The organism is Ralstonia sp. AU12-08, assembly GCF_000442475.1.
Taxonomy (GTDB): domain Bacteria; phylum Pseudomonadota; class Gammaproteobacteria; order Burkholderiales; family Burkholderiaceae; genus Ralstonia; species Ralstonia insidiosa.
This window is the reverse complement of sequence record NZ_ASZV01000022.1, coordinates 56,716-113,949: the sequence shown is the minus strand read 5'-3', so window position 1 is coordinate 113,949 and position 57,234 is coordinate 56,716. Positions and strand designations below refer to the sequence as shown.

The 57,234-nt window shown below is 63.2% G+C and carries 50 protein-coding genes and 1 tRNA gene (2 of these 51 cut by a window edge); 36 read left to right on the top strand and 15 right to left on the bottom strand.

What is annotated here, in order from left to right; genetic code table 11:
* The 5 genes from carA to C404_RS42140 form a co-directional block, all read left to right on the top strand.
* Window positions 1-11, top strand: partial view of a glutamine-hydrolyzing carbamoyl-phosphate synthase small subunit gene (gene carA, locus C404_RS42160; protein ID WP_021194822.1) — the 3' end only. Its footprint begins 1,126 nt before the window's first position; the window shows 11 of its 1,137 coding nt (coding positions 1,127-1,137); the start codon falls outside the window, past its left edge; it ends in the stop codon at window positions 9-11.
* A gap of 21 nt (window positions 12-32) precedes the next feature.
* On the top strand, window positions 33-707 hold the full coding sequence (gene leuE / locus C404_RS42155) for a leucine efflux protein LeuE (RefSeq protein ID WP_021194821.1): 675 nt from the start codon (window positions 33-35) through the stop codon (window positions 705-707).
* A 16-nt stretch (window positions 708-723) separates the two neighbouring features.
* Window positions 724-3,969 (top strand): carbamoyl-phosphate synthase large subunit, encoded by a 3,246-nt coding sequence (gene carB, locus C404_RS42150; RefSeq protein ID WP_021194820.1) that lies wholly within the window; start codon window positions 724-726, stop codon window positions 3,967-3,969.
* Between the two features lie 206 nt (window positions 3,970-4,175).
* A complete protein-coding gene (gene greA / locus C404_RS42145) occupies window positions 4,176-4,652 on the top strand; it encodes a transcription elongation factor GreA (protein WP_021194819.1) in 477 nt (158 codons plus the stop codon).
* A gap of 25 nt (window positions 4,653-4,677) precedes the next feature.
* On the top strand, window positions 4,678-5,145 hold the full coding sequence (locus C404_RS42140; RefSeq protein ID WP_021194818.1) for a DUF4149 domain-containing protein: 468 nt from the start codon (window positions 4,678-4,680) through the stop codon (window positions 5,143-5,145).
* A 57-nt stretch (window positions 5,146-5,202) separates the two neighbouring features.
* Here the strand turns inward: C404_RS42140 and C404_RS42135 are convergent, their stop codons facing one another.
* The gene (locus tag C404_RS42135; RefSeq protein ID WP_021194817.1) at window positions 5,203-5,703 is read right to left on the bottom strand and encodes a YhbY family RNA-binding protein; all 501 of its coding nucleotides are present in this window, start codon (window positions 5,701-5,703) and stop codon (window positions 5,203-5,205) included.
* A 96-nt stretch (window positions 5,704-5,799) separates the two neighbouring features.
* On the opposite strand from C404_RS42135, the gene C404_RS42130 reads away from it, so the two are divergent.
* The 11 genes from C404_RS42130 (at window position 5,800) to phoR (ending at window position 17,856) form a co-directional block, all read left to right on the top strand.
* A complete protein-coding gene (locus C404_RS42130) occupies window positions 5,800-6,465 on the top strand; it encodes an RlmE family RNA methyltransferase (RefSeq protein WP_021194816.1) in 666 nt (221 codons plus the stop codon).
* 128 nt (window positions 6,466-6,593) lie between these two features.
* A complete protein-coding gene (gene ftsH, locus C404_RS42125; protein ID WP_021194815.1) occupies window positions 6,594-8,480 on the top strand; it encodes an ATP-dependent zinc metalloprotease FtsH in 1,887 nt (628 codons plus the stop codon).
* Between the two features lie 147 nt (window positions 8,481-8,627).
* On the top strand, window positions 8,628-9,491 hold the full coding sequence (gene folP, locus C404_RS42120; RefSeq protein ID WP_152524443.1) for a dihydropteroate synthase: 864 nt from the start codon (window positions 8,628-8,630) through the stop codon (window positions 9,489-9,491).
* 94 nt (window positions 9,492-9,585) lie between these two features.
* Window positions 9,586-10,929: a phosphoglucosamine mutase gene (gene glmM / locus C404_RS42115; protein WP_021194813.1), complete on the top strand. Its 1,344-nt coding sequence runs from the start codon at window positions 9,586-9,588 to the stop codon at window positions 10,927-10,929.
* A 193-nt stretch (window positions 10,930-11,122) separates the two neighbouring features.
* The gene (pstS, locus tag C404_RS42110) at window positions 11,123-12,154 is read left to right on the top strand and encodes a phosphate ABC transporter substrate-binding protein PstS (protein WP_021194812.1); all 1,032 of its coding nucleotides are present in this window, start codon (window positions 11,123-11,125) and stop codon (window positions 12,152-12,154) included.
* 109 nt (window positions 12,155-12,263) lie between these two features.
* A complete protein-coding gene (gene pstC / locus C404_RS42105; protein ID WP_031329342.1) occupies window positions 12,264-13,241 on the top strand; it encodes a phosphate ABC transporter permease PstC in 978 nt (325 codons plus the stop codon).
* 38 nt (window positions 13,242-13,279) lie between these two features.
* Window positions 13,280-14,164 carry a phosphate ABC transporter permease PstA gene (pstA, locus tag C404_RS42100; RefSeq protein WP_021194810.1) on the top strand — a complete coding sequence of 295 codons (885 nt, stop codon included), beginning with the start codon at window positions 13,280-13,282 and terminating at the stop codon, window positions 14,162-14,164.
* Window positions 14,161-14,952: a phosphate ABC transporter ATP-binding protein PstB gene (gene pstB, locus C404_RS42095; protein WP_021194809.1), complete on the top strand. Its 792-nt coding sequence runs from the start codon at window positions 14,161-14,163 to the stop codon at window positions 14,950-14,952. Before pstA ends, pstB begins: the two co-directional genes overlap by 4 nt.
* A gap of 35 nt (window positions 14,953-14,987) precedes the next feature.
* On the top strand, window positions 14,988-15,701 hold the full coding sequence (gene phoU, locus C404_RS42090) for a phosphate signaling complex protein PhoU (protein WP_021194808.1): 714 nt from the start codon (window positions 14,988-14,990) through the stop codon (window positions 15,699-15,701).
* 25 nt (window positions 15,702-15,726) lie between these two features.
* Complete coding sequence (gene phoB, locus C404_RS42085) at window positions 15,727-16,440, top strand: phosphate regulon transcriptional regulator PhoB (RefSeq protein ID WP_021194807.1); 714 nt, start codon at window positions 15,727-15,729, stop codon at window positions 16,438-16,440.
* 87 nt (window positions 16,441-16,527) lie between these two features.
* On the top strand, window positions 16,528-17,856 hold the full coding sequence (gene phoR / locus C404_RS42080) for a phosphate regulon sensor histidine kinase PhoR (protein WP_021194806.1): 1,329 nt from the start codon (window positions 16,528-16,530) through the stop codon (window positions 17,854-17,856).
* 85 nt (window positions 17,857-17,941) lie between these two features.
* Here phoR and ppk1 read toward each other — a convergent pair whose 3' ends face one another.
* Entirely contained in the window at window positions 17,942-20,113 is a 2,172-nt protein-coding gene (gene ppk1, locus C404_RS42075) for a polyphosphate kinase 1 (RefSeq protein WP_031329340.1), read from the bottom strand.
* A 169-nt stretch (window positions 20,114-20,282) separates the two neighbouring features.
* On the opposite strand from ppk1, the gene ppx reads away from it, so the two are divergent.
* Window positions 20,283-21,830 carry an exopolyphosphatase gene (gene ppx / locus C404_RS42070; protein WP_031329339.1) on the top strand — a complete coding sequence of 516 codons (1,548 nt, stop codon included), beginning with the start codon at window positions 20,283-20,285 and terminating at the stop codon, window positions 21,828-21,830.
* 91 nt (window positions 21,831-21,921) lie between these two features.
* On the opposite strand, the gene C404_RS42065 is transcribed toward ppx, so the two are convergent.
* From C404_RS42065 to C404_RS42040, 6 genes are all read right to left on the bottom strand, one after another.
* A complete protein-coding gene (locus C404_RS42065; RefSeq protein ID WP_021194803.1) occupies window positions 21,922-22,755 on the bottom strand; it encodes a GNAT family N-acetyltransferase in 834 nt (277 codons plus the stop codon).
* A 137-nt stretch (window positions 22,756-22,892) separates the two neighbouring features.
* Window positions 22,893-23,366 (bottom strand): phosphohistidine phosphatase SixA, encoded by a 474-nt coding sequence (gene sixA / locus C404_RS42060; RefSeq protein ID WP_021194802.1) that lies wholly within the window; start codon window positions 23,364-23,366, stop codon window positions 22,893-22,895.
* Between the two features lie 132 nt (window positions 23,367-23,498).
* A tRNA-Pro gene (locus C404_RS42055) sits at window positions 23,499-23,575 on the bottom strand.
* Between the two features lie 35 nt (window positions 23,576-23,610).
* Complete coding sequence (locus C404_RS42050) at window positions 23,611-24,432, bottom strand: sulfite exporter TauE/SafE family protein (protein ID WP_021194801.1); 822 nt, start codon at window positions 24,430-24,432, stop codon at window positions 23,611-23,613.
* A 3-nt stretch (window positions 24,433-24,435) separates the two neighbouring features.
* Complete coding sequence (locus C404_RS42045; protein WP_049285427.1) at window positions 24,436-25,701, bottom strand: NAD(P)/FAD-dependent oxidoreductase; 1,266 nt, start codon at window positions 25,699-25,701, stop codon at window positions 24,436-24,438.
* 93 nt (window positions 25,702-25,794) lie between these two features.
* Window positions 25,795-26,157, bottom strand: coding sequence for an ArsR/SmtB family transcription factor (locus tag C404_RS42040; RefSeq protein WP_021194799.1), 363 nt, complete (start codon window positions 26,155-26,157; stop codon window positions 25,795-25,797).
* Between the two features lie 108 nt (window positions 26,158-26,265).
* Between C404_RS42040 and C404_RS42035 the strand changes: the two genes are divergently transcribed.
* Both C404_RS42035 and C404_RS42030 read left to right on the top strand, forming a co-directional pair.
* Window positions 26,266-27,126, top strand: a complete 861-nt coding sequence (locus C404_RS42035; protein WP_021194798.1) for an MBL fold metallo-hydrolase — start codon at window positions 26,266-26,268, stop codon at window positions 27,124-27,126.
* Between the two features lie 138 nt (window positions 27,127-27,264).
* The gene (locus C404_RS42030; RefSeq protein ID WP_021194797.1) at window positions 27,265-27,843 is read left to right on the top strand and encodes an NnrU family protein; all 579 of its coding nucleotides are present in this window, start codon (window positions 27,265-27,267) and stop codon (window positions 27,841-27,843) included.
* A gap of 13 nt (window positions 27,844-27,856) precedes the next feature.
* On the opposite strand, the gene C404_RS42025 is transcribed toward C404_RS42030, so the two are convergent.
* Complete coding sequence (locus C404_RS42025) at window positions 27,857-28,777, bottom strand: pyridoxal-phosphate dependent enzyme (protein ID WP_021194796.1); 921 nt, start codon at window positions 28,775-28,777, stop codon at window positions 27,857-27,859.
* A gap of 132 nt (window positions 28,778-28,909) precedes the next feature.
* Between C404_RS42025 and C404_RS42020 the strand changes: the two genes are divergently transcribed.
* Entirely contained in the window at window positions 28,910-29,839 is a 930-nt protein-coding gene (locus tag C404_RS42020) for a LysR family transcriptional regulator (protein ID WP_021194795.1), read from the top strand.
* Between the two features lie 155 nt (window positions 29,840-29,994).
* Window positions 29,995-30,828 carry an aldo/keto reductase gene (locus C404_RS42015; protein ID WP_021194794.1) on the top strand — a complete coding sequence of 278 codons (834 nt, stop codon included), beginning with the start codon at window positions 29,995-29,997 and terminating at the stop codon, window positions 30,826-30,828.
* 25 nt (window positions 30,829-30,853) lie between these two features.
* Here C404_RS42015 and C404_RS42010 read toward each other — a convergent pair whose 3' ends face one another.
* Together C404_RS42010 and C404_RS42005 are read right to left on the bottom strand one after the other, a co-directional pair.
* Window positions 30,854-31,270: a hypothetical protein gene (locus C404_RS42010; protein WP_021194793.1), complete on the bottom strand. Its 417-nt coding sequence runs from the start codon at window positions 31,268-31,270 to the stop codon at window positions 30,854-30,856.
* A 134-nt stretch (window positions 31,271-31,404) separates the two neighbouring features.
* Window positions 31,405-32,301: a LysR family transcriptional regulator ArgP gene (locus C404_RS42005; protein WP_021194792.1), complete on the bottom strand. Its 897-nt coding sequence runs from the start codon at window positions 32,299-32,301 to the stop codon at window positions 31,405-31,407.
* Between the two features lie 73 nt (window positions 32,302-32,374).
* Here C404_RS42005 and C404_RS42000 point away from each other — a divergent pair, with 73 nt between their 5' ends.
* Window positions 32,375-33,031, top strand: coding sequence for a LysE/ArgO family amino acid transporter (locus C404_RS42000; RefSeq protein WP_021194791.1), 657 nt, complete (start codon window positions 32,375-32,377; stop codon window positions 33,029-33,031).
* A 46-nt stretch (window positions 33,032-33,077) separates the two neighbouring features.
* Here the strand turns inward: C404_RS42000 and C404_RS41995 are convergent, their stop codons facing one another.
* Entirely contained in the window at window positions 33,078-34,028 is a 951-nt protein-coding gene (locus C404_RS41995) for a LysR family transcriptional regulator (protein ID WP_049285430.1), read from the bottom strand.
* 163 nt (window positions 34,029-34,191) lie between these two features.
* Here C404_RS41995 and C404_RS41990 point away from each other — a divergent pair, with 163 nt between their 5' ends.
* Both C404_RS41990 and C404_RS41985 read left to right on the top strand, forming a co-directional pair.
* On the top strand, window positions 34,192-35,337 hold the full coding sequence (locus C404_RS41990) for a serine hydrolase domain-containing protein (protein WP_374754744.1): 1,146 nt from the start codon (window positions 34,192-34,194) through the stop codon (window positions 35,335-35,337).
* A 77-nt stretch (window positions 35,338-35,414) separates the two neighbouring features.
* Window positions 35,415-36,551: an MFS transporter gene (locus C404_RS41985; RefSeq protein ID WP_232317485.1), complete on the top strand. Its 1,137-nt coding sequence runs from the start codon at window positions 35,415-35,417 to the stop codon at window positions 36,549-36,551.
* A 199-nt stretch (window positions 36,552-36,750) separates the two neighbouring features.
* Here C404_RS41985 and C404_RS41980 read toward each other — a convergent pair whose 3' ends face one another.
* Window positions 36,751-37,797: an ankyrin repeat domain-containing protein gene (locus C404_RS41980; protein ID WP_160170176.1), complete on the bottom strand. Its 1,047-nt coding sequence runs from the start codon at window positions 37,795-37,797 to the stop codon at window positions 36,751-36,753.
* A 449-nt stretch (window positions 37,798-38,246) separates the two neighbouring features.
* On the opposite strand from C404_RS41980, the gene C404_RS41975 reads away from it, so the two are divergent.
* Both C404_RS41975 and C404_RS41970 read left to right on the top strand, forming a co-directional pair.
* Window positions 38,247-39,143: a LysR family transcriptional regulator gene (locus C404_RS41975; protein WP_031329333.1), complete on the top strand. Its 897-nt coding sequence runs from the start codon at window positions 38,247-38,249 to the stop codon at window positions 39,141-39,143.
* 94 nt (window positions 39,144-39,237) lie between these two features.
* Window positions 39,238-40,296, top strand: a complete 1,059-nt coding sequence (locus C404_RS41970; protein ID WP_031329332.1) for an AI-2E family transporter — start codon at window positions 39,238-39,240, stop codon at window positions 40,294-40,296.
* Window positions 40,297-40,327: 31 nt separating this feature from the next.
* Here the strand turns inward: C404_RS41970 and C404_RS41965 are convergent, their stop codons facing one another.
* The gene (locus C404_RS41965; RefSeq protein ID WP_021194784.1) at window positions 40,328-41,044 is read right to left on the bottom strand and encodes a TetR/AcrR family transcriptional regulator; all 717 of its coding nucleotides are present in this window, start codon (window positions 41,042-41,044) and stop codon (window positions 40,328-40,330) included.
* 362 nt (window positions 41,045-41,406) lie between these two features.
* Between C404_RS41965 and C404_RS41960 the strand changes: the two genes are divergently transcribed.
* From C404_RS41960 to C404_RS41935, 6 genes are all read left to right on the top strand, one after another.
* Window positions 41,407-42,573, top strand: a complete 1,167-nt coding sequence (locus C404_RS41960; protein ID WP_031329331.1) for an efflux RND transporter periplasmic adaptor subunit — start codon at window positions 41,407-41,409, stop codon at window positions 42,571-42,573.
* Window positions 42,570-45,737: an efflux RND transporter permease subunit gene (locus C404_RS41955; RefSeq protein WP_021194782.1), complete on the top strand. Its 3,168-nt coding sequence runs from the start codon at window positions 42,570-42,572 to the stop codon at window positions 45,735-45,737. The genes C404_RS41960 and C404_RS41955 overlap by 4 nt, the downstream gene beginning before the upstream one ends.
* Before the next feature lie 2 nt (window positions 45,738-45,739).
* Entirely contained in the window at window positions 45,740-47,203 is a 1,464-nt protein-coding gene (locus C404_RS41950; RefSeq protein ID WP_031329329.1) for an efflux transporter outer membrane subunit, read from the top strand.
* Window positions 47,204-47,558: 355 nt separating this feature from the next.
* Window positions 47,559-48,857, top strand: coding sequence for a paraquat-inducible protein A (locus C404_RS41945; RefSeq protein ID WP_021194780.1), 1,299 nt, complete (start codon window positions 47,559-47,561; stop codon window positions 48,855-48,857).
* Window positions 48,858-48,904: 47 nt separating this feature from the next.
* Window positions 48,905-50,500: a PqiB family protein gene (locus tag C404_RS41940; protein WP_031329328.1), complete on the top strand. Its 1,596-nt coding sequence runs from the start codon at window positions 48,905-48,907 to the stop codon at window positions 50,498-50,500.
* Window positions 50,501-50,502: 2 nt separating this feature from the next.
* On the top strand, window positions 50,503-51,153 hold the full coding sequence (locus C404_RS41935) for a PqiC family protein (RefSeq protein WP_232317484.1): 651 nt from the start codon (window positions 50,503-50,505) through the stop codon (window positions 51,151-51,153).
* Window positions 51,154-51,193: 40 nt separating this feature from the next.
* Here C404_RS41935 and C404_RS41930 read toward each other — a convergent pair whose 3' ends face one another.
* Window positions 51,194-51,949: a TetR/AcrR family transcriptional regulator gene (locus C404_RS41930; protein ID WP_021194777.1), complete on the bottom strand. Its 756-nt coding sequence runs from the start codon at window positions 51,947-51,949 to the stop codon at window positions 51,194-51,196.
* Between the two features lie 135 nt (window positions 51,950-52,084).
* Here C404_RS41930 and C404_RS41925 point away from each other — a divergent pair, with 135 nt between their 5' ends.
* The 4 genes in view from C404_RS41925 to C404_RS41910 are tightly spaced (at most 48 nt apart) and all read left to right on the top strand, a layout consistent with a single transcriptional unit that may run on beyond the window.
* Window positions 52,085-53,773 (top strand): bifunctional 3-(3-hydroxy-phenyl)propionate/3-hydroxycinnamic acid hydroxylase, encoded by a 1,689-nt coding sequence (locus tag C404_RS41925; protein WP_031329327.1) that lies wholly within the window; start codon window positions 52,085-52,087, stop codon window positions 53,771-53,773.
* Between the two features lie 10 nt (window positions 53,774-53,783).
* Window positions 53,784-54,854 carry a VOC family protein gene (locus C404_RS41920; RefSeq protein WP_021194775.1) on the top strand — a complete coding sequence of 357 codons (1,071 nt, stop codon included), beginning with the start codon at window positions 53,784-53,786 and terminating at the stop codon, window positions 54,852-54,854.
* Window positions 54,855-54,902: 48 nt separating this feature from the next.
* A complete protein-coding gene (locus C404_RS41915; protein WP_021194774.1) occupies window positions 54,903-55,856 on the top strand; it encodes a fumarylacetoacetate hydrolase family protein in 954 nt (317 codons plus the stop codon).
* Between the two features lie 5 nt (window positions 55,857-55,861).
* A protein-coding gene (locus C404_RS41910; RefSeq protein WP_021194773.1) for an acyl-CoA synthetase crosses the window boundary here: on the top strand, window positions 55,862-57,234 show its 5' portion. 568 nt of this gene lie beyond the right edge of the window; only the first 1,373 of its 1,941 coding nucleotides appear in the window; it begins with the start codon at window positions 55,862-55,864; its stop codon lies off the right edge, out of view.

Sequence of the window (57,234 nt, the reverse complement as noted above, 5' to 3'; positions counted from 1 at the left end):
CGAAGCAATAACGCAAACGAGACAGCATCGCCATGAACGCCTTCATGCTCGCCCACTTCGGCGTCACCGAGTTCTGGACTTTCCTGCTCGGCACGATCTTTATCGTGCTGCTGCCGGGTCCGAACTCGATGTACGTGCTGTCGGTGGCGGCCCGTCGCGGTGTGCGCGCGGGCTACCAGGGCGCATGCGGCGTGTTTCTGGGCGATGCCATCCTGATGGTGCTGTCGGCGGCGGGCGTGGCTTCGCTGCTGAAGGCGAGTCCGGCGCTGTTCTACGTCGTGAAGTACATCGGCGCGGCGTACCTGGCGTGGATCGGCTTGCAGATGTTGCGCGGTGCATTGAACAACTGGCGTGCACGCAAGGCAGGCGAGTCGGCTGAGCAGAGCGCGGCACCGGCTGACGAAGCGAATCCCTTCAAGAAGGCGCTGATCATCAGCCTGCTGAACCCGAAGGCGATCCTGTTCTTCATCTCGTTCTTCATCCAGTTCGTCGATCCGCACTACGCATTGCCGGTGGTGTCGTTCGTCGTGCTGGGGCTGGTCTGCCAAGTCTGCAGCTTCCTGTACCTGACCACCATCATCTTCGTGGGCGCGCGGCTGGCCGCGGCGTTCCGCGCGCGACGACGCCTGTCTGCCGGTATGAGCAGCGGTGTCGGCGCCATGTTTATCGGCTTTTCCGCCAAGCTGGCGACGGCCACACTGAATTAATCGAATCGAGCGGGTTATGCCAAAACGTACAGACATTAAAACCATCCTGATCATCGGCGCGGGTCCGATCATCATCGGCCAGGCGTGCGAGTTCGATTACTCCGGCGCGCAGGCTTGCAAGGCGCTGCGTGAAGAAGGCTTCAAGGTGGTCCTGGTCAACAGCAACCCGGCCACGATCATGACCGACCCCAGCACGGCCGATGTGACCTACATCGAGCCGATCACCTGGGAAGTGGTCGAGCGCATCATTGCCAAGGAGCGCCCGGACGCGATCCTGCCGACCATGGGTGGCCAGACCGCGCTGAACTGCGCGCTCGACCTGCACCGCCACGGCGTGCTGGCCAAGTACAACGTCGAGCTGATCGGCGCATCGCCCGAAGCCATCGACAAGGCCGAAGACCGCCAGAAGTTCAAGGACGCGATGACCAAGATCGGCCTGGGTTCGGCCAAGTCGGGCATCGCGCATTCGATGGACGAAGCCGTGGCCGTACAGTCGCAGATAGCCAAGGAAACCGGCACGAGCGGCTACCCGATCGTGATCCGTCCGTCGTTCACGCTGGGCGGCACGGGCGGCGGCATCGCTTACAACCGCGAAGAATTTGAAGAGATCTGCAAGCGCGGTCTCGACCTCTCGCCGACCAACGAGTTGCTGATCGAAGAGTCGCTGCTCGGCTGGAAGGAATACGAGATGGAAGTCGTGCGCGACAAGGCGGACAACTGCATCATCGTCTGCTCGATCGAAAACCTGGACCCGATGGGCATCCACACCGGTGACTCCATCACCGTAGCCCCGGCACAGACGCTGACTGACAAGGAATACCAGATCCTGCGCAACGCCTCGCTGGCCGTGCTGCGCGAGATCGGCGTCGACACGGGCGGTTCGAACGTGCAGTTCTCGATCAATCCGCAAGATGGCCGGATGATTGTGATCGAGATGAACCCGCGTGTGTCGCGTTCGTCGGCGCTGGCCTCGAAGGCGACGGGCTTCCCGATCGCCAAGGTCGCGGCCAAGCTGGCCGTGGGCTACACGCTGGACGAGTTGAAGAACGAGATCACCGGTGGCGCAACCCCGGCGTCGTTCGAGCCGTCGATCGACTACGTGGTCACCAAGGTGCCGCGTTTCGCATTCGAAAAATTCCCGCAGGCCGACAGCCACCTGACCACGCAGATGAAGTCGGTGGGCGAGGTGATGGCTATGGGCCGCACCTTCCAGGAATCGTTCCAGAAGGCACTGCGCGGCCTGGAAGTCGGCGTGGATGGCCTGGACGAAAAGTCCACCGACCGCGACGAGATCATCGAAGAAATCGGCGAAGCTGGCCCGGACCGCATCTGGTATCTGGGCGACGCATTCCGCCTGGGCTTGTCGATCGACGAGGTGTACGCCGAGACCGCTGTGGACCCGTGGTTCCTTGCGCAGATCGAAGACATCGTCAAGACCGAAGCGTTGGTGAAGGCGCGCACGCTGGATAGCCTGTCGGCTGCCGAGCTGCGCCTGCTCAAGCAGAAGGGCTTCTCCGACCGCCGCCTTGCCAAGCTGATGAAGACGACGGCCCAGGCTGTGCGCGAAAAGCGTATCGCTGAGAAGGTCCGCCCGGTCTACAAGCGCGTCGACACCTGTGCCGCCGAGTTTGCGACCAATACCGCGTACCTGTATTCGACGTACGAAGCCGAGCACGGCGAGTGCGAAGCCCAGCCGACCAGCAACAAGAAGATCATGGTGCTGGGCGGTGGCCCGAACCGGATCGGCCAGGGCATCGAGTTCGACTACTGCTGCGTGCACGCCGCGCTGGCACTGCGCGAAGACGGGTACGAGACCATCATGGTCAACTGCAACCCGGAAACCGTTTCGACGGACTACGACACCTCCGACCGCCTGTACTTCGAGCCGGTGACCCTGGAAGACGTGCTCGAAATCGTCGACAAGGAAAAGCCGGTTGGCGTGATCGTGCAATACGGCGGCCAAACGCCGCTGAAGCTCGCGCTGGATCTGGAAGCCAATGGCGTGCCCATCATCGGCACGTCGCCGGACATGATTGATGCGGCTGAAGATCGTGAGCGCTTCCAGAAGCTGCTGCACGAGCTGGGCCTGCGTCAGCCGCCCAACCGCACCGCGCGCGCCGAAGACGAAGCCCTCAAGCTGGCCGAAGAAATCGGCTACCCGCTGGTGGTGCGCCCGTCGTACGTGCTGGGTGGCCGCGCGATGGAAATCGTGCACGAGCCGCGCGACCTCGAGCGCTACATGCGTGAAGCCGTGAAGGTGTCGAACGACAGCCCCGTGCTGCTCGACCGCTTCCTGAACGACGCCATCGAATGCGACGTGGATTGCCTCTCCGATGGCAAGCGCGTGTTCATCGGCGGCGTGATGGAGCACATCGAGCAGGCCGGCGTGCACTCGGGCGATTCGGCGTGCTCGCTGCCGCCGTACTCGCTGTCGCAAGCCACCGTCGATGAACTCAAGCGTCAGACCGCCGCGATGGCCAAGGCCCTGAACGTGGTCGGCCTGATGAACGTGCAGTTCGCCATCCAGCAACGCGATGGCCAAGACATCGTCTACGTGCTGGAAGTGAACCCGCGTGCGTCGCGTACGGTGCCGTACGTGTCGAAGGCGACCAGCGTCTCGCTGGCGAAGGTGGCGGCGCGTTGCATGGCGGGCCAGTCGCTGGATTCGCAAGGCATCGAGAAAGAAGTCGTGCCGGCGTACTACAGCGTCAAGGAAGCCGTGTTCCCGTTCAACAAGTTCCCGGGCGTTGACCCGGTGCTTGGACCGGAAATGCGCTCCACTGGCGAAGTCATGGGCGTCGGCAAGACCTTCGGCGAGGCGCTCTTCAAGAGCCAGCTCGCCGCCGGTTCGCGCCTGCCCGAGAAGGGTACCGTGCTGATGACGGTCAAGGACAGCGATAAGCCAGCTGCGGTGGAAGTGGCCCGCGCGCTGCATACGCTGGGCTACCCGATCGTCGCGACGCGTGGCACGGCCTCGGCCATCGAAGCCGCCGGCATTCCGGTCCGCGTGATCAACAAGGTGAAGGAAGGCCGTCCGCACATCGTCGACATGATCAAGAACAGCGAGATCGCACTCGTGTTCACGACCGTCGACGAGACGCGTACCGCGATTGCTGACTCGCGCTCGATCCGCCAAGCGGCGTTGGCCCAGCGTGTGACGTACTACACGACCATCGCCGGCGCCCGCGCCGCGGTGGAAGGCCTGAAGCACATGCAACATCTGGATGTGTATGACCTCCAAGGTCTGCACGCCACCCTGTAAGGCTTGGTAGGACCCAGAGTTTGGCCCCGCGGCGCGGCATAGCGTCGCGGTCAAGGCTCTCTGGGGCAGCAGTTGCCGCCTCCGGGCGGTTCGCCTACACTACAGTGTCCGTGTCAAAACAACGACAGCCGCCGTCAGGCGGGTGTGCGCTACGCGCCCTCCCGCTTCGCAGCGGCTGATTTTTTTGTGATTCCGAATTACCCACTATGAGCACCATTCCCATTACCAAGCGCGGTGCCGAGATGCTCAAGGAAGAGCTGCAGCGCTTGAAGACCAAGGAGCGTCCGGCCGTCGTCACCGCTATCGCCGAGGCACGTGCCCAGGGCGATCTGTCCGAAAACGCCGACTACGATGCCGCCAAAGAGCGCCAGGGCTTCATCGAAGGCCGCATCCAGGAAATCGAAGGCAAACTGTCGGCAGCGAATATCATCGATCCGTCCGAGCTCGACGCCGAGGGGCGTGTGGTTTTCGGCGCCACCATCGACCTGGAAGACCTGGATTCAGGCAAGCCCGTCACATACCAGATCGTTGGCGATGACGAAGCTGATCTGGAAACCGGCAAGATTTCGATCAGCTCGCCGATCGCCCGTGCGCTGATCGGCAAGTTTGAAGGCGACGTCGCCACCGTGGTCGCCCCGGGCGGCGAGCGCGAGTACGAAGTCCTAGCCGTCAAGTACCTCTAATCACCACCAGCCGGAACGATCCCACATGCCCCAGCGCTTCTTTCAGTTGCTTGCAACGGTATGGTGCGGATCGCTCTGGACCATCGGCTACATCGTCGCCCCGACGCTGTTTGCCATGCTGGAAGACCGCCAGTTGGCCGGCTCGATCGCCGGCCGGCTGTTTCACGCCGAGGCGTGGATTGGCCTGGGCGTAGGCTGTTTGCTGCTGCTTGCCGCCACAGCGCTGGTGCGGCGCGGGCAGGCGGGATACAAGTCGCTGCGATGGCTGGTGCTGGGGATGCTGGTATGCGTGCTGGTCGGCTACTTTGGGCTGCAACCGTTCATGGCTTCACTGCGTGAGCAGGCGGCGGCCCAGGGTCTGGCCGTCGGTGACTCGGCTTACCGGGCCCAGTTCGGCATGCTGCACGGTGTGTCGAGCGTGTTTTACCTGGTGCAAAGTCTGTTTGGCCTTGCGTTGATCTGGAAAACCGCTGGTATTCAGCAGCCCTCCTGAGGCCGAAGAAAAGACCGGCTGAAAAGCCGGTCGTTTTCTGTGCGGGCAAGCGTCAGATCAGGACAGTGCCTTCTTCTTTTGGCTGGTTTGGCGCGGTTTGGCACGTTTCACGTTGCCGCCGGCCGTGACGCGCTCGTTGCCGAGCACGCTTAGGCGAACCGGCTTCGGGCGGCGCGTGGCGTTCGGATTCGCCTTACGCACTGTAACGGAGCGCGGGCCGGCGCCGACGGTGGTCTTGCGCGGCGGGCGGATGTCCTGCGGCTGGTTTTCCTTCAGGTAGGCCGGACCTTCGCGCCAGATCACCAGCAGTTTGCCGATGTGCTGCACGGGCGCAGCCTGCAGGCGGGCGCAGATGGTGTCATAGAGCTCGATGCGGGCTTCGCGGTCGTCGCCGAACACCCGAATTTTGATCAGCCCGTGGGCCGCCAGCGAGCGGTCGATTTCGGCCAGAACGGCTTTGGTCAGGCCCTCCGCACCGATGATGACGACCGGGTTCAACGCGTGCGCTTCCGAGCGCAGTTCCGATCGTTGGGCAGGGGTGAGGATGAGGGCGGGCATAAATGAGGGCGAGATCGCGCAAAAGGACAAACGGCGCGTATTATCCGCCAAAATCAGTCCAAGCCGCCATGTTTAGGCAGTTTGGCAACCAATTCGATGGCAAAGAACAAGTTCAACCAGTCGTGGCTGCACGACCATATCAACGATCCGTACGTGAAGCTGGCCCAGCGCGAGGGCTATCGCGCGCGCGCCGCCTACAAACTCAAGGAGATCGATGAGCAGGACAAGCTGATCAAGCCGGGCCAGGTCATTGTCGATCTGGGCGCCGCGCCGGGCAGTTGGAGCCAGTACGTGCGCAACAAGCTGGCCGCCTCGCCGCGCGCCAAGGACGGGCGTATCGACGGCGCCATTGTCGCCATCGACATCCTGCCGATGGAAGCTATAGCGGATGTCGAGTTCATCCAGGGCGACTTTCGCGAGGACGAGGTCTTCCAGCAACTGGAAGAAATCGTGCTGGAAGCCACGGGCGGAGGCAAAGTAGACCTTGTTTTGTCCGATATGGCCCCCAACCTCTCGGGTGTGGCGTCGGCAGACGCCGCGCGCATGGAGCACATCGCCGAGCTGGCCGTGGAATTTGCCATGGCGCACCTGAAACCTGAAGGTGCACTGCTGATCAAATGTTTCCACGGCAGCGGCTATAGTCAGATCGTCGAGATGTTCAAGCGCCATTTCAAGATCGTGGCGCCGCGCAAGCCCAAGGCCTCTCGCGACAAGTCTTCCGAGACCTTCCTGCTGGGCCGCCAGCTCAAGCATCCGGGCTGACGGACGTTACTCAGGAAGGGCCCGGTGGCGCTGAGTGGCCGATGGTCTTGCGGGCAATCAACCCGCGGCGGTGTCCGTGCATTACAATGCCAAGCATCCCGTCAAGGCATTTCTAAAGGAGTCTCGCCTTGAATAACAACTGGTTTCAGAAGGCGGCCATCTGGCTGGTGATTGCCTTGGTGCTGTTCACCGTCTTCAAGCAGTTCGACAAGCCGCGCACCCAAGAAGGTGTGACGTACTCGCAATTCATGGATGACGCAAAGGCCGGCAAGGTCAAGCGCGTCGAAGTGCAGGGCCGCACGCTGCTGGTCACGCCCAACGAGGGCAACAAGTATTCCATCATCTCGCCAGGCGACATCTGGATGGTTGGCGATCTGATGAAATTTGGCGTGCAGGTGACCGGCAAGGCCGAAGACGAGCCCAATATGCTCTATTCGATCCTTACCTACCTCGGCCCGACGCTGCTGATCATCGTGTTCTGGTTCTACATGATGCGGCAGATGCAAGGCGGCGGGAAAGGCGGTGCCTTCTCGTTCGGCAAATCCCGAGCGCGGTTGATCGACGAGAATAACAACAGCGTCACGTTTGCTGACGTGGCAGGGTGTGACGAGTCGAAGGAAGAGGTCGTCGAGCTCGTCGACTTCCTGAAAGATCCCCAGAAATTCCAGAAACTGGGCGGTCGTATCCCACGTGGCGTGCTGCTGGTCGGCCCTCCGGGTACCGGTAAGACGCTGCTGGCGCGCGCCATTGCTGGCGAAGCCAAGGTACCGTTCTTCAGCATCTCCGGTTCGGATTTCGTTGAAATGTTCGTTGGCGTGGGTGCAGCCCGCGTGCGCGACATGTTCGAGAACGCCAAGAAGCAAGCGCCCTGCATCGTCTTCATCGACGAAATTGACGCGGTTGGCCGTCATCGTGGCGCCGGCATGGGTGGCGGCAACGATGAGCGCGAGCAGACCCTGAACCAGATGCTGGTCGAGATGGACGGTTTCGAGGCCAACTCGGGCGTCATCGTGATCGCTGCGACCAACCGTGCTGACGTGCTGGACAAGGCGTTGCTGCGTCCGGGCCGTTTCGACCGCCAGGTCTACGTGGGCCTGCCGGACATCCGTGGCCGCGAGCAGATCCTCAAGGTGCATATGCGCAAGGTGCCGATCGGCAATGATGTCGATGCATCAGTGCTGGCACGTGGCACGCCAGGTTTCTCGGGTGCTGATCTGGCCAACCTTGTGAACGAAGCCGCGCTGTTTGCTGCCCGCCGTAACAAGCGCGTGGTCGATATGCAGGACTTCGAAGATGCCAAGGACAAGATCTACATGGGTCCGGAGCGCAAGTCGGCCGTGATCCGCGAAGAAGAGCGCAAGGCCACGGCGTACCACGAGTCGGGTCATGCAGTGGTTGCCAAGCTGCTGCCGAAGGCAGATCCGGTGCACAAGGTCACGATCATGCCGCGCGGTTGGGCTGGTGGCTTGACCTGGCAACTGCCGGAGCACGACAAGCACTACGCCTATAAGGACACGATGCTTGAAGAGGTCGCCATCCTGTTCGGCGGTCGCGCTGCAGAAGAGGTGTTCCTGGGGGCGATGAGTACCGGTGCTTCGAACGACTTCGAGCGCGCCACGAAAATGGCCCGCGACATGGTGACGCGCTACGGCATGAGCGACACGCTGGGCACCATGGTCTATGTCGACACCGAGCAGGACGGTTTCTTCGGCCGCATGGCGTCGAAGACGGTGTCCGAGGCGACGCAGCAAAAGGTCGATGCAGAAATCCGTCGCATTGTTGACGAGCAATATGCCCTGGCCAAGGGCCTGCTGGAAGCCAACCGCGACAAGGTTGAGGCCATGACGGCTGCGCTGCTCGAGTGGGAAACCATCGACGCCGACCAGGTCAACGACATCATGGACGGTAAGCCGCCGCGCCCGCCGCGCTATGGTTCGACTGGCGGTGGCAGCACGCCGCCGGGTGGCGGTACCCCAGCCGGAGCGAACCCGGGTAACGTGCCGGCCACGGCATGAAGGCTGTCTGATAGGTTATTGCCCTGAGGGCGGAGCATAAGAGCCGGTGCATGCGCACCGGCTTTTTTGTTAGTGCCTTTTTTGGTATGCCTGGCGTAGCATTCCGGTCCTGCGCCGTACTCTGATTCGCATATCTTGTCTGCTCTCATTCCCACTACGACGCACTTCCAGTGCGGGCGTTTTCGCTACGCACGTGATCGGCGCCCGCTGGTCATGGGCATTCTCAACGTCACGCCCGATTCGTTTTCCGACGGCGGCCAACATGCCACCCGCGATACGGCGCTGCGCCATGCTGAACAACTGATCACCGAAGGCGTCGACATGATCGACATCGGTGGCGAATCGAGCCGGCCGGGCGCCGCGCCACTGGGTCTGCAGGAAGAGTTGGACCGCGTGATGCCGATTGTCGAGGCGCTGCGCGACTGCGGCAAACCGCTGTCCATCGACACCTACAAGCCTGAGGTGATGCGCGCCACGCTAGAGGGTGGCGCCGATCTCATCAACGACATTTGGGGTTTTCGCCGCCCGGGCGCGATTGAGGCAGTGGCCAAGGGCAACGCCGGCCTGTGCGTGATGCACATGCAGCGTGATCCCGAGACGATGCAGGAGTCGCCCAGCTATACGGATCTGATGGGCGAAGTGACAGCCTTCCTGCGCATGCAGACCGAAGCATTGCTGGCTGCCGGCGTAGCTGCCGAGCGTATTTCGCTCGACCCGGGATTTGGTTTTGGTAAAACGCCGGATCACAATCTCACTATGCTCAATCGATTGGCGCAGTTCGAGCAGATCGGGTTGCCGTTGTTGGCCGGTCTGTCGCGCAAATCGACGTTGGGTGCAGTGCTGGGTGGCAGACCGCCAGCCGAACGCATCACCGCGAGTGTGGCTGCCGCGTTGCTGGCAGCGGAGCGCGGTGCGTTCATCGTGCGTGTGCACGACGTGCGGCCGACCGTGGAAGCACTTCAGGTCTGGTGGGCAATGCGTCACGAACGGGTTGATCCGCCGCTCGCATGACGGTCGTACGGTCGGGGTCGAGCGAACAGACGATTGCCCGGCTGCGGCCGGCACCTTACAAACAATAAAGAAACTACTGCAGGAGAGATTCCTTATGTCCAGGAAGTATTTCGGCACCGATGGCATTCGTGGGCGCGTGGGCGAGACCCCGATCACGCCGGACTTTGTGCTGCGCCTTGGCTATGCTGCCGGCCGCGTGTTGGCACACGGCGCTGAGTCGCATGGCCACGGCCGGCCTACTGTGCTGATCGGCAAGGACACGCGCTTGTCGGGCTACATGCTGGAAGCGGCACTGGAAGCCGGTTTCACGGCTGCCGGCGTGGACGTGCTGATGAGCGGTCCGCTGCCGACGCCTGGCGTGGCTTATCTGACGCGCGCGTTGCGCCTGTCGGCGGGCGTAGTGATCTCTGCGTCACATAATCCTTACTATGACAACGGCATCAAGTTCTTCTCGGCCAGCGGTGACAAGCTGCCTGACGAGACCGAACTGCAGATCGAAGCCGAACTGGAAAAGCCGATGGAGTACGCGGCGTCAGACGCGCTGGGCCGTGCCCGCCGCATTGAGGATGCCGCCGGCCGCTACATCGAGTTTTGCAAGAGCACGTTCCCGAATGACCTGAACCTATTCGGCATGAAAGTCGTGCTGGATAGTGCGCATGGCGCGGCGTACCACATTGCGCCGCACGTCTTCCACGAGTTGGGCGCGGATGTGGTGTCGATCGGCAACCAACCGAACGGTCGCAACATCAACGACGGCTACGGCGCGACAGCGCCGGGCAAGCTGGTCGAAGCCACGCGTGAACATGGCGCCGACATCGGCCTGGCCTTTGACGGCGATGCTGACCGCCTCCAGGTGGTCGACCGGAACGGTCGCCTGTACAACGGCGATGAGTTGCTCTACGTGATGGTGCAGGCGCGTCGCGCAGCAGGGCAGGCAGTGCCGGGCGCTGTCGGTACGCTCATGACCAACCTGGCTGTGGAGTTGGCACTTAAGGCGCAAGGCGTCGAGTTCGTACGTGCCAAGGTGGGCGACCGCTATGTTCTGGAAGAACTGAAGAAGAACGGTTGGCTGCTGGGCGGTGAAGGTTCGGGCCATTTGCTGTGCCTGGACAAGCACAGCACGGGCGACGGCATCATCTCGGCTTTACAGGTGCTTGCGGCATTGCGTCGCAGTGGCCAGACGCTCGACGAAATGCTGGAAGGCGTGCGTCTGTTCCCGCAAAAGCTGATCAATGTGCGCGTCGAAAAAGGTTTCGACTGGAAGTCGCACGCTGGCTTGCAAGCTGCGCTCAAGACCAGTGAGGCTGAGCTCAGCGGCAAGGGGCGTGTGCTGATTCGTCCGTCCGGTACCGAACCTGTTGTACGGGTGATGGTTGAGGCACAGGATGCCGACCTTGCTACACAGCATGCAGAACGTCTGGCGGCAACGTTGCGGTAAATTGCCGGACGAACGCTGCAGAAGCAATTAAAAAGCGGCCCTTGCGCCGCTTTTTTTGTGCCTTAAGATCGACTTTCGTGCGTTCTAAGCCGGTTCTGAGAAGTTTTTGTGTTGTCACAGAAGTGTCATGTGAGCGACCTAAAGTTCGGGTGTCAAAAATCTGTCATCGCTCAACCGCTCCTCTGGAGAACACATGAAACTGGTTAAATCCGCAATCGCGGGCGTGGCTGCGCTGGCTTTCGCTGGTACCGCATTCGCAGTTGACATCACTGGTGCTGGCGCAACGTTCCCGGCCCCCGTCTACAACAAGTGGGCGGCCGACTACAACAAGGCGACCCAGACCAAGGTGAACTACCAAGGTATCGGCTCGTCGGGCGGCATCAAGCAGATCACCGCCAAGACTGTCGACTTCGGCGCATCGGACATGCCGCTGAAGGACGAAGAGCTGAACAAGGATGGCCTGATTCAGTTCCCGACCGTGATCGGCGGCGTGGTGCCGGTGATCAACCTGCCGGGCGTGAAGCCGGGCGAACTGACCTTGAATGGCCAAATCCTGGGCGACATCTACCTGGGCAAGATCAAGAAGTGGAATGATCCGGCTATCGTCAAGCTGAACCCGAAGGCCAAGCTGCCGGACCAGGACATCCTGGTGGTGCGCCGTGCTGACGGTTCGGGCACCTCGTTCATCTTCACGAACTACCTGTCGAAGGTGAACGCCGAGTGGAAGGGCAAGGTTGGCGAAGGCACGACCGTGAACTGGCCGACCGGTACGGGCGGCAAGGGCAACGAAGGCGTGGCCGCTTTCGTGCAGCGTCTGGGTGGCGCAGTGGGTTACGTTGAGTACGCCTACGCCAAGCAGAACAAGATGACCTACGTGAACCTGCAGAACAAGTCGGGCGCCACCGTGCAACCGACCGCTGAAGCGTTCAAGGCAGCGGCTGCTGGCGCCGAGTGGAGCAAGTCGTACTACCAGATCCTGACGGACGAGCCGGGCAAGGACGCATGGCCGATCGCTGGTGCGACCTTCATCCTGCTGCACAAGGTCCAGGCAAAGCCGGAACAAGGCGCTGAAGTCATGAAGTTCTTCGACTGGGCCTACAAGGGCGGCGATGATGCTGCCAAGGGTCTGGACTACGTGCCGCTGCCGGATGCTGTGAAGAACCAGATCCGCGCCACGTGGAAGTCGAACGTGAAGGATGCGTCGGGCAAGGCGATCTATAACTGATTGTTCGTTGCCCGCTGCGTAGGTAGTGCAGCACAAGGTGCGGGCGGGCGGTGCAGATTGCCGCCCGCACCATTTCAACAGCTTCTCTCACGGCTGACCGGTTTCCCTCATGGCCACGCTCTCTGATTCTTCCGGCGCTTCTTCCAGCATGCGAGCACCCAGCCGCGTTGGCGACCTGGTGTTTGGCGGTCTGACCCGGCTTGCCGCAATCATTACGCTCCTGCTGTTGGGCGGCATCATCGTTTCGCTGATCATCAGCTCCTGGCCCTCGATCAAGCAATTCGGCCTGTCGTTCCTGGTGAATTCGGAGTGGGATCCGCCCGCCGATATCTACGGCGCGCTCGTGCCGGTCTACGGCACGCTGGTCACCTCGCTGATTGCGCTCATCATTGCCGTGCCCGTGAGCTTTGGCATTGCCCTGTTTCTGACCGAGCTGTCGCCGGCCTGGCTGCGCCGACCGCTGGGTACCGCCATCGAGCTGCTCGCTGCCGTGCCGTCCATCGTCTACGGCATGTGGGGTCTGCTCGTATTTGCACCGATTTTTAGCGAATACTTTCAAAAGCCGCTGGCCGCGACTGTCGGCAAGATCCCGGTCATCGGGGCGCTGTTCCAGGGCGCACCGATCGGTATCGGCCTGCTGTGCGCTGGGGTGATCCTGGCGATCATGATCATCCCGTACATCTCGGCAGTGATGCGTGACGTGTTCGAGATCACGCCGACGCTGCTCAAGGAATCCGCCTATGGCGTGGGCTGCACGACGTGGGAAGTCATGTGGAACGTGGTGCTGCCGTACACGAAGGCGGGTGTGATCGGTGGTGTGATGCTGGGTCTGGGCCGCGCACTGGGCGAGACCATGGCCGTGACGTTCGTGATCGGCAACACCAACCTGCTGTCGGATGCGTCGCTGTTCTCGCCGGGCAACAGCATCACCTCGGCACTGGCCAACGAATTTGCAGAAGCGGGCCAAGGCCTGCATACCGCCGCGCTGATGGAGTTGGGCTTGATCCTGTTCGTCATCACGTTCATCGTGCTGGCGGCGTCCAAGCTGCTGCTTCTGCGCCTGCAGAAGAGCGAGGGCCAAAAGTGAACCAGAACGATCTGCCCGACGCCATGAGACCCAATACCATGCGCACGTCCTCCATTCCTGCCGTTCGCGCCGACTCCGAGAAGACCAAGGCACGCCTGCAGGCCCGTCGCCGCAATATCAACGGTATTGCGCTGGCACTCTCGCTTGCCGCCATGGGCTTCGGCCTGGTGTGGCTGGCGTGGATTCTGTGGACCACGCTCTCGCTGGGCGTGGGTGGTCTGTCGCTGTCGCTCTTCACGGAGATGACGCCGCCGCCCAACACGCCGGGAGGCGGTCTGGCCAACGCCATCGCCGGATCGTTCCTGCTGGTCGGCATGGCCACGCTGATCGGCACGCCGCTGGGCATCCTGGCCGGCATCTACCTGGCGGAGTACGGCAAGACGTCGGCACTGGCCAGCGCGACGCGCTTCATCAATGACATTCTGCTGTCGGCGCCGTCCATCGTGATCGGCCTGTTCGTGTATGCCGTGGTGGTGGCGCGAGTGCAGCACTTCTCGGGGATTGCCGGCGTGCTGGCGCTGGCCCTGCTGCAGATTCCGATCGTGGTGCGCACCACCGAGAACATGCTGAACCTGGTGCCCAACGCCATGCGTGAAGCCGCCATGGCGCTCGGTACGCCCAAGTGGAAGATGATTCTGTCGATCACGCTCAAGGCGTCGTACGCTGGCGTGATTACCGGCGTGCTGCTGGCTGTGGCCCGTATTGCCGGTGAAACCGCGCCGTTGCTCTTCACCGCGCTGAACAACCAGTTCTGGAGCCTGGATCTGAACCAGCCGGTGGCGACCATGCCGGTGGTGATCTACAAGTTTGCAATGAGCCCGTTCCCCGAGTGGCAACAATTGGCCTGGGCCGGGGTGTTCCTGATTACGCTGGGTGTGCTGGGGCTGAACGTCCTCGCGCGTGCCTTGTTCACCAAGAAATGACCATGACTGCTACGTCCCTCGAAGTGCGCACGCAAAGCCCGAAGATCGATGTGCGTGACCTGAACTTCTACTACGGCAAGTTCCACGCGCTCAAGAACATCTCACTGCAGATTCCCGAGAAGCAGGTGACGGCCTTCATCGGCCCGTCGGGCTGCGGCAAGTCGACGCTGCTGCGTACATTCAACAAGATGTACGCGCTGTACCCCGAGCAGCGTGCCGAAGGTGCGATCAACATGGACGGCGAGAACCTCCTCACGTCCAAGACGGACATCGCCCTGTTGCGCGCCAAGGTGGGCATGGTGTTCCAGAAGCCGACGCCGTTCCCGATGTCGATCTACGACAACATCGCCTTTGGCGTGAAGCTGTTCGAGCGCCTGTCGCGCTCCGAAATGGACGACCGCGTGGAATGGGCGCTGACCAAGGCCGCGCTGTGGAACGAAGTGAAGGACAAGCTCAACCAGTCGGGCTATGGCCTGTCGGGTGGTCAGCAGCAGCGTCTGTGTATCGCCCGTGGCATCGCCATCCGTCCGGAAGTGCTGCTGCTGGACGAACCGTGCTCGGCACTGGACCCGATTTCCACCGGTAAGATCGAAGAGCTGATTGCTGAGCTGAAAGACGACTACACGGTCGTCATCGTGACGCATAACATGCAACAGGCTGCGCGCTGCTCCGACTTCACGGCTTACATGTACCTGGGCGAGCTGATCGAGTTTGGTGAGACCGAGAAGATCTTCATCAAGCCGCGCCGCAAGGAAACGGAAGACTACATCACCGGCCGCTTCGGCTGATCTGCAACACGCACTGAAGCGACAAGGAGAAACCGATGTCCGAGAAACATCTGTCATCGCAGTTTGATACCGACCTGACCTCCATCAGCACCAAGGTGCTGCAGATGGGTGGCCTGGTTGAGGCACAGATCGCCCGCGCGATGCGCGCCCTGGCCAACTTCGACACCGATATGTGTGATCAGGTGCTCGCAGTGGAGCAGGAGATCAATGCCCTCGAAATCGAGATCGACGGTGATTGCAACAACATCATCGCGCGCCGCCAGCCGACCGCCCGCGACCTGCGTCTGGTCATGGCCATCTCGAAGACCATCACCAACCTGGAGCGCGCCGGCGACGAGGCTGCGAAGATCGCCAAGCGCACCAAGCGCCTCATGCAAGACCCGTCGGCGCACGCGCTGAACTATGCGGGCGTTGAGCGCTCGGGCGACATGGCAGCGACCATCCTGCGTCATGCGCTGGATGCCTTCGCACGGCTGGACACCGCCGAGGCCGTGTCGATCCTGAAGGAAGACAAGGCCATCGACGAGGAATTTCGCGGTTTCATGCGCGAACTCATCACCTACATGATGGAGAACCCGCGCACGATTTCGGTGTCGCTGGATCTGCTGTTCATTGCCAAGGCGATCGAACGTATTGGCGATCACGCCAAGAACATCGCTGAGTTCATCATTTACATCGTCAAGGGAACCGACGTCCGGCACGCCGGGCGCGAGGCGCTGGAGCGTGAGATCCAGGGCGAGGGCGAATAAAAAAAGGCAGGATGGAGACGTGAGCATGCCGAGTAGCATTCTGGTCGTGGAAGACGAACCGGCGATCGCCGAGTTGATCGCCGTTAACCTGCAGCACGCAGGGCACTACCCGATCCGTGCGTACAACGCTGAACAGGCGCTGTCGCTGATGAGCGATGTGCTGCCAGATCTGGTTCTGCTGGACTGGATGCTGCCGGGCAAGTCCGGCGTGATGTTCGCCAAGGAGCTGCGTGCGAACGAGCGTACGCGCCAGATTCCAATCATCATGCTGACCGCCCGCAGCGATGAGCAGGACAAGATCATGGGCCTGGATAGCGGTGCGGATGACTACGTCACCAAGCCGTTCTCGCCCAAGGAGTTGCTGGCCCGCATCAAGGCCGTGCTGCGCCGCCGTGCGCCGCAGCTGACCGACGACGTCGTGGCCATCAACGGCCTGAAGCTGGACCCGGCCACGCATCGCGTGACGGCCACGAACATCGAAGCGGAAAACCCGATCAAGCTCGATCTGGGCCCGACCGAGTTCCGCCTGCTGCATTTCCTGATGACGCATCCGGAGCGCGTGCACAGCCGCTCGCAACTGCTCGATCAGGTGTGGGGCGATCACGTGTTCGTGGAAGAGCGTACCGTGGACGTGCACATCAAGCGCTTGCGTGCGGCACTCGCCCCGGGTGGCTACAGCAACATGATCGAAACCGTGCGCGGCAGCGGCTATCGCCTGGCGCGCAATCCGGGGCAGTAACCGCCGTCAACTGATCGAACGCGCGAGTCCGTCATCGTCCATCGCGCGTTCACACGATCTTCGCGGTCCAGCGCTTAGAATGCCCTCATGAACGTCTTCTGGACCCGCTTCGCTGTCTTCGTCGCCCTGGTGGGCCTCGTCACAGCCTGTCTGTATGTCTTCGCCAACCATGTGGTTGCGCTGGCCGTGCTCAGCGTGCTGCTGTTGGTGATGCTCCTTTACTACGTCTATCAGATCCAGCGCCTATGGCGCGTGCTGGACTCGCCGGCCTATGGCGAGATCCCCAGCGCGCTCGGCCTATGGGGCGAGGTCTACTACCGCCTGCACCGGCTCGTGAAAGGCTGGCGCACGCAGGTGCTGCAGGTCGAGCAGCAGCACAGCCGGTTCATCCAGGCCATTCAAGCATCGCCCAACGGCGTGCTGATGCTCGACGCTGAAGACCAGATCGAATGGTGCAACGCTGTGGCCGAGGAGCACTTCGGCTTGTCTGCCAAGCGTGATCTGCGCCAACGCATTACCCATCTGATTCGCAGACCGGAGTTCGTCCGCTACCTTGCGCGCGGCGAGTTCGAGGAGCCGCTCACCATGCACGACGTGGGGCCCCACAAGCAAAGCATCGTCTCTGTCCAGGTCCTGCCGTACGGCGAAGACCGCAAGCTGCTGGTGACGCAAGACATCACCAAGCTGGAGAACACCGAGGCCATGCGCCGCGACTTCGTCGCCAACGTCTCGCACGAGCTGAAGACGCCGCTGACAGTGCTCGCCGGTTTTCTAGAGACGGTGCGCGATATTCCGCTGCCCGAGGAAGACAAGAAGCGTTACCTCGACATGATGCATACGCAGGCCATGCGCATGCAGCACCTGGTGGAAGATCTGCTGGCGCTGGCGACGCTGGAAGGCAACTCCCAGCCGCCGTCTGTCGCGCCCGTGCCGATGCAGCGCATGATGCTGCAGCTTGAGCATGACATCGAGGCGCTCTCTGCCGGCCGCCACACCATCAGCATGACGTGCGATCCGGCAGTGAGCGTGTGCGGGGCCGAGCTGGAGCTGCTCTCCGCATTCAGCAATCTGGCCTCCAATGCCGTGCGCTACACGCCCGATGGCGGCACGATCCGCCTCGATTGGGGCGTGAAGGATGGGCATGCGGTGTATTCCGTCACCGACACGGGCATCGGCATTGCACACGAGCATATCCCGCGCCTGACTGAGCGCTTCTATCGTGTTGACCGTAGCCGCTCGCGCGATACGGGTGGCACGGGTCTCGGCCTAGCAATCGTCAAGCACGTACTTTCGCGCCACGGTGGTGAACTGCAGGTGACGAGTGAGCTCGGCAAGGGCAGCACCTTCCGCGCCGTGTTTCCGCCGGAGCGCACGGTGGTGCGCAGTGTGAGCGTCAGCGACGAGCGCGCAGCCTGATTCAACTTCGCGCTAAACCGATCACCCAATGAAAAACGCACGCTGCAGAGCGTGCGTTTTTTTTGCCTAGCGGCGCCGCCGCCAATCAGCCTGCCGAAATCTCCAGCGGAGCCCTGACAGTCGCCTCAGCAGCCGTCGCCGCAGCCACGGCTGCTGCCGTTTCTGCCGCTGCAGCAGCCTGCGGCGAGAAGTGGTTCAGCAACGCAAGTTGGCTGATGCGCACGTGCTTGCCGCGCGTCGTGCGTTGCACGTACGTGCCGTCTGCTTGCATGACCCAAGCCGATGCGTTGTCGCGCAGATGCACCTGCAGGCTTTCCTTGATGACGCGCGCCTTGAGCTTGCGATCGAGCACTGGGAAGGCAACCTCTACGCGGCGGAACAGGTTGCGGTCCATCCAGTCCGCGCTGGAGAGGTAGACGATTTCCTCGCCGGCAGCATGGAAGTAATAGACGCGGTGATGCTCCAGGAAGCGCCCGACGATCGAGCGCACGCTGATGTTCTCGCTCAGCCCTGGCACGCCCGGCTTGAGTGCGCACACGCCGCGCACGATCAGGTCGATCTTCACGCCAGCACGCGAGGCCTTGTACAACTCGTCGATGATGGTCGGTTCCAGCAGCGCGTTCATCTTGCCGATGATGCGTGCACGTTTGCCTGCGCGTGCGGCGCGCGCTTCGGCACGGATGTGCTCGACCAGGTTCTCATGCATCGTGAACGGCGAGTGCCACAGATGATGCAGCTTGACCTGCGCACCGGTGCCGGTGAGCAGCTGGAACGTGTGGTGCACGTCTTCGCAGATCTGCTCGTTGGCCGTCATCAGGCCGAAGTCCGTATAGAGGCGGGCGGTCTTGGGGTGGTAGTTGCCGGTGCCCAGGTGCACGTAGCGGTGCAGCTTGACGGTCTTGCCCTTGCCGGAGACTTCACGACGCACCACGAGCAGCATCTTGGCGTGGCACTTGTGGCCAACCACGCCGTACACGACGTGCGCGCCGGCAGATTCAAGCTGATCGGCCCAGTTGATGTTCGTTTCTTCATCAAAGCGCGCCAGCAGCTCGACCACGACGGTCACTTCCTTGCCGTTGCGCGCGGCTTTGATAAGCGCCTCCATGACCGGCGATTCATTGCCGGTGCGATAGACGGTCTGCTTGATGGCCACCACGTCGGGGTCGCGCGCAGCCTGCTGCAGCAGCTCCAGCACGGGCGTGAAGCTCTCGTACGGGTGGTGCAGCAGGATGTCGCCCTGGCGGATGGCGTCGAAGATGTTCGCGCTATTGGCCACCTGCTTGACCGTGGCCGGCACATGCGGCGGGTACTTGAGTACCGGCTTGTCGACCATGTCGGGCACCTGCAGCAGGCGCACCAGGTTTACGGGCCCCTTGACGCGGTAGCAGTCGGCTTCGGTCAGGCCGAATTCCTGCAAGAGGCGGCGCACCAGCGCAGGCGACGTGTCATGCGCGATCTCCAGGCGCACCGCATCGCCAAAGTGGCGCGTGGACAGTTCGCCCTGCAGTGCCTCGCGCAGGTCGGTAATTTCATCTTCCGACACGAACAGGTCGGAATTGCGCGTGACGCGAAACTGGTAGCAGCCATGCACGTCGATCTGCGGGAACAGCTCGTGCACAAAGCCCTGCATGAACGACGACAGCAGCACGAACCCATACGGATAGCCCGACAGCTCCGGCGGCATCTGCACCAGGCGGGGCAGGGCGCGCGGCGCCTGCACGATGGCGAGCTCGGCTTCACGGCCGAAGGCGTCCTTGCCAGAGAGCTCGATGATGAAGTTCAGGCTCTTGTTGAGCACGCGCGGGAAGGGGTGCGCCGGGTCCAATGCCATCGGCGTCAGGACGGGCACCAACTCGTGCTGGAAGAAGCTGCGGCACCAGGCGCGCTGGGCTTCATTCCAGTTGGTCGTCATGTGGAAGAAGACGCCTTCCTTCTCCAGAAGGGGCAGGATCTCGTCTTGCAGCATGGCATACTGCTGCGTGACCAGTTGCCGCACCCGCTCCGTCACCACGCCAAACGCCTGCTGTACCGACAGGCCATCGGGGGTGAGGGACGACGGGTTGTCGCGCATCTGTTCCTTCAACCCGGCAATACGGATCTCAAAGAACTCATCCAGATTGCTCGACACAATGCAGATGAACTTCAGCCGCTCCATGAGCGGCACGCCAGGGTCGGCCGCCTGGGCCAGCACACGGGCGTTGAATTCAAGAATGCCCAGTTCGCGATTGAGCAGATCGCCCGCGGGCAATGTCGACATGTTCTGTTCCAGCGAATGACTATCCGGCCACTTTTCCATATTCTGGTGTCAAATTTGTGACACATTTGAATTGTCACGTTGACGACACAATAGAGACATATTTTGTGGCGCAGCGCTTCGAATCACAATCCCTAAAAACGCCCATCGCGTTTCAACCCGTTTTCCATTCATGAGTCCCACACCCCGTCTGCTGGCCGCTGTCGACATGGGCTCCAACAGCTTTCGGCTGATGATCGGCCGCGTCGACGAAACCGTGACTGCCAATGGCACCAGCAGCAGCCAGATCTTCCAGGTCGATGCGCTGCGAGAGCCGGTGCGTTTGGCCGCCGGGCTTACGCAAGATAAATACCTGGATCAACCCGCACGCCGTCGTGGCGTTGACGCACTGCGCCGCTTTGGCGATCGCCTGCGCGACTTCTCGCCTGACCACGTGCGTGCGGTGGCCACCAACACGCTGCGCGTGGCCAAGAACGCCCAGGAGTTCTTGATCGAGGCGGAAGCTGCGCTCGGCTTCCCCATTGAAGTGATTGCGGGCCGTGAAGAGGCGCGCTTGATCTATCTCGGTGCATCGCACGATGCGCCGGCGTGTCAGGGCAACCGGCTGGTGGTCGACATCGGCGGCGGCTCCACCGAGTTCATCATCGGCAATGGCTACAAGCCCAAGCTGATGGAATCGCTCTACATCGGCTGCGTCTCGCACAGTCGCCATTTCTTCCCGAACGGCAACGTGGATGAGTACGCGATGAAGCAGGCTGAGCTGGCCGCGCGTCGCGAAATCCAGATTCTCGTGCAGCAGTACCGCACGGCCGGCTGGAACCAGGCTGTGGGCTCGTCGGGCACGGCGCGCGCGCTGGCCGAGCTGATTGAGCTCAACGGCTTTAATGACAAGAGCGAGAAGGGCAGCGCCCACGGTATCACCCGTGAAGGGCTGGAGCGCCTCAAGCGTGCGGTGATCAAGTCGGAGAATACCAACCGGCTGAAGTTGAGCGGCCTGAAATCGGACCGCATTCCGGTGCTGCCGGGCGGCCTGTCGATCATGCTCGGCGTGTTTGCCGAACTCGATATCGACCGCATGGACGTGACCGACGGCGCGCTGCGCCTGGGCGTGCTGTACGACCTGCTCGGCCGCAGCCACCACGAAGACATGCGCACGGTGACGATCGAGCAGTTCATGCGTCGCTATAACGTCGATCGCTCGCAGGCCCACCGCGTGCGCGACGCGGCGACGGCGTTGCTGTCGCAGTTTCCCGATCCACCCGATGAGCGCCGCGAAGACAATCTTGCGCTGCTCGGCTGGGCCGCAAACCTGCACGAGATCGGCATGAGCATCTCGCACAGTGGTTATCACAAGCACTCAGCCTACATTGCCAGCCATGCTGACATGCCGGGTTTCTCCAAGACCGACCAGGCACGTCTGGCGACGCTGCTGCTGGGGCACGCGGGCAAGCTCGGCAAGCTGTCGGGCGGCGGCAAGTTTCTGGATTGGCGGATGCTGTTCAGTCTGCGTCTGGCCTTTGTGCTGTGCCGCCGGCGCGGTGCGATCCAGTTGCCGGGTCTGAAGGTGCGCCAGAGCGAGGGCGAACTCAATGAGGGCGGCTTTGAGGTGGAGTTGCCGAAGGGGTGGATCGAGCAGAATCCGCTGGTCGAGTACAGCCTCACGCAGGAAGCCGATGAATGGCAGCGCATCGGCCGTCGCTACAAGGTGACTTACGTATAGCCCTTCGGTATTTCGGCACCTTGTGGTGCCGATCCAAACAAAACGGCCCGGTCTTTCGAACCGGGCTGTTTTGCTTTGCAGCGGTGAGTGATCAGCCGCGCAGGAAGTGGCGTGCGTAGCGCGGGTTGATGTCTGACAGGCGCAGCAGCGTCAGGAAGTCGGCAACGTTGAAGTCAGGGTCCCAGGCCGGTGCGCCGCAGATGCGGGCGCCAAGGCGCAGGTAGCCCTTGACCAGCGCGGGCGGGTCGACTTCCAGGTTCTGGTTCAGCTCATCCACTGGCAGCGGTACGCGCGGGAAGGCGTGGTACTCGATTGGGGCCAGCGAGCCGTCATCAACGAAGCTGCGATACAAGCTTGCGGCAAAGTGACCGCCGTCACCCATCGACACGCTGGCGCAGCCCAGCATCGACTCGAAGCCGTAGCGCTGCATGTATTCACCCAGGCCCGCCCACAGCGCCATGATGACGCTGCCCGAACGGTAGTCGCGGTGCACGCACGAGCGGCCCAGTTCGACCATCTTCGGGCGCAGGTGCGTCAGGCGCACGAGGTCGAATTCGGATTCGGAATACAGGCAGCCGATCTGCTTGGCCGCGTCCGGGCGCAGCACGCGGTAAGTGCCGACCACGCGCAGCGTTTTCTGGTCGCGCACAATCAGGTGATCGCACACGGCGTCGAACATGTCGACGTCGAGTTCTGCGTGGGCCGAGGGCAGGCGGGCGCCCATTTCCTCGGCAAAGACCTTGTAGCGCAGGCGTTGCGCCTCGGTCACTTCATCCTGGTGGCGCGCCCACGAAACGGCCAGAACAGGCTTGTCACGCGCCGGAACAGCGTCGGGTGAGCGAGGAAGGCCCCTCCGTGCGTTGCCTAGATTCAGGCTCGGCAGTGCATCGATCAACGGCTGGGTGGGCGTCGGCAGGTCTCGCATTCGGATCCCCTAGGGTGGCTGAGGGTTGCTTTCGGGGGCGATTCTAGAGACGCCGCATGACAGATCAGCGACAAAAGCGAGTCAATCGTGACCGTTGCGTGAATTTTGCGTGGCGTAACTATGACAATGATGACGTGTCACACAAGATCCGGGTTGGCCACCGCGCGCAGCACGGTCTGCGCCTCGTCTTCGCGCATGCGGCGGCACAGCCACCACACGGCGGCTTTCTTCACGCTCCAGTCCATTTCGACGCCCGCAATCAGCAGGCTGGCCAGGCGGCCGAGCCACGGCTGGTGGCCGACCAGCAGCAGGTTCGTGCTCGAGGGCCAGTCGATGGCCGCGAGGATGGCGCTGACATCCGCGCCCGGCGCAATGTCGGGCAACGTCTGGAAATGCTCGGTGAGGGCGCGTGCGGTCTGCTGTGTGCGCACGGCGGGACTGACCAGCACGCGCGTGTCTTCCGGCAGGCGAGGGCGCAGCCAGGCGGCCATTTTCTCGGCCTGCTTTTCGCCGCGCTTGGTCAGTTCACGTTGGAGATCGGTGCTGCGCTGGATGCGCAAGGATGCGGCCACGTCTTCGGCTTCGGCGTGGCGCCACAGGATGAGATTCATGGAGCGGTTCTACGGGTGGTGCGAGATGGTACGGATACCGTGTTTATAGCACTGCCGTATGACACCATCTGCCGCCCAAACAAAAACGGCTTACGCGATGAACGTAAGCCGTTTTTGTTGACTGCCAAATTTTGGTCGGAGCGGAGAGATTCGAACTCCCGACCCACTGGTCCCAAACCAGTTGCGCTACCAGGCTGCGCTACGCTCCGGAATCGTCGATTGTACCGCTTTCGCAACAGATTGGTCAAATCATTGTGCGAACGATCATTCCGAGGGCGACCACGCCGGCAAATGCAGCGAACCCCTGCTGCAGTGCCGGGCCGGCCAGATGCTTCGCAAAGCGGCGTCCGGCCAGCATGCCGGTCAGCGCGCCTGCGGCAAACGGCAGCGCGATATGCCAGTCGACATGCCCGCCAATGGCCGATGCCACCACGCCGCCGGTGGAGACCAGCGCAATGACCGCCAGCGATGTGGCAACGATCGTCTGCATTGGCAGGTCAGTCGCGCGGCGCAAGGCCGGCACGATGACGAAACCGCCGCCCACGCCCAGCAACCCAGACAGGAACCCGGCGCCCACGCCCGATGCGGCCAGCGCGCGCGCGCACGGCAGCGTCCAGACCAGCTTGGCTGTTGTGGTGTCGAGGTGGCAGGGTGGCGCTGCATGTCGTGGAGCGTCTGCCGCAGGCGCTTCTGCGCGGGCCTGGCGGAACATGCGCACCGCCACATAGGCGAGCACCACGGCAAACAGCAGCGTCAACGGTGTATTCGGCACACGGTGCGCAACCCAGATGCCGAATGGCGACACCACCACGCCGCACACCGCCATCAGCCCTGCGGCCTTGTAGCGGACCTTGCCTTCACGCAGGCCGAGCATGGCGCCCAGCCCCGCTGACAAGCCCACCGCCAGCAGTGCGATCGGCGCCGCCTCCGACACCGACAGGTGCAGCCCAAAGATCAGCAGCGGCACCGCGACGATGGCGCCGCCCGCACCCGTGAGCGCCAGGATGAGCCCCACCACTGAACCCAGTCCCGCACTGACGATCCAGCCGATTTCCACTGGCGACATGGTTTAGCGCCCCGAAGCTGCGGTTGGCCGCGCCAGCCATTCGCGGCCCTTGAGCAGCGCATTCCAGTACAGCCAGGGCAGCAGCGTCTTCTTGAGCCACCAGGCGGACTTGCGCGCCACCGTCGGCATTAGGGGGAACGTTGGCAGCAGCTTGCCGCCGTAGCCGAACTCGGCCAGCACGACCTTGCCGCGCTCCACGGTAAGCGGGCAGGCGCCGTAACCGTCGTAGCGCGTGGGCAAGGGCTGGCCTTCGCGATGCGCGAGCAGGTTCTCGGCGACCACGACGATCTGTTTGCGCACCGCGGCGGCTGTTTTGGCGTTGGGCGTGGAGCTGGCATCGCCGAGCGAGAACACGTCGACGTGCCGCACGTGCTGCAGCGTGGCCGGATCGACCTCGCACCAGCCGGCCGCATCGCCCAGGCTGCTTTCGGCGATGAAGGCAGGCGGCACCTGCGGCGGCACCACGTGCAGCATGTCGAACGGCTTGGCGGTGCGCACGACCTCGCCGGCGGCATTCTTGTGCTCGAACCAGGCCATGCGTGCGGGGCCATCGACGGCCACCAGCGTGGAGCCGAATGCCAGCTTGGCGCGATAGCGCTCCACATAGCGCATGAGCGGCGGTACGAAGGCCTCGACGCCGAACAGCGCTGGCCCGGCAAGGTTGAACTCCACGTTGACGCGGTCGAGCACACCTGTGCGTTGCCAGTGGTCGCACGCAAGGTACATCGCCTTTTGCGGTGCGCCAGCGCATTTGATCGGCATGGCCGGCTGCGTGAACAGCGCGCGGCCAGAGCGCAGGCTGCGTACCAATGACCACGTGTACGGCGCCAAATCAAACCTATAGTTGGACGTAACGCCGTTCTGGCCAAGTGCCGCTTCCAAGCCTTCAATGCGCTCCCACGCGAGGCGCAGCCCCGGGCAGACGATCAGTTGGCGATAGGCAAGCGTCTGGCCGTTGTCGAGCTGCACGCGGTGCGCATCGGCATCCACACGCGTGGCGGCTGCACGAATGCGCTGCACGCCGGTCGGAAGCAACGCATCGGTCTGCCGTGCCGTAGCCTTGGCATCGAACACACCGCCACCCACAAGCGTCCACGCTGGCTGGTAGTAATGCACCTCAGACGGCTCGACGATGGTGATGCCGAGTTGCGGGCGGCGTCGGCGCAGGCTGGCTGCCACGCCGATGCCGGCAGCGCCGCCGCCAAGAATGAGCACGTCACAGTCGACGGCAGGCAAGGACGCGGGCAGGGAGGGGGATTCGGAATGCATGCAATGTCAGTTGGGGCAGCCGGGCAAACCGGCTGGTGCTTCGATGATTGGCACGGCGTTGGCGCATCACAAGCCGGTGCCATGCAGGGCGCCTTATCGGACGCTTCTCAGGACTTTGCCGCAGTACAGCGCAGACAGCGTCTGCATGATCTGGATGACCTCGAAGCTGGCCAATCGGTAGTAGATGTACTTGCCCTCGCGGCGCGTGGCGACCAGGCCCTCGTCGCGCAGCACGCCCAATTGCTGCGACAGGCTGGGCTGGTGCAGACCGACCAGCGCTTCCAGCTCGCCGACATTGCGCTCGCCCTGTGTGAGCTGGCAGAGCAGCAGCAGGCGGTCTTCATGCGCCATGGCCTTGAGTACCGCGCATGCCTGGGAAGCAGAGTCGCGCAGCATGGAGATGGCCGCTTCGGGGAGCGGCACAATGTCGGTCGGATCGGTCGTCGGGTCAGTCATCGGGGCGCGGTGCGTGTTGTTCTGCCGGTCGCTCGGTGCGGCGCTATTGGCAGACAGAATATCTGGCGATATTCTATAAAAATATAGATTGTTTGCGGAAGCCCCAACATGCACGCCCAGATCGAACCATTTTTCGATACCGACACCTGCACCGTGACCTACGTGGTCCATGCGGGGCCGGGTACGCCGTGCGCTGTGATCGACTCGGTACTTGATTACGACCCGAAATCTGGTCGCACGCGCACCCTGTCTGCCGACCGCGTGGCGGCCTTCATCGAAGCGCACGGGTTGCGCGTCGAATGGCTGCTGGAAACGCACGCCCATGCCGATCACCTGTCGGCTGCGCCGTACCTGCGTGGCCGCTTTGGCGGACGTATCGCCATCGGCGAGCGTATTCGCGTGGTCCAGGGCGTGTTCAAGCCGATCTTCAACCTGGAGCCGTCATTCCAGCTCGACGGCTCGCAGTTTGACCACTTGTTCGCGCCGGACGAGGTTTTCCACATTGGCGAACTGGAAGCGAAGGCGCTGGCCGTGCCGGGCCACACGCCGGCGGATATGGCCTATCAGGTGGGGGACGCCGTGTTTGTAGGTGACACGCTCTTCATGCCCGACGTGGGCACGGCGCGCTGTGATTTCCCTGGCGGTGATGCGGGCACGCTGTACCAGTCGATTCGCCGTCTGCTCGACTTGCCAGCCGACACGCGGCTCTACATGTGCCATGACTATCCGCCTGCAGGGCGCGAGGCCACTTGCCACACCACCGTGGCTGAACAGCGCCGCGCCAACATCCACGTGCGTGATGGCGTGACACAGGATGATTTCGTGCTGATGCGCACCAAGCGCGACGCCACGCTGGGTATGCCAACGCTGATGCTGCCATCCATCCAGGTCAACATCCGCGCGGGCGCGCTGCCGCCGGCTGAACACAATGGCGTGCAGTATCTGAAGATTCCGCTCAACGCGTTGTAAGCGGCGGCAAAACGCCCTTCGGGGTCAGGCCCGAGGGGCGTTTTTTCTCTTGATAACCGGTTTTCGATCACGCTGCGCGTGTTGCCGCCACCGCCTTGAGCTCGACAACGAGCGTGGGTCTGGCTAAAGGAGCCCGCCATGTCCGTCCTGATATTGGGTTTGCTGATCTTCCTGGGCGTGCATTCCGTTCGCATTGTTGCGGAGGGATGGCGCAAGGCCCGGATTGCCCAGATGGGCGAGAAGGGCTGGAAAGGTGCGTACTCCGTCGCCTCCATCGTCGGGCTGGCGCTGGTTATCTGGGGATACGGTATCGCGCGGCACGAACCGCTCGTGCTGTGGACTCGGCCGGCGTGGGCGCCCCATCTTGCGGGCTTGCTGACACTGGCGGCGTTCATCCTCTTTGCGGCGGCGTACGTTCCGGGTAATCACTTCAAGGCGTGGGTCCGGCATCCGCAGGCGCTTAGCGTGGTGCTGTGGGCGCTGGCGCATTTGCTGGCAAATGGCACGTTGCATGCGGTCGTGTTGTTTGGCGCTTTCCTGGTCTGGGCGCTGGTCGATTTCGCGGCCGCGCGTCAGCGGGATCGCGTGGAAGGCTTGGTCTATCCCGGCGGGGTGCTTTCACGCGATGTGATTCCCGTTGTGATTGGTGTTGTCGCCTGGGGCGCGTTTGCGTTTTATCTCCACGCACGCTGGATTGGCGTGAACCCGATGGGTTAGCCCGCTGCCGCCTTCAATCGAACCGTGCCGCCAGGTCGTGTAGTTGCTGGGCCGTGACCGTGGCGCCACCACACACCACTACGGCAACGCTGGCGGCCGCCTTGAGTGCAGGGTGCCCGCAATCCAGCGCCGCCAATGCTGCCCCGCAGGCCGGCTCGACCACGACGCGGTGCTCGTCAAGAAACCGGAGCGCCGCCTTCACCGCCTGCGCATCTGACGCCACGACGTTGTAGATCTCGCGGCGGGCTGCCCATTCGAGCGCACCGTCGCACGGCCGCTTGGCACCCAGCGAGGTGGCCACGCTCGAAATGGTGGCGAGTTCGACGGGTTTGCCTTGTGCGATTGAACGCGCGAAGCAGTCGGCTCCCTCCGTTTCCACGGCAACGACAGGTACGTCGGACCACCCGTTGCGTTGCAGCCCTTCCATCACGCCGCACAAGAGCCCACCCCCGCCGACGGCGAGGAGGATTGCGCCGGGCTTGTGTCCGGACGCCGCCATTTCGTCCACCAGTGAGGCGTGTCCCTGCCAGATGACCGGATCGTCGAAGGGGTGCAAGAAGGCGTCCCCCGGGGCGATCAGGGACTGTGCAAACGCATGCGCTTCTGCCCACGCGGCGCCATGCACGATCAGCTCGGCACCTTCCTGGCGGATCAGGTCGCGCGCCCGTTGCGGTGTGCTTTCCGGCACCACGACCGCGACGGGAACACCGAGCTTGCGCCCGCAATAGGCCACCGCAATCCCCGCATTGCCGCCGGAAGATGAGATGAACCGCTGCGCACCCGCCGCGTGTTGTCCCTCACACAGGGCGCCGATGCCCCGCAGCTTGAACGAGCCGGACGGTTGCGCGGCCTCCATCTTCAGCCACACCGGGTTGCCCAGCCGCTGTGAATAGGGTTGGGACTGTACAAAGGGCGTGTGGATGTGAAGCGTCATGTCTGATCGTGATGTGCTGCAACGCATGTTCAAGGAGGCGCCCATCCTAGGCATTCATGGCTATGCGTACAAATGCTTTATAGGCGGATTTGCTATGCTTGATAGGTATGGGTAAGAGCCTGCCGAATCGATATGCGGAACATTGAACTACGCCACCTTCGCTACTTCATTGCGGTCGCGCAGGCGGGCAGCGTGGTGGCGGGCGCGCGGGCCATCGGCATCGTGCAGCCCGCCTTGTCGCGGCAGATCCTTGAGTTGGAAGCCGCCGTCGGCACGCCGCTGCTGACGCGCAAGGCGAGGGGCGTGCAGTTGACCGCCGCCGGTGAAAGTTTTCTGCGTGACGCCCGGCAACTGCTGGCGGATCTGCAAACCGGGCGCGATCGTGCCTTGCGTTGCGCTGCAGGTCAGCTCGGTGAACTGCACCTGGGTGTGCTGCCGAACTATCTCAGCGCAACCGTTGTGACGAACGTGCTGCAGGCATTTCGCGCCGCGTGCCCAGAGGTCAAGGTTTCGGTGGCGCCGATGCTTTCCGCAGCGCAGGCGACCGCCATTGCGCGCAAGCAGATCGACGGCGGCATCATGGCCTGGCGCCGTGATGAGGCACCGCATCTGTCCGGTATTGCGCTGTTGAGCGACCGCTTTGTCCTGGCCATGCCCGCAGCGCAAGCTGCTCACCACAAGGCGCCGAAGCGGCTGGCCGATGTGGTGGATCAGCCGTTCGTGTGGTTCGATCCGGAGCGCTCCTCCGCGCACCATCGCTTCTTGATGCAGCAATGTGAGCGCGCCGGCTTCGCGCCGCGCGTGGCCCAGATCGGCAGCGACATCCCAACCGTGGTGGGTCTTGTGGCGGCGGGCATGGGGTGTGCGTTTGTGCCGGAGAGCCTGTCTGCCCTGTGTCCGCCCACGGTGCAGCTCGTGCCGCTGCGAGAGGTGTCCGATCGCTTCGATGTGGAATTCGCCTTTGACGAAAACGCAGCGACACCTGTTGTCGCGCGGTTTGCGCAAGCGCTGCGAGAGGTCGTGGGTCGTGGAGGGCGAACGCGCCGAGCGCAATTGGCGTGATAGCAGGTGTTTGTCGCGTATTTTCTGACCGGACGGATCGGGCCTTACCCGTGTGCCTGGTGTCTTGTAGATTCATAGGGTGCTAACGAGCCCGAGTGGGCAACGTGGTGCGTAAAGGCCACCACAACCCGCCGGCTCCAACCGGAACATCACGCATGAAACATGTCACCTTGCCCGACGGCGAGCGCGTGCCAGCGCTCGGCATGGGAACGTGGAATATGGGCGAGAGCCGCGCCGCACGCGCTGAGGAAATCGCCACGCTGCGCCTGGGGCTTGACCTCGGCCTGCGCCTGATCGACACCGCAGAAATGTACGGCGAAGGCTTGTCCGAAGAGATGATTGGCGAGGCGATTGCCGGGCGTCGCGACGCGGTGTTTCTCGTCAGCAAGGTCTATCCGCACAACGCCAGCCGGCGGGGTATTGCAGCCGCGTGCGAGCGCAGCCTGCACCGGCTAGGCACCGATCGCATTGACCTGTACCTGCTGCACTGGCGCGGCAGCGTTCCGCTGGAAGAGACGGTGCAAGGTCTGCAGGCCCTGCAGCGCGAGGGCAAGATTCGCCACTACGGTGTGAGCAATCTCGACCTGTCGGATATGGAAGAACTCTGGGACGCGCCCGGTGGCGATCAGGTTGCGGTCAACCAGTTGCTCTACAACCTGGGCCGGCGCGGTATCGAATGGGATTTGCTACCGTGGCTGCGCGAACACCGTGTGCCCGTGATGGCGTATTCCCCCATCGAGCAGGCACAACTGGCACGTCACCCGAAGCTGGTGCGGTTTGCGCAGGAATGCGACATGACGCCGGCACAGGTGGCGCTGGCCTGGCTGCTCGCGCGCAACGACATCATCGCCATTCCCAAGACCAGCCGCCGCGAGCGGTTGCGTGAAAATTTCGGTGCGTTGGAGCGCCAACTGACGCCGGAGCAATTGGCCGAGCTGGACCGTCTCTTTCCGCCACCGAAAGGGCCGCGGCCGCTGGAGATGCTGTAAGCCGCGTCAGCGGCGTGTCGCGGGCTTAGCGTGATTTCGCCTGGTAACGGGCGTAGTCGACATAGCTTGTGAGATAGACACGCGCCTTGTCACGGGTTTCTTGCGTGACGCGGTCAGCCGCCTTGCGGGCACCGGACGAACTCATCTGCGCGCTGAGATGGTCGCGGAAGGCATCGTGCATGGCTTGCAGATCGTCTGCGCATGCGTCCAATGCAGACGACACCACGGCCTTTGTCTGTGCGTTGCCGGGCACGCCGTCATCGGCGCGGCGTTGGGTGCAATCCATGTACTTGATGCGTAGTGCTATCCAACCGCTATCGGCACTGGCCGTGCTGTCCGTTTTGGCCTGATCGGTAAGCTGCTGTTGCGGTGGCGAGGACGAACCACATGCGCCAAGCAGCGCCAGCAGGACAAGGGACGGGGCGTAGAGGGCTTTTTTCATGGCATGAACTGTATGCTGCGAGCGGTTCTCGCACCACCCGTTGTCTTCCCGGCAAGTCGACCATCGCTCACGCCATTAACATTTGGAAACGACTTCGTTGTGAGGCGTGCGCCGCAACGTTTCTCTGCGGCACCTCAAGGTGGCAGCAGGGCGGCGTGCGCCGCCGTCAAAACTTCGCGGCTCAATCCGTCTAGCAATGCGGATGCCGCCCGCGCGTACTGCCAGTGCAGCGGCACATCCAGCGGCGTGTCGGGCACCAGTTCAACCAGTGTGCCCGCCTTGAGGTGCGACGCGATCAGCGCCTGCGGATGCAGACCCCATCCCATGCCAGCAACTGCCGCTGCGACAAAGGCCTGAGATGACGGCAGCATGTGGCGAGGCAATTCCACATGCCGATGGCATAGGCGCCGCGCCCAGCGCGCTTGCAGCTCATCTTTGGTGTTGAACAGCAGGCTGGGCGCGCGGGCCAAGCTGCCGGCGCCGACCCCGTCAGCGAAATGGCGTTGCACGAACGCCGGACTGGCGGCCGCAAGGTAGCGCATGGAGCCCAACGGCCGGCTATTGCAACCGGCTGCCGGGCGAGCCGTGGCGGTGACAGCGGCCAGCACGGCGCCACTGCGCAGCCATTCGGTGGTGTGGTCCTGGTCGTCCACCGCCACCTCCATCAGCACCGGGTGTTCAGCACCGAAGGCCGCAATGGGCGGGGCGAGCCACGTGGCCAAGCTGTCGGCATTCACGGCGATGGGCAGCGGCACCCGCGCAATGCCCTCCGGCGCCAGCACGGGCAGCGCGCCTTGCAACTCCTGTTCGAGCAGCCGAACACGGTCGACATGTTGGCAAAGCTGTCGCCCCGTCTCAGTCGCCCGGCAGGGTTGGTCGCGCACCACCAGCGCGCAGCCTACGCGCTCTTCCAGCAATCGAATGCGCTGTGAAATTGCCGATGGCGTGACATGGAGTGCGCGCGCAGCGCGTTCAAAGCTGCCTTCCCGAACGACGGCGGCCAATGCAGAGAGGGCGGCGTAATCCAGCATGAGTTAAGTAAAACTGAATTGAATGAAGTAAGGATAGTTTGTCTTCATTGCTTGGCGCAGGCAAGCTACACGCATGGACACCTTGCTGACTCCCAATTCGCTGGCGCTATCTATCTCCCTCCAGGGCTTGGTCTTGAGCCTGGGGCTGATCGTCGCCATTGGCGCACAGAACGCGTTTGTATTGCGCCAGGGGCTGCGTCGTGAGCATGTGGGCAGCGTGGTGCTGTTTTGCGCGGTGGCAGACGCGTTGCTATTGACGGCCGGTGTCATGGGCATGGCTCAGGCGCTGGGCGAGCGCCCTGGGCTTGCCAACGCAATGGCATTGGCCGGCGCCGCCTTTCTGGCGGTGTATGGGTGGCGGGCGCTGCAACGTGCGCGACACGCTAGTCAATTGCGGGCCTCAGAAGGCGGTGATGGTTTGAGCCGAGGCGCTGCGCTGGCGCAGGCGGCAGCCTTTACGCTGCTCAACCCCCACGTCTACCTCGATACGGTGCTGCTGGTCGGCAGCATTGGCGCACAACAGCCGGCGGCATTGCGCGGCTGGTTCGTCGCGGGCGCAAGTTCAGCCAGTGCGTTCTGGTTTGTGTTGCTGGGGTTCGGTGCGCGCTGGCTGGCGCCGTGGTTTGCGAAGCCGCGCGCGTGGCAGGTGCTGGATGGCCTGATCGGCACGACCATGCTTGTGCTGGCTGCGCTGTTGCTGCGTCATGCCTTCATGGGGCTCTTTGGCTGACGAAGCATTGCGTCACTGGGGGCAGGCGCACCCAGCGGAATGCCTACTAGCCCGATTGCTGGTGAGTACCGCGCACGGTGGTCGCGCGACGGGGCGGCTTTGCCACAGTGTCAGCGGGAAACACGCGCGCGCATAAAAAGTCGACCAATGCCCGGACCTTGGGGGACGGGTGCTTGCTGGCCGGCCACAGTACGTTGAAGGTCCCTTCCCAGTCCAGGTGATCGGCCAGCACGGGGCATAGCTGGCCATCGGCCAACGCTTTCCGGATCGAGAAGTCCGGCAGGAAGGCAATGCCCAGGCCTTGCAGCGCAAAACACAGGCGTGCCTCGATGTTGTTGCAGATCATCGATGTCGGGATCATCGATTCAGGTTCGCTTGGCGCGCGGCGCAATGGCCACGGCTCCAGCTTGCCGCTGTTCGGGAAGCGATAGTGCAGGCAACTGTGGTTGGCCAGATCAGCCGGCACCTTCGGCGTGCCGCGCTCTGCCAGATAGGCAGGGGAGGCAACCAGCATGGCCCGATACGTGCCGAGCCTGCGGGCTGAAAGCCGCGAGTCGGCAGGCGCACCCGTTCGGACCACCGCATCGAAGCCTTCTTCGATGACATCGACCAGCCGATCCGTGAAGTCGAGGTCCAGTTCGATATCGGGGTACATGCGCATGAAGTCGCTGAGTACCGGCAGCACCAAGGAGCTGACCAGCGGCAGGCTGACGCGCAAGCGGCCGCGAGGCGCATCGGTAGCCTGGCGCAACTCCAACTCTGCCGCCTCGATCTCGGCCAGGATGCGGCGGCTGCGTTCCAGGAATAACGTGCCCTCGGCGGTCAAGGTCACGCTGCGTGTGCTGCGATGAAAGAGGCGTACGCCAAGCCGGTCTTCCAGTCTTGCCATGCTCTTGCCAACGGCGGATGCCGACACACCCAGCAGACGGCCGGCTGCGACAAAGCTGCGTGTCTCAGCCACCTGCACAAACACGACAAAGTTGTTGAGGCTGTCCAAGCTACGTCCTTGATTGCGGACATCCATGTCCTGATAGAAGTGAAATCTACCCCACTTTTTCTTGAATCGCGGGCTTTCTATCGTGGCGGAAGTTTGATCAAGAAAGGAGTTCACCTTGTCTGCTTCCACACTTCTGCAACGCGCAGTAACCGTATCCGCGCCCCTGGACGAACGTGTCCAACGCGCTCTTCAACAGGCTATTGATGCGCAACGACCGGTCGGCGCCGTCGTGCTGGTCGCGCGTGACGGCCAACTGATTCATCAGCAGGCCGCTGGTTTGGCCGACCGCGAAAGTGGCCGCCCGATGACGCTTGACACGATCTTCAGGCTGTCTTCGGTCAGTAAACCGATTGTTGCCGCCGCTGCGCTGGTGCTGGTTGCACGGGGGAAGCTGGACCTCGACGAGGGCGTTGATCGCTATCTGCCTGCATTCCAGCCACGTCTGGCTGATGGACGGCTGGCGCGCATCACCTCGCGGCAACTGCTCAGTCACACAGCGGGGCTGGGCTATCGCTTTCTGGAGACGGACCCGGATGGTCCCTACGCTCGGGCTGCCGTGTCCGACGGCATGGACGCATCCGGCATCAGCCAGGAAGAAAACCTGCGGCGCATCGCCAGCGCGCCGCTGCTCTTTGAGCCCGGAACGGCATGGCATTACTCGCTCTCGATCGACGTGATGGGGGCGCTAATCGAACGGATTGTCGGCGCACCACTGGACGTGGCGATCCACGAGCTGGTGACCGAACCACTAGGCATGACGGATACCAGCTTTTTCGCGCGCGACGCGCAGCGTGTGGCGACCGCCTATGTGAGCGACGAACCTCAGCCACACCGGTTGCAAGAAGGCGAGACCGTGCCGGTGTTTGAAGGCACGGTCGGCATACGCTACAGCCCGGCCCGCATCTTCGATGCGTGTGCGTTCCCCTCGGGCGGTGCTGGCATGGCGGGCACTGCGGCCGACTTCCTGCGCTTTCTCGAGGCCCTGCGCGAGCGCGGTGGTGTGCTGCTGCCCGACGCGTTGGTCAACGAGATGGGCCGAGACCAGACTGGAGGGCTTGAACTGCGCGATGCGCCGGGATTCGGCTTTGGCCTCGGTTTTTCTGTGCTGCGTGACAGGCGGCTAGCCAACTCTCCGGAAACTGACGGGACCTGGCGATGGGGTGGGGCATATGGTCATGCGTGGTTTGTCGATCCGGCGCAGCGTCTCAGCGTCGTTGCCTTCACCAACACCTTGTATGAGGGCATGTCGGGGCGCTTCGTGACCGATGTGCGCGATGCCGTGTATGGCGCCTTGCAGGAGGCGCGTTGATGCGGACCGTACAAGAGCTGGAACTCCAGCCCGAACGCCAAGGCGGTGCATCTGCCCGTGCTGCGGGCCGTTTGCCCATGGCCCCACTGCTGGCGCTCGCCATGGCGGGGTTCATCACCGTTTTGACCGAAGCGTTGCCGGCCGGTTTGCTGCCGCCCATGGCCAGGGGGCTGGCGGTTTCCGAGGCGCTGGTCGGCCAGCTTGTCACGGCCTACGCGGTCGGGTCTCTGGTGGCGGCCATCCCGTTGATCACGCTGACACAACATCTGCGGCGTAGGCCATTGCTCTTGGCCGCCATTGCAGGGTTTGCGCTCGCCAATGCGGTGACGGCAGTCTCCACGAGTTACGCCTTAACGCTGCTGGCCCGGTTTTTGGCTGGCATGTCGGCGGGTCTGCTGTGGGCGCTGCTCGCTGGATATGCTGCGCGCATGGTCGCTGTGCATCAACAAGGGCGGGCGATTGCCGTCGCCATGTTTGGCACGCCGCTGGCGCTATCGCTGGGGGTGCCGGCAGGGACGCTTCTTGGGAGCGTGATCGGGTGGCGTGCCGGCTTCGGCATCATGAGTTTGCTGGCCGTGATTCTGATCGTATGGGTACGCTTGCGGGTGCCCGATTTCGCCGGCGTTGCCGCCAGGCAGCGCTTGTCATTGCGCGGCACATTGTTTGTGCCAGGGGTGCGCTCCGTTCTGTTTGCCGTGCTGACCTTCGTGCTCGCCCACAATATTCTCTACACCTATATCGCGCCCTTTCTTGCGACCGTAAAGATGGGTGATCAGGTCGATCTGGTGTTGCTGGCGTTCGGCATCGCTGCGCTTGCGGGCATCGGCGGCGTTGGCGTGCTGATCGATCGACACCTGCGCCACCTGACACTCGCCAGCATGCTGCTGTTTGGTGCGGCCACCGCAGTCTTGGGTTGGGCGAGCCGCGAGTCGGCCTGCGTTTATTTGGCCGTGGCAGCCTGGGGGTTGGCATACGGCGGGGTTCCAACGCTGTTCCAGACGGCGCTTGCCAAGACGGCGAGGGATGCCGCGGATGTCGCCCAATCCATGCTGGTTACCACTTGGAACGCGGCGATTGCCGGCGGCGGCATGCTCGGCGGCGTACTGCTCGAGCAGTTTGGGGTTGGCGCGTTTGCTCCGGTGCTGCTGGCGTTGCTCGTTGCTGCGTGGGCGGTTGTGTGGTCGGCAAGCCGCGATGGTTTTCCGAACACGTAACCACGTGAATTTATGCTGCCGGCCGGTAGCGCAGGTGGATCAGCGGGTAAGGGCGCCCCTGGCCATCTTTTGCTGGCGCGGATTGTATCCAACAGAGATCCGTCTTGAGGCGCGCAGTGTGCGGACGTCGCCAAAGAAAAAGAAGCGGCAGGCTTGTTGCCTGCCGCCAGGGCTTGCACGCGCGTTTGTTGCCTTCGCCTCAGCGCTTGACGCTGCGGAAGATGGCCAGCGTATCGTCGTCATGGAAGCTCGGATTCGCCAGCACGTCCTTGCGCACAGTCACACTCTTGAGATCCGGAGACGCCGCAGCCACCGCATCGGAGTAGTACCGAGCATCCGGGTTGGCGCCGGCCTTGATCAGCGCACGCACGCAGTCGGCGTTGCCGGCCAGCGTGGCGGATGCCAGCGGTACCGGTGCATCGCCCGACGTCTTCATCCACGCGGCCGAGTTGAGGTCAGTGCCGGGCTTGAGCAGCAGCTTGATACGCTCGCCGGCTTGCGGGTCGGGCTTGCGGTGCAGGTCGACGTGGCGATCGCACACGTAGTTCAGTGCAGTGGCGCCAGATTTGGAGCGCGCGCCCACGTCGATACCAGCCCCGATCAGCAGCTTTGTCGCATCCAGGTTGCCTGCGGCCATGCCCATGAGTGCGGTCTCACCATTCTGGTTGCGCAGGTTCGGGTTGGCGCCGGCGCTCAGCAACAGACGCATGATTTCCAGGCTCGGGGCGTTGAGACGCAGGCCCGATGCCTGCAGCAGCGGCGTGTTGTTGCCGTCGTTGTTCAGCGCGTTGGCGTTGGCCCCGGCCGCAATCAGCGCTTTGACGATGCGCAGGTTTTGCGGCGAAGCCTTGCCGTTGGTGTCGATGCCCGAGATGGCGTAGACCAACGGCTGATTGCCCAGATCACGATAGACAGGGATCTCCAGATCGTTCTTCTGCGTGAGCAGGAGGTCGACCAGGTCGGCATCGTTGTTCGAGATGGCTACCGCCAGGGCGGACATGCCTTGTGGGCCGTCGTACTCGGCCGGCTGCGCGCGGTGCGCACGCGCGCCCTTGGCCAGCAGGTCGCGGATGGCCGCCAGTTTCTTCTCGTTGGGCTTTTGCTCGTACTGCTCGACCGTGGCGGCCAGTTTGTCGTCCAGCGAGGCGGGCTTGGCCTGCGTGGTCAGCGGTGCGAGCAGGGCGCAACCAGCCAGCAGGCATGCTGCGGTTTTCGCTGCTGTCGTTTTGGGGTGGAGTCGCTTCAAGATGGATGAGCTTGGTTGATTGGCTGTGTGCGCCTCCAGATCATTTGCGGCGCGGTCGCGATTATCGCACTGCTGTTCCAATTGGTACATTAACAATGGGAAACAATGATGCCGTGGTTGGCAACCATCAATCACGTTGCTGTCCCGATTGGTACGTGCCGACGAAGATGCTGGGCGGAGGCTGTAATCGATGGCCAGTCTCAAGCGGGTTGTTGGGCTGCTCAGTAACCACACATTCCCTCGACATTCCTCCGCGAAGAATTCCTTGTGTCTGTTCATTGATGTCATAATTGACAATTACATCAGTTATGATTAAATTGTGAATGCTCGCGGCGGGGATAGGGCTAGCAACGGGCTGCCGTTGTGCAGCGAAGTGCGTCCGATAGCGCGCGTGGTTTAGTTGCCGCGTCAACCTGCGACCGTACGTGCGAGCCTTGTTCGAGGTGTTTATGGATCATTTCGAGAGCTTGCGGCTCTTTCGTACGATCGTCGAAGTCAGGAACTTCAGGCGGGCAGGGCAGATGCTTGGGGTATCGCCGGCTGTCGTTTCAAGGGCAATCACTTCCCTGGAAGAGCGGCTTGGGGCGCGTCTCTTTCACCGATCCACCAAGCAGTTCTCGTTGACGGACGCGGCACACCGCTTCTATGACGGATGCTGCCGTGTGCTCGACGATCTGGATTGCCTGGAATCCGACGCGCGCAGCCAGGGGCATCTGCCGGTTGGCGTCTTGCGGCTCGTTGCGCATACGACCGCAACGTCAGGGTGGCTTGCGCCGCTGGTGGCATCGTTCAAGCGCCAGAACCCGAACGTCATGGTTGAGGTGACCTTGTTGGAAGGCGTTGTCGATCTCGCAACCGAGGGCTACGACATCGGCTTGGTATTGCCGTTCATGTTGGCCACCGACTTGGCTGTGACACGGCTGCTGCATCGCTTGCCGTTGGCCATCGTGGCGACACCGCACTACTTGGAGGCGCGTGGGCGCCCGTGTCACCCGGCCGATCTGGCCGACCATGTCTTCGTCACCGTACCGCCGCACCAGCACAAGCCTATTGTGACGTTCCGCACCGATGGGGCGCCGCTGGTCGTTCCGCTGCGCTACGAAATTGCCTCGAACAACGCCGCATTCAACCGTGAAGTCGTTCTGGCTGGACTTGGCATGGGGCTGCTGCCTTTGGCGCTGGTAGAAGACGATCTGCGCGAAGGGCGCCTCGTCCGGTTGGTGGGTGAACATGACATCCTGGATACCGCAGCGGAGGTTCGCCTCGCCTACATGAGCCGAACGCTGGTGCCGGCCAAAGTCCGGGCCTTCATGGACCACGCCGTCGCGTACTTTGAGGAGCGGTGAGATGCGGGGACCATCTTCTCGGGCTAGCACCGCCGCCTATTGCGAACAGTGCAACGTCCACCACCAAGGGAGCGCGCATGGTGGGAAAACGCTGATGTCCACCCTGATACGGCGCCAGGCCTGGCTATGGGGGCTTGTTGCGCTGGCAATGGGTGGGCTCATGTGGGCACTGCGGCCGGTGCTGACGCCGTTCCTGTTGGGCGCGCTCATTGCCTACATGCTGCAGCCGGGGGTGGAGTGGCTGGCGCGGCACCGCGTGCCTCGGTGGCTCGCTGCGCTGGCAATGATCCTGTGCTTTGCGGCGATGGCGGCGTTGCTCGTAACGCTCATGTTCGCCGTCGTCCAGACCGAAGGTCCGCAACTTCAGGCAAAAATTCCCGTGCTGCTTGCCAATCTGAATGCATGGCTGCAGCCAAAGCTGGCTGTTCTGGGGCTTGGCGTCGACCTGGATTTGCCGCATCTGCGCGATCTGCTGTCCGCGCCGCACACTGGGGGCGATGGCAACGCTGTCCTCGCCGTCTGGCAATACCTGCGCACCAGTGGCAACGCGATGTTGACCGTGGTGGGCAACGTCGTGCTGGTGCCGCTGGTGCTGTTCTATCTGCTCTACGACCGGCACCAGATGTTTCGGCGCATGGAAAGCCTGATCCCCCGTCGGTGGCTTGGCCAGACGCGGGCGTTCGTCATCGACATTGACCGGATGCTGTCGCAATACCTGCGCGGGCAGCTTCTGGTGATGGTCGTGTTGGCCGCGTTTTACCCCATCGCCTTGACGCTGGCCGGCTTCGAGATTGCCTTGCCGCTGGGGTTGTTCACGGGTCTGGCGGTGTTCATCCCTTATGTGGGATTTGCCGCGGGCCTGGCGCTCGCCATGTTGGCCGCCGTGCTGCAGTTTGGCGATCTGTACGGCATCGGCGCTGTTGCTGTGGTGTATGGCCTGGGTCAGATTCTTGAGAACGTGTTCCTCACGCCGCGCTTGATTGGCGAGCGTATTGGCCTGCACCCGTTGGCCGTGATCTTTGCGCTGCTCGCCTTTGGCCACCTGTTCGGATTCTTTGGGGTGCTGCTGGCGTTGCCTGCCAGCGCCATTCTTGCGGCGGCGCTACGGGCGTTGCGTCACCGCTATCTCGCGAGCGCGCTCTATCAAGCCTGATTGACACACCCTCGCCGAGTGCTGCGAGGGCTCACGCAGGGGTTGCGGCGTCGCCGTCCTTGAACATCGGCAACGGCAGTTGCGCGATTCTTTCCGCTTCAACGCGCTTGATGCCCAGCGCCTGGAGTACGAAGACGGCCGCACGTTCGGCCAGGTGCTCCACCCGAACGGCCGCTGCTTGGTGGCCGCGCCCCGGACGGGCGGCAGTCGTCGCAAAGTGCAACTCGGCCGCAACACCGGCAAGCACGGTGCCAATCACGGAAAGAACGCTTGGCAACGGATCTGCCACGACGAACCGCTTGGCAGCGAGCCCACGGTGGCTGTCGCGTAGCAGGCGCAAGCCAAGGCTATGTGTCAGGGCGCGGGTAGAGACGCCTTCGCGCATCAGCAACCGGCCCCAAACCGGCTCACGCTGCGCCCGCAGCAAGGTGTGACGGACTGAGATGGCAATGATCTCGGCCGGATCCGTCAAGCCATGCGCTGCCCCATCCAGCCGGTCAGCGAAGTCTTCAAACGCCCAGTCGATCAGCGCGGCGAAGAGCCCTTCCTTCGATTCGAAGTGGTTGTAGAACGAGCCGAAGCCCACATCGGCGGCTTCGGTGATCTCGCTGATGGCAACGCGCTCGATGCTTTTTTCAGACAGCAACAACAACGCCGCGTGAAGCAGGCGCGTCCGTGTTTCTTCTTTGCGACGCGTGCCGCGCCGCTGGTGGCGGCCTTCGGCCAAGCGATTCGTGAGGTTCCGCATAGGGGTCTCGATTGGTGTCTTCAATGGCGATGATAGTGGCTCGCGTCATAGTTGACAATATTATCAGTTATGAGTTTAATGTCGCTCGTAGGGTCGATCAGGGTGAATTGCCCTGAGTTAGGACGCGGTGATGGGGCAAGCACCCGGCGACAAAGGCCAGAGAGCCGTCCGCCATGGCTTGCCAGCTGCATGCAGCCCATTTGCCGAGAAGTGGTTCCTGAACGCCGTGGAGACCGGCGACTCGCGTACCCGACATCCGAGTTCCGTTATGCGTTACCCGAGGGCTGATCGCGCAGAAGAGGCGCGGCTCCGGAATGCGCGTGACCCCTTGTTCGTTAGGCCATCACTTGCTTGGAAACATCGTGAAATATCCCGGTCGTCAAGCGCGAACGACAGCGCGCCCCCAACTGTCCGTCGTCGGGCGTTCCAAACGCGCGCCTGTTGTCATTGCCGCCTGCTGCGCTGTGTTGCTGGCGGGCTGCCACCACAGTGAAACCCTGGTCGCGGCACCCAAGCCGGTTGTTGCGCTGACGCTGCATCCGGACGGCAACGCCGTTACGAACACATTGCCCGGGCAGGTGCAGGCTCGGTATTCCACGCCGCTGTCGTTCCGTGTTGGCGGCAAGGTGGTCGAGCGCCGCGTGCGTCTGGGCGATACCGTCAAGGAAGGGCAGGTGCTGGCGATGCTGGATCAGGCGGATCTGCGCAACGATCTGGCCAATGCACGCGCGCAACTGGAAGCCGCAGAACATCGGCTGGTCTACGCCAAGCAACAGCTTGACCGTGACCGTGCACAGTCGCAGGCGAACCTGATTGCCCCGGCGCAGATGGAGCAGACGCAGGACGCCTATGCCACTGCGCTTGCGCAACGCGATTCCGCGCGGGCACAAGCCACACTCGTGGGCGATCGCCTGCGCTACGCCACGCTGGTGGCAGACCACGACGGCGTCATCACGTCGGAGGATGCCGACACCGGCCAGAACGTCCAGGCTGGCCAATCGATCTATCACCTCGATTGGACGGGCGACGTCGACATCGTTTGCGATGCGCCGGAGCGTGTGCTGTCCTCCCTCACCGTTGGCAGCACGGCGCGCGTGAGCCTGCCGGCTGCGCCCTCGCAAAGCTTTGAGGCGCGCGTGCGCGAGGTGTCGCCCGCGGCCGACCCGCAAAGCCGTACGTGGCGCGTCAAGCTGTCGCTCGTGGCGCCAAACGCTGCGGTGCGCATGGGCATGACTGCCACGATCGCCTTCGATGCCAAGGGTGATGCGGTGGCTGCGCATCCGTTCAAGCTGCCGGTCACCGCGCTGTTCCACCGCGGCGAAGAGCCTGCGGTCTGGGTGGTGCGTGCGAACACGGATACGTTGGAGCTGCGCCCCGTCACCATCGCCCGTTATGACGAACGCAGCGTGCTGGTCGCTTCCGGCTTGCGCGACGGTGATCGCGTGGTGATGCAGGGCGTGCATGCCGTCAATGCGGGGCAACACGTGCAAGTGGTTGCGCCCCTGCACCCTGAGGACTTTGCATCATGAGTGCGGATGATCGCGAAATCGTGCAGGGCACCGAGCAGGTTGCGACGCCGGCATCCCCGGCGGACGAGGGCGGCTTCAACCTGTCGGCGTGGGCCCTGCGCCACCAGCAGCTGGTGATCTTCCTGATCGGGCTGGCGACGCTGTTTGGCGTCATTGGCTACACGCATCTTGCGCAGTCCGAGGATCCGCCGTTCACGTTCCGGACGATGGTGATCCAGACGTACTGGCCGGGCGCCACCGCGCGCGAAGTGCAGGAACAAATCACCGACCGCATCGGGCGTCAGCTCCAGGCCGCACCGTATGTCGACAACATCAAGAGCTACTCGCGCCCTGGCGAGTCGATGATCTTCTTCGCCATGAAGGACTCCGCCCCCGTCAAGGACGTGCCGGAGACCTGGTATCAGGTGCGAAAGAAGGTGGGCGATATTCGCGCGAACTTGCCCAAGGGCACGGTCGGGCCGTTCTTCAATGACGAGTTCGGTGATGTCTACACGAATATCTACGCCCTGGAAGGCGACGGCTTCTCGCCCGCGCAACTGCACGACTACGCGGACAAGCTGCGTACCGTGCTGCTGCGTGTGCCCGGCGTCGCCAAGGTGGACTACTTTGGTGATCCGGCTGAACACGTCTTCATCGAAATCTCCAACGCGCAACTGACACGGCTTGCCATCACGCCACAGCAGATCGCGCAGGCCATCGACGCACAGAACACCGTGGCGCCGGTCGGTACGATCACGACCGCTGATGACCGCGTGTTCGTGCGGCCCACCGGCGCGTTCAAGGATGTGCAGGCGCTGTCCGACATGCTGATCACCGTGAACAAGCGCACGTTCCGGCTGGGTGACATCGCCAAGATCACGCGCGGTTATGACGACCCGCCCGTCACGCAGATGCGCACCAACGGCCATGCCGTGCTGGGTATCGGCGTCACGATGCAAAAGGGCGGCGATGTGATCGACCTCGGCAAGGCGCTCGACGCCACGGCAGGCGAACTGCAGGCGACGCTGCCGGCAGGGCTGAAGCTGTCTCCGGTTTCCAGCATGCCGCATGCCGTCAAACACTCTGTGGACGAGTTTGTACGCTCGGTCGGTGAAGCTGTGGCGATTGTGCTGGTGGTGAGCCTGGTATCGCTGGGTTTGCGTACCGGCATGGTTGTGGTGATCTCCATCCCGATCGTGCTGGCCATCACGGCGCTGTGCATGCACATGTTCGGCATCGGGCTGGACAAGGTTTCGCTGGGCACGCTGGTGCTTGCGCTCGGGTTGCTGGTGGACGACGCCATCATCGCCGTCGAGATGATGGCCGTGAAGCTGGAGCAGGGTTGGAGCCGCATGCGCGCCGCTGCCTTTGCTTACTCCAGCACGGCATTCCCGATGCTGACCGGCACGCTGGTGACGGTATCCGGCTTCCTGCCGATCGCGCTGGCCAAGTCGAGCACGGGCGAGTACACGCGCTCGATCTTTGAGGTGTCCGCCATCTCGCTGATCGTGTCGTGGTTTGCCGCCGTGGTGCTGGTGCCGCTGCTGGGCTATCACATGCTGCCCGAGCACAAGAGCGGCGCCTCGGAACATGGTCATGAGCACGATATCTACAACACCGGCTTCTATCAGCGTCTGTCGGGCTGGATCTCGTTCTGCATCGAGCGTCGCTGGGTGATTCTGGGGGTGACGGCCGTGCTGTTTGCACTGGGCATGGCAGCGTTCACCCGTGTGCCGCAGCAGTTCTTCCCGAATTCCGAGCGGCCCGAATTGCTGGTGGATATTCGCTTGCCGGAAGGCGCTTCGTTTGATGCCACGCTGCGCGAGGCAAAGCGTCTTGAAAAAGCCCTGGATGGCCGCAAAGAGATCGAGCACTTTGTCGACTACGTCGGCACCGGTGCGCCGCGCTTCTACCTGCCGCTGGACCAGCAGCTTCAACAGCCGAACTTCGCGCAGTTCGTGATCACGGCCAAGAACGTGGAAGAACGCGATGCGCTCTCGCGCTGGCTCAACGCCACGCTGGAGAAGGATTTCTCCGGTGTCCGCACCCGTGTCGCCCAGCTTGAGAACGGCCCGCCCGTCGGCTTTCCGATCAAGTTCCGTGTGAGCGGCGACGACATTGCCACCGTACGCAATATCGCTGACAAGGTGGCCGAGAAGGTACGTGCCGATGCCCGTACACAGAACGTGCAGTTCGATTGGGATGAGCCGGCAGAACGTTCGATGTCGTTCGAGATCGACCAGATCAAGGCGCGCCAGCTTGGTGTGACGTCGGAGGATGTTTCCAACTTCCTGGCCATGACGCTGTCTGGCTACACGGTCACGCAGTATCGCGAGCGCGACAAGCTGATCAATGTCGATTTGCGGGCACCGAAGACGGAGCGTGTCGACCCCGCCAAGCTCGCTGGTCTGGCGATGCCGACGCCCAACGGCCCGGTTCCGCTCGGCGCGCTTGGGCATGTGCAGAACAAGCTTGAGTACGGCGTGATCTGGGAACGCGATCGCCAGCCGACCATCACGGTGCAGGCCGACGTGCGCGGCAACGCGCAAGGTATTGGCGTGACGCGTGACATCGATCAGGCGCTGGCCGCTGAACGTGCCAAGCTGCCTGTGGGCTATCGCATCCAGATCGGCGGCGCGGTGGAAGAGAGTGTGAAGGGCCAGACGTCGATCAATGCCGAGATGCCGCTGATGATCATTGCCGTGCTGACGCTGTTGATGATCCAGCTCAAGAGCTTCTCGCGCACGTTCATTGTCGTGTTGACCGCACCGCTGGGTCTGATTGGCGTGGTGACGGCGCTGCTGCTGTTCGGCCAGCCATTCGGGTTCGTGGCGTTGCTTGGCGTGATTGCCATGTTCGGGATCATCATGCGCAACTCCGTGATTCTGGTGGACCAGATCGACCAGGATATTGCGGCGGGCCAGAAACGCTTCGACGCCATCATCGGCGCAACCGTGCGGCGCTTCCGGCCCATCATGCTCACGGCCGCTGCGGCAGTGCTGGCGCTGATTCCGCTGCTGCGCTCGGGCTTCTTCGGGCCGATGGCCACTGCGCTGATGGGCGGTATCACCATCGCCACGGTCCTGACCATCTTCTTCCTGCCGGCGCTGTATGCCGCGTGCTTCAAGGTCCGCCCGGACGAACGGGAACTGCCTGCGGCCGGCACCGCAGCCCTGGAGAATTGATCATGAAACGCTCTCGTATGATGTGCGCGCTTGCCGCAACGTCGGTACTCGCACTCTCGGCGTGCTCCTTGGCGCCGACCAACACGCCGCCTGCCGTGCCCTCGCCAGAGCACTACGGCATGACCACGCCGCCTGCAAAGACGGCGGAAGCGGCCGGTGTTGCCCAACAGTTTGATGTGGGGGCTGCGCCCGTGCCGCAATGGTGGAAGCTCTATCGCTCCGATGCATTGAACGCGTTGGTGGAGGAGGGGCTGCGCAACAACCCCACGCTGGCCGCAACGCAGAAGACGTTGTCTGCCGCGCAGGAGGAACTGCGCGCGCAGGTGGGGGCATCCACACTGCCGTCCCTCGACGCCGGGGCGGAGGTCTCGCGCCAACGCACGCCAAACCTCACAGGCGTGGGGCCCGAGGCGCTGCGCTACAACGTGTTCGTTGGGCAGCTGCAGGCGCACTACACGTTCGACCTGTTTGGCGCGACGCGCTATGCCAATGCCGCGAGCGCTGCGCGGGTGGACGTGCGCGGCTGCGAGCTGGAGGCGGCACGGCGTGCGCTTGCCGCGAATATCGTCGGCACAGTGATCAACGCGGCCGCGCTGGATGCGCAGATTGCATTGACGGAACGCCTCGTTGTGGTGGCAGACGCGACGGCGCGTGATAGTCAGAGGCGGTATGAGCTGGGCGCGTTGTCGCATGCGCAGGCGCTGGCTTCGACGCAGAGCGCCGCGTCGCTGGCGGCGACGCTGCCGCAGTTGCGTCAACAGCGCGCCGTCTCCATCCATGCACTGGCCGTGTTGCTGGGCCGCACCCCGGATGCGGCGCCTTCGGTGCCGGCGTTCAGCAGCCTTTCGCTGCCGAACCAGGTGCCTGTGGCAGTACCGTCGGATCTGTTGCGGGCTCGGCCGGATATCCGCGCTGCCGCCGCTGCGGTCAAGGCGGCGTCCGCAGATGCGGGCGAGGCCACCGCGCAGCTCTTCCCGAGCCTGTCGCTCACAGCCTCGCTCGGTCGTGGCGGATTGAGCTGGCCGGCATTGCTTTCAGGTGCAGGTGGATTGTGGGCGGTGGGCGCGGGGCTATCGCAGCCCATCTTCCACGGTGGCGCATTGATGGCGCACCGCCGGGCGACGCTCGAGCTGTATGACGCAACGGTGCTGCAGTACAAGTCGGCCGTGCTGTCGGCATTTGAGAACGTTGCCGATACGCTCGCCGCATTGGAGAACGATGCGCAGACGCTGGCATCCGCCGAAGTGGCATCGACAGCAGCGCGTACCGCGTTCAATGAGACCGCATCGCGCCGCCGCTTGGGAGCGTTGCCCGCATCCGCGGAGCAGTCGAGCGAGCAGCAGTACCTGAATGCGCAGCTCGACACCGTGCGCGCGACCAGCCGGCGCATGAGCGACACGGCTGCGCTGCTGCAGGCCATGGGTGAACTGCCCGCCAACACCGATCAGACGATCGCCAAAGACTGACATTGCCTTTGGATAGGCCCGGCCTCCACGCCCCAAGCGTGGAGTGCCGTGCTTCGCCCGCAATGCCGATTGGCCTAGGGTCTGCTTACATATGAAACGCACGCACGTTGGCCCGAGCGGGGGCCAGATGCGCGAAGGACGCCGCCGCAAAGGGTTATTCCCTTTGCAAGGCGTGCCGACAAAGCAGATGGCCCCCGCTCGGGCCAACCCTTCGGGCGAGGGGCAGATGGGCCGCATGGCGTCGTTGCGGCCGGCTTGCTTAGCTGGCTAAGCGGCGCCGTCCACGCCTAGCCCTACGACCCATCTGCCCCTCGCGTGCGCGCGTTTCATATGTAAGCAGACCCTACCCACGCCCATGGAATCCACCCACCTGATTGCCTGTCATGAATGCGACCGCGTGTTTCGGCGGCCGCCACTGTCGGATGGCTTGCACGTCCGGTGCTCGCGTTGTGCGAACGACCTGAGCGGCGCCCATCACGCCCGCCCGACACTCGACTTCACCTGCGCCATGGCGGTTGCGGCGCTCATTGCGTTGGTGATCGCGCAATGCTTCCCGATCATTGCGCTCAAGGCGCAGGGCATGGCGTCGCAGGCCACGTTGCTTGATGCGGTGTCTTCGCTATGGACGGGGCAGATGCGCATCGTGGCTGCGGTGGTGCTCTTTACGACCACGCTGTTTCCAGCGATGGAATTGCTCGCGTTGCTTTACGTGTTGCTTCCCCTGCGCGCGGGGGCTGTGCCTTTTGGATTTCGCCGCGTCATCCGGTTTCTTCAATGGCTTCGGCCTTGGGGAATGATCGAAGTGTTCATGCTGGGTGTGCTCGTCACGACAGTGAAAATGGTCAGCCTCGCGCGGGTGATTCCTGGTGCGGGCCTGTTTGCATTCGGCGCGTTGACGGTGCTGCTTGCGCTGGTTTCGCGGTTCGATCCGCACAGGCTCTGGCGCGCCTGCGACGAGATCGAGGCACCGGACGGTGCGACGCCATCCGCTGAATTGCGAGCGGACGCAGTGAAGGCTGTCCCCGCAAAGCAGGCCGGGCTGGTTGTCTGCCACACCTGCGGCAGCGTGCAACCGCTTCACGATGGCCAAGCACACCAGCGGTGCCGTCGTTGCCATACGGCCCTGCACGAACGCCGCCCCGCCAGCATTTCGCGGACAGCCGCATTGCTGCTGGCGGCCGCGCTGCTTTACATCCCCGCCAATCTGTTGCCGGTGATGCACAGCACCTCACTTGGCCGTTCTGAAGACGACACCATCCTCAGCGGGGTGGCGTACTTCTGGACTTCCGGTGATTGGGGTCTGGCGGCCGTCGTCTTTGTTGCCAGCGTGGTGGTGCCGATGCTCAAGCTCGCCATTCTGGCGCTGCTGGTATTCGCGGCACATCGGCGCTCCACGTGGCGCCCGCACGAAAGAACACGGCTCTATCGCCTGGTCGAGCGCATTGGCCGGTGGTCGATGCTCGATGTGTTCGTGGTGGCGCTCACCGTTGCGTTGGTGCACTTCGGCTCCTTTGCCGTCATCACCGCTGGACCGGGCGCACTGGCCTTTGGCGCCGTGGTGATCCTCACCATGATCGCCTCCATGCAGTTCGACCCCCGGCTGATCTGGGACCCCGTTCCCGACGACGCCGAATCCGCGCGAGACGATTCCTGACCGGATTCCGCGCACAACACTCGTCCGCCACATTCTCCTTTCACGCAATGCGTCCTATCGATCACCCCCTTCCCGAGATCACGCCCCAGCGGCGCTGGCTTCCCTCCATGGTCTGGCTCGTGCCGCTGATTGCGGCCTTGATCGGGCTCGCGCTGGTCGCCAAGACCATCGCTGAGAAAGGCCCGGCCGTGACCGTCACCTTTGCCAATGCCGAAGGCCTTGAGGCCGGCAAGACGAAGGTGAAGTACAAGGACGTCGAGATTGGCACGATTCAAGCCATCTCGCTCACGCCGGATCTGAAGCGCGTGATGGTGAAGATCCAGCTGGCGCGAGAAGCCGAACGCTTTGCAAGCAAGGACACCCGGTTCTGGGTGGTCCGGCCACGTGTGGGCGCGAGCGGCATTTCCGGGCTCGGCACGTTGCTGTCAGGCGCGTACATCGGCGTGGATATTGGTCATTCCAAAGACAGCCAGACCCAGTTTGTGGGGCTGGAGAGTCCGCCCTCCGTCACCACCGATCAGCAAGGGCGGCAGTTCTCGCTGCACGGCGATTCGCTCGGGTCCGTCGATATCGGTGCGCCGGTGTTCTATCGCCATCTGCAAGTGGGGCAGGTGGTGGGCTTTGCGTTGGACAAGCAAGGTGGGGGCGTGCAGGTGAACGTGTTCGTGAACGCACCCTACGACAAGTACGTTGGGACCAACACGCGCTGGTGGCACGCCAGCGGCGTGGACCTGCGGCTCGATTCCAGCGGGTTGAAGCTGAACACGCAGTCGCTTGCCACCGTCATCGTCGGCGGCCTGGCGTTTCAGACGCCGCAGGGCCAGGCGGATGGGCCGCCGCCTCCCGATAGCACCGTGTTCCAGCTGGCATCCGATGAAGCGGACGCCATGCGCGAGCCCGACGGCGCGCCGCTGACGGTGGTCATGCGGTTCAACCAGTCGCTGCGTGGGTTGTCTGTCGGCGCACCGGTGGATTTGCGTGGCATTGCGCTGGGCAACGTCACCGACATCGGCATCGAATACGACGAGGCAGCGAAAACGTTCAGCATGCGAGTCATGATGGCGCTGTATCCGTCGCGGCTCAGTCGGCGTATAAACACGTCGCTTCCTGCACCCGATACGCCGGGTGGCCATGAATTGCTGCAGCACCTCGTCATGCAGGGGCTGCGCGGGCAGCTTCGCATGGGCAACCTGCTGACGGGGCAGCTGTACGTGGCGCTCGACATGTTCCCCAAGGCGCCGCGTGCGACGGTCGATGTCCATCGCTCGCCGGTGGAACTGCCGACCGTTCCGAATTCGCTGGATGAATTGCAGGTGCAGCTTGCCGACATTGCGAAGAAGCTCAACCAGGTGCCCTTCGACAAGATCGGCAACAACCTGAACGGCGCGCTCGACAATGCAAACCGCCTATTCGGTCATCTGGATACGGAAGTGGTGCCGCAGGCGCGGGACACGCTGGCTTCTGCACAGCAGACCTTCAACGCAGCACAGGCGACCTTGCGACAGGACTCGCCGCTCCAGTCCGATGTGCACGAGGCAATGCAGGAGCTGACGCGCACGCTTCAATCGCTCAATGCGCTGACGGACTATCTGGAGCGCCATCCGGAATCGCTGCTGTTCGGCAAGAAAGGAGATGCGCGGTGAGTGTGTCCTGGTTCCCAGTTTGCCGCGTACTTGTCGGCGTGGTTGCCTGCGTAACGCTGGCGGCATGCAGCTCGCCGCCGGCGCGTTTTCATCGCTTGGCTGAGGACGATGCGGTTGCGGTGGCAGCACCCGCGTCGACGTTGCTGGTTGACGTGCTGCCAGTTCGTGTTCCGCCGTCGGTGGCGGGCAGGCGGCTGGTAGTGCAGCGGAGCTCAGGCCAGGTCGACGTGCTGGAGATGGACCGCTGGGCGTCGCCCTTGGCCGATGAGATTCGTGCGACGCTGTCGTCGGGGCTGGCGTTGCGGACCAGCGCGGTGGACCTGCACGGCCTTCCCTACGGTGGAAAACGCCCGGTTTACCGGGTGGCCGTGGATGTACAGCGGTTTGATGCGTGGCCCGGCTCGCATGTCTTGATCGATGCCGTCTGGACGATTCGCACAGCGGAAGATCGTCCAATGCTGACGTGCCGCAGTGTCGTCCGCGAAGTTGTGCCCGCAGGCATCGATGGCGTGGTGCAGGGCCAGCGGCGTGCCTTGAACGCGCTGGCTTCGCAGATGGCGGCGCCTCTACTGGCTTACGCTGCCGCACCATCCGAGGCGGCTCGGCCGATGGCAGGTTGCGTGGATTCGTCGGCCAGTATGTTGGCTAAGTGAGGTTGGTCGATCAGCGCGCGCTGCAGCGCCGCTGATCCGATCAGCTTGCGCTGTCTGCCGTTTCCACGACGGGCAGCGGCCGGGCGGCCACTTTTTCGGCCTCGGCGCGCTTGAGCCCCAGCGTTTGAAGCAGCACCGCTGCCGTGCGTTCGGGGAAGTGCTCCCCCGTGAAGCCCAGCTCCTTGAGGATGTCGGCAGCCGGCGCGCCGGGCGCCAGAAAGTTGAGCTCTGCCGAGATGGCCGTCAGCACCGTGCCGCCGACCGACAGGAAGCCGATGAACGGATCCGCCACGACAAACCGCTTCGCCGCGATACCGCGCTCGATATCGCGCCGCAGGCGCTGGCCGAGGCCCTGCGTCAGCACGCGCGCCGAGAAGCCCTCGCGGATGAGAAACCGCCCCCACACCGGCTCGCGCCGTGCCCGAACCAGCGTATGCCGCACCGACACGGAAATGATCTCCGCCGGATCGGCGAGCCCCTCCGTCACCTTGTCGAGCGAATCGGCGAACTCTTCAAACACCGAGCTCACCAGCGCGGCGTAGATGGCTTCCTTCGATTCGAAGTGGTTGTAGAACGACCCGAACCCGACGTCCGCCGCCTCCGTAATTTCGTTGATGGCCACACCTTCCATGCCGCGATCGGCCATGAGCCGGAGTGCGGCATCCAGCAGCCGTGCACGCGTTTCCCGCTTGCGCCGTGCGCCACGGGGTTCGCGTTCCTCAACGGCAGGCGGCGGAGGGGCGGGCGTCTTCGCGGTGGCGCGCTTCGGGGTGCGGCGAGTCTCGGTGGTGGCCATGGTGGTCTGGAGTCCTTGTTGTGGCTGCAATTATAGATTCGAATGTCGATATTGACAAAATCATCAGCGATGACTTTAATGTCAAAAAAGGCGAGCGAAGCCTGGTAAAGACGTAGACAAAGACACGGAGTAGCGGTGGAGACAAATGCACATGCGCGTGCCAGTTCACGCGTTGCGGATGGCGCACGCCCCCACGGGGCCGGTGACCTGCCATCTCAAATAGACATCCTTGTCGTGGGGCTTGGCCCCGTTGGCGCCATGGTGGCCAATCTGCTGGCGCGTCATGGCGTGAGCGTGATGGCCGTCGACAAGGCGCCCGACATCTACATGGCCCCGCGTGCCATTGCGCTGGACAACGAAGCCTTGCGCATCCTGCAACAGGCTGGGATCGGCGAGGGCGATTTCGAAACGGTGGCCATCCCGCATGTCCGCATGCATTCGCCCTGGCTCGGCGAATTCGGCCGGGTCAATACGCTGGGCAGCCTGGACGGCCATCCGAAGCTCGTTACGTTCTATCAGCCGGACCTGGAGCGCTGCCTGCGGGCACGCTTGGCGGCGAACGAGGGCGTGCATATCGCGCTGGGTACGACGCTGCTCAGCGTCACCAATCTGCCGGATTGCGTGTTGGCTTCGCTCGATGTCGGGCGGGGCCAGGTACACCGGGTCCGCGCGCGCTACGTGGTGGGGGCTGACGGCGCGAGTTCGCTGGTGCGCCATCTGATCGGCCAGGAATTTCGGGGCACGACGTACGCGGAGGACTGGCTCATCGTCGACGCGCGGCACGTTCCCAAGCCGATCGACCACGTTGAATTCCTCTGCGACCACCGTCGTCCTACGCCGCACATGGTCGCCCCAGGCGCGCGCGAGCGTTGGGAGTTCATGCTCCAGCCGGGCGAAAGTCGCGAAGAGATGGAGTCGGACAGCCGCATTCGCGAGTTGCTCGCTCCGTGGACGGACGTTGACAGCATCACGATCGAACGCAAGGCGGTCTATCGCTTTCATGCCCGAACCGTCGACCGGTTCAGCGTGGGCCGCGTGTTTCTTGTCGGTGACGCCGCGCACATTACGCCGCCGTTTGTCGGCCAGGGGCTGGTCGCCGGGTTGCGAGACGCTGCCAACTTGAGCTGGAAGCTGGCCTGGGTGCTGCAAGGGCGGGCGGATGCGCGGATTCTCGACAGCTACGACGAGGAGCGCCGCCCGCATGCGAAAGCCATGATCAATCTCGCGCGGTTCATGGGCAAGCTGGTGATGCCGCGCAGCGCCCCCATCGCGCTGTTGACGCACGGCCTGATGCGCTTGACCCGGCTCGTGCCTGGCTTGCGCTCGCAGTTTGAAGAACTGCGCATCAAGCCGAAGAACGCGTTCAAGACGGGGCTCTTTGTCAAAGGCTGCTCGTCGACCAAGCTGACGCGCGGCGGCGTGATCCCACAGGGCTGGATCAGGAATGCGGAGGGGCGCACGTGCCTGAGCGATGACGTGCTCGGCCACGGCTACACGCTCGTCAGTTTTGGCGGCGACGCCAGCACGGCACTCCAACCTGCAACGGCAGCCGCGTTTGAACGTCTCGGCGGTGCGTTCGTCCAGATCGCGCATCGAGGACAGCGTCTGCATCGTGAGGCGTCCGGTGTTTGGGAAGACATCAACGGCACGTTCCTTCCCGACGCGGTACCGGTTGGTTGGGCGGCCGTCGTGCGCCCGGACCGCACGGTGGTCCACGACGGGCCGGCCGCCGAGGCAGATCGCCTCGTTCGCGAAAGCCTGGCGCTGCTGGGTAGCGAACCCGAGCCAGCACCCGCAGCTGCCGCCGCCGTTCAATCCGCTTGAGTGTCCTGCCATGAAGCTCACCACAGCACAGCCTGCACGCCATCCGCAGCCGACGACGAAGGCGCTGGCGCTTGCCTACCTGATGTTCGATCGGCCCGATCTTGAGCAGGCCGAGCGGTTCCTCAACGACTTTGGTCTCGTGACGGTTCAGCGCGACGAGGCAACATTGTTCTTGCGCGGGACCGGACCGGCGCCGTTCTGCTATGTCGTGCGCAAGGCGCCAAAGGCCGCGTTTGCCGGCTTCGGGTTGCAGGTCGCCGGCCGTGCAGCGTTGGATGCCTTGGCGAAACTGCCTGGGGCATCGACCGTGGAGCCGTCGGGGTGGCCGGGCGGTGGCTTTCGCGTGCGTCTTGTCGATCCGTCCGGGTTCCGCGTCGATGCCATTGCTGGTCAGGCGCCCACGGCCGAGTTGCCGCACCGCGCACCATTGCCGCTCAACTCAGCGGATGCACCCTTGCGCATCAACGAAACCCAACGACCACCCGTGGGTGCGCCGGAGGTGATTCGCCTCGGGCATATCGTGTTGGAGCTTGCCGATTTTCAGGCGACGTGCGCCTGGTACACGCAGCACTTCGGGTTCATTCCAAGCGACGTCCAGATGCTGCCGGATGGCTCGCCTGCGGTTGCCTTCATGCGGCTGGATCTGGGCGATACGCCGGCTGATCACCACACGCTCGCGCTCGCTCAGGGGTTTGTGTCGAAGTACAGCCACAGCGCCTTTGAGCTGATCGATGCCGATGCCGTCGGCATGGGGCATCGCCTGCTGCGTGAGCAGGGGTGGAAGCACGCCTGGGGGCTGGGCCGGCACATCCTCGGCAGCCAGATCTTCGACTACTGGCAAGACCCGTGGGGCGACAAGCACGAGCACTACTGCGACGGTGACCTGTTCACCGCCGATCAACCCACCGGCATCCACCCGGTCAGCCGCGAGGCCATGTCGCAGTGGGGCCAGTCGATGCCCGCCACGTTCACCAAGCCGAAGCTGACACCGGCCGCCATTGCGGCGCTCATCCGCAACCTGCGCCGCAGCCCCGACCTGACGTTCCGCAAGCTGGTCACGCTGGCCCGGCTCTTTGCCTGAGGCAGCGCAAGCGCCGTCAGTTGTCATCCATCCAACGCATTTTTTGCCATGTCCATCAATATCGTTCGCTTCGAATATCAGGGTCAAACCCAATGGGGCGTGATCCGCGATACCCGCATCACGCCCGTGCCAGGCACCTATGCCACGACGGGCGATTTCGTCCGCAATACCACGCTGGCCAAGCTTGCCGCGCTGGACGGTGAAACGCTGCCTTTGTCAGCGGTGAAGCTGCTGTCTCCGGTCACGCGCAACCAGCAGTTCATCTGCCAGGGTGCCAACTACCGCCAGCACATGATCGAGTCCGGTATGGACCCCGACGTGAAGACGTACAACATGATCTTCACCAAGGCATCGAGCTGCATCGTTGCGGCCGACAGTGACGTGATCAAGCCGAGGCGTGTGCAGTTTCTCGATTACGAGATCGAGCTTGGCCTGGTGATGCGCAAGGCCATTCATGGGGCGGTCGATGTGACCGAAGACAACCTGCACGAGTACGTGGCCGGCGCGGTGATCGTGAACGACTATTCCGCGCGCGACGTCCAGATTCCGCAGATGCAGTTCTACAAGGGCAAGTCGTTCCGCACGTTCGGGCCGGTGGGGCCGTGGCTGACGTTGCTGGAGCCGCGCGAGTTTTCGGCACTCAGAAACCTGCAGCTCAAGCTGACCGTCAACGACAAGCTCCGGCAGGACGACACGACGGCCAACCTCGTCTACGGCCCCGCTGAGACGCTGACAGAGCTGTCCCGCGTGCACGACCTGGAACCGGGCGATTTGCTGGCCACGGGCACGCCCGCGGGCTGCGCGTTGTCCGTGCCGTCGCCAACCAAGCAAAAGATGGCCGCCATGCTGCCCGAGAAGGCGAAGTGGGAGATGTTCCTGAAAGTGCAGGCTGCGCGCCCTCAATACCTGAAGCCGGGCGATGTGGTGGAAGCACGGATCCACTCGTCGGACGGACGGATCGATCTGGGCACGCAGCGCAATCGCATCGTTGCTGAGGAGTGAGCGCCATGTCTGGTTTTTCCAGCCTGCAGGACGTGGAAGCGGCGGAGGCGCACGGTCTTCCGCCCGGTCTTCCGCAGAGCACCTACGAGATGATTCGCCGTGGCGCCAGCCTGAATCCGGAGGCGCCGGCATTGAGCTTCTTTTTGAGCGTCAATGATCACCGTACGCCGCAGACGTGGAGCTATGCGGCGCTTCTTGCGCGCATCACGCAGACGGCCAATTTCTTTGACAGCATCGGCGTCAAGAAAGACAGCGTGATCGCATTTGTGCTGCCCAACCTTCCGGAAACGCATTTCGTGATCTGGGGCGGGCAGGCAGCCGGTATCGTCGCGGCGTTCAATCCGCTGCTTGAAGGGCAAGCGCTGGCTGAGCTGCTCATTGCCGCGGGTGCATCGGTGCTCGTCACGTTGGCGCCGTTTCCCGGCACCGATACCTGGATCAAGCTGCAACCGCATTTGCCTTCGATCAAGAGCCTGCGGCACTTGGTGCTGGTGAACCTGGCTGACCGCGTGCATGGCGCGGCGCAATGTGCGGCGCAAGTGCAAAAGAACGAAGTGCTGCGCTTGCTCGGTCCACAGGGCGTGCATGGCGCTGTCCCGATGTCGGTGCGCATCCACGATTTCAACAGCGCGACCCAGGCGCAGCGTGCAGACGGCCTGAACAGCCGGCGGCATATTACTGCGCAAGATGCGTCCTCGTACTTCTGCACGGGCGGCACCACCGGCTTGCCGAAGATCGCGATGCGCACCCACGGCAATGAAGTGGCAAATGCGTGGAGCACGGCGCAGGTGCTGGGCGACGGCATCGGCCCTGGCAAGGTGGTGTTTTGCGGCTTGCCGCTGTTCCACGTCAATGGCGTTCTGGTGACCGGGCTGCTGCCGTTCTCCAAGGGCGCGCACGTCGTGCTTGGCACCCCGCAGGGCTATCGCGGTGAAGGCGTGATCCAGCGCTTCTGGGAGATCGTCGAGCACCATCGCGTGAATTTCTTCAGCGGCGTGCCGACGCTTTACGCCTCGCTGCTTCAGGTGCCCGTTGGCGAGCGGGATGTGGGGTCGCTCGAATACGGCCTATGCGGCGCCGCGCCGATGCCCATCGAAGTGTTCCGCCGCTTTCAGGAGCAGACGGGTATCAAGATTCTCGAGGGCTATGGGCTCACCGAGGCGACGTGCGTGAGCAGCGTCAACCCGCCAATGGGCGAGCGCCGTCTTGGCTCCATCGGCCTGCGCGTTCCCACGCAGCGGATGAAGGCCGTTGTGTTGGGCGAGGGCGGCGAGTATCTGCGCGATTGCGTTGCCGATGAAGTTGGCGTGCTCTTGGTGTCGGGGCCGAATGTCTTTGCGGGCTACCGCCAGGTAGAGCAGAACAAGGGGCTCTGGGT

What these genes read in the sequence shown, in the direction of transcription:
- pstC (WP_031329342.1), top strand. Translation starts at nt 12,264, where the DNA reads ATGGCCACGCTCTCTGATTCTTCCGGCGCTTCTTCCAGCATGCGAGCA.
- C404_RS41945 (WP_021194780.1), top strand. Translation starts at nt 47,559, where the DNA reads ATGGAATCCACCCACCTGATTGCCTGTCATGAATGCGACCGCGTGTTT.
- C404_RS42030 (WP_021194797.1), top strand. Translation starts at nt 27,265, where the DNA reads ATGTCCGTCCTGATATTGGGTTTGCTGATCTTCCTGGGCGTGCATTCC.
- phoR (WP_021194806.1), top strand. Translation starts at nt 16,528, where the DNA reads ATGAACGTCTTCTGGACCCGCTTCGCTGTCTTCGTCGCCCTGGTGGGC.
- C404_RS42050 (WP_021194801.1), bottom strand. Translation starts at nt 24,432, where the DNA reads ATGTCGCCAGTGGAAATCGGCTGGATCGTCAGTGCGGGACTGGGTTCA.
- sixA (WP_021194802.1), bottom strand. Translation starts at nt 23,366, where the DNA reads ATGAATCTCATCCTGTGGCGCCACGCCGAAGCCGAAGACGTGGCCGCA.
- C404_RS42020 (WP_021194795.1), top strand. Translation starts at nt 28,910, where the DNA reads ATGCGGAACATTGAACTACGCCACCTTCGCTACTTCATTGCGGTCGCG.
- C404_RS42005 (WP_021194792.1), bottom strand. Translation starts at nt 32,301, where the DNA reads ATGCTGGATTACGCCGCCCTCTCTGCATTGGCCGCCGTCGTTCGGGAA.
- C404_RS42015 (WP_021194794.1), top strand. Translation starts at nt 29,995, where the DNA reads ATGAAACATGTCACCTTGCCCGACGGCGAGCGCGTGCCAGCGCTCGGC.
- C404_RS42040 (WP_021194799.1), bottom strand. Translation starts at nt 26,157, where the DNA reads ATGACTGACCCGACGACCGATCCGACCGACATTGTGCCGCTCCCCGAA.
- C404_RS41965 (WP_021194784.1), bottom strand. Translation starts at nt 41,044, where the DNA reads ATGCGGAACCTCACGAATCGCTTGGCCGAAGGCCGCCACCAGCGGCGC.
- C404_RS42130 (WP_021194816.1), top strand. Translation starts at nt 5,800, where the DNA reads ATGGCAAAGAACAAGTTCAACCAGTCGTGGCTGCACGACCATATCAAC.
- C404_RS41985 (WP_232317485.1), top strand. Translation starts at nt 35,415, where the DNA reads ATGGCCCCACTGCTGGCGCTCGCCATGGCGGGGTTCATCACCGTTTTG.
- C404_RS42010 (WP_021194793.1), bottom strand. Translation starts at nt 31,270, where the DNA reads ATGAAAAAAGCCCTCTACGCCCCGTCCCTTGTCCTGCTGGCGCTGCTT.
- C404_RS42045 (WP_049285427.1), bottom strand. Translation starts at nt 25,701, where the DNA reads ATGCATTCCGAATCCCCCTCCCTGCCCGCGTCCTTGCCTGCCGTCGAC.
- C404_RS41950 (WP_031329329.1), top strand. Translation starts at nt 45,740, where the DNA reads ATGAAACGCTCTCGTATGATGTGCGCGCTTGCCGCAACGTCGGTACTC.
- C404_RS41930 (WP_021194777.1), bottom strand. Translation starts at nt 51,949, where the DNA reads ATGGCCACCACCGAGACTCGCCGCACCCCGAAGCGCGCCACCGCGAAG.
- C404_RS41940 (WP_031329328.1), top strand. Translation starts at nt 48,905, where the DNA reads ATGCGTCCTATCGATCACCCCCTTCCCGAGATCACGCCCCAGCGGCGC.
- C404_RS41970 (WP_031329332.1), top strand. Translation starts at nt 39,238, where the DNA reads ATGTCCACCCTGATACGGCGCCAGGCCTGGCTATGGGGGCTTGTTGCG.
- C404_RS42000 (WP_021194791.1), top strand. Translation starts at nt 32,375, where the DNA reads ATGGACACCTTGCTGACTCCCAATTCGCTGGCGCTATCTATCTCCCTC.
- C404_RS42065 (WP_021194803.1), bottom strand. Translation starts at nt 22,755, where the DNA reads ATGCGAGACCTGCCGACGCCCACCCAGCCGTTGATCGATGCACTGCCG.
- C404_RS42135 (WP_021194817.1), bottom strand. Translation starts at nt 5,703, where the DNA reads ATGCCCGCCCTCATCCTCACCCCTGCCCAACGATCGGAACTGCGCTCG.
- C404_RS41915 (WP_021194774.1), top strand. Translation starts at nt 54,903, where the DNA reads ATGTCCATCAATATCGTTCGCTTCGAATATCAGGGTCAAACCCAATGG.
- greA (WP_021194819.1), top strand. Translation starts at nt 4,176, where the DNA reads ATGAGCACCATTCCCATTACCAAGCGCGGTGCCGAGATGCTCAAGGAA.
- ppx (WP_031329339.1), top strand. Translation starts at nt 20,283, where the DNA reads ATGAGTCCCACACCCCGTCTGCTGGCCGCTGTCGACATGGGCTCCAAC.
- pstS (WP_021194812.1), top strand. Translation starts at nt 11,123, where the DNA reads ATGAAACTGGTTAAATCCGCAATCGCGGGCGTGGCTGCGCTGGCTTTC.
- glmM (WP_021194813.1), top strand. Translation starts at nt 9,586, where the DNA reads ATGTCCAGGAAGTATTTCGGCACCGATGGCATTCGTGGGCGCGTGGGC.
- carB (WP_021194820.1), top strand. Translation starts at nt 724, where the DNA reads ATGCCAAAACGTACAGACATTAAAACCATCCTGATCATCGGCGCGGGT.
- C404_RS41920 (WP_021194775.1), top strand. Translation starts at nt 53,784, where the DNA reads ATGAAGCTCACCACAGCACAGCCTGCACGCCATCCGCAGCCGACGACG.
- C404_RS42140 (WP_021194818.1), top strand. Translation starts at nt 4,678, where the DNA reads ATGCCCCAGCGCTTCTTTCAGTTGCTTGCAACGGTATGGTGCGGATCG.
- C404_RS42025 (WP_021194796.1), bottom strand. Translation starts at nt 28,777, where the DNA reads ATGACGCTTCACATCCACACGCCCTTTGTACAGTCCCAACCCTATTCA.
- pstB (WP_021194809.1), top strand. Translation starts at nt 14,161, where the DNA reads ATGACCATGACTGCTACGTCCCTCGAAGTGCGCACGCAAAGCCCGAAG.
- leuE (WP_021194821.1), top strand. Translation starts at nt 33, where the DNA reads ATGAACGCCTTCATGCTCGCCCACTTCGGCGTCACCGAGTTCTGGACT.
- pstA (WP_021194810.1), top strand. Translation starts at nt 13,280, where the DNA reads ATGCGCACGTCCTCCATTCCTGCCGTTCGCGCCGACTCCGAGAAGACC.
- phoB (WP_021194807.1), top strand. Translation starts at nt 15,727, where the DNA reads ATGCCGAGTAGCATTCTGGTCGTGGAAGACGAACCGGCGATCGCCGAG.
- C404_RS41975 (WP_031329333.1), top strand. Translation starts at nt 38,247, where the DNA reads ATGGATCATTTCGAGAGCTTGCGGCTCTTTCGTACGATCGTCGAAGTC.
- ppk1 (WP_031329340.1), bottom strand. Translation starts at nt 20,113, where the DNA reads ATGTCGACATTGCCCGCGGGCGATCTGCTCAATCGCGAACTGGGCATT.
- C404_RS42035 (WP_021194798.1), top strand. Translation starts at nt 26,266, where the DNA reads ATGCACGCCCAGATCGAACCATTTTTCGATACCGACACCTGCACCGTG.
- C404_RS41955 (WP_021194782.1), top strand. Translation starts at nt 42,570, where the DNA reads ATGAGTGCGGATGATCGCGAAATCGTGCAGGGCACCGAGCAGGTTGCG.
- phoU (WP_021194808.1), top strand. Translation starts at nt 14,988, where the DNA reads ATGTCCGAGAAACATCTGTCATCGCAGTTTGATACCGACCTGACCTCC.